This window comes from Pseudomonas sp. C2B4 (genome assembly GCF_013359695.1).
Classification (GTDB): domain Bacteria; phylum Pseudomonadota; class Gammaproteobacteria; order Pseudomonadales; family Pseudomonadaceae; genus Aquipseudomonas.
The window spans coordinates 1-55,075 of sequence record NZ_JABFMU010000032.1 but is presented as its reverse complement, the minus strand read 5'-3'; the positions used below and the strand labels follow the sequence as shown (position 1 = coordinate 55,075).

General features: G+C 58.9%; 56 protein-coding genes, 4 tRNA genes and 1 pseudogene (1 of these 61 cut by a window edge). 22 read left to right on the top strand and 39 right to left on the bottom strand.

Going from position 1 to position 55,075, the window contains the following annotated elements; genetic code table 11:
- Positions 1-37, top strand: partial view of a DUF2845 domain-containing protein gene (locus HNQ83_RS19630; protein WP_175390456.1) — the final stretch only. 263 nt of this gene lie to the left of the window's left edge; only the last 37 of its 300 coding nucleotides appear in the window; its start codon lies beyond the left edge, outside the window; it ends in the stop codon at positions 35-37.
- Between the two features lie 268 nt (positions 38-305).
- Here HNQ83_RS19630 and HNQ83_RS19625 read toward each other — a convergent pair whose 3' ends face one another.
- Positions 306-662, bottom strand: a complete 357-nt coding sequence (locus tag HNQ83_RS19625; protein ID WP_175390455.1) for a BON domain-containing protein — start codon at positions 660-662, stop codon at positions 306-308.
- 309 nt (positions 663-971) lie between these two features.
- A complete protein-coding gene (locus tag HNQ83_RS19620; protein ID WP_175390454.1) occupies positions 972-1,391 on the bottom strand; it encodes a pilin in 420 nt (139 codons plus the stop codon).
- 226 nt (positions 1,392-1,617) lie between these two features.
- Here HNQ83_RS19620 and pilB point away from each other — a divergent pair, with 226 nt between their 5' ends.
- The 6 genes from pilB (at position 1,618) to HNQ83_RS19590 (ending at position 7,016) form a co-directional block, all read left to right on the top strand.
- Positions 1,618-3,318, top strand: coding sequence for a type IV-A pilus assembly ATPase PilB (pilB, locus tag HNQ83_RS19615; RefSeq protein WP_175390453.1), 1,701 nt, complete (start codon positions 1,618-1,620; stop codon positions 3,316-3,318).
- A 2-nt stretch (positions 3,319-3,320) separates the two neighbouring features.
- A complete protein-coding gene (locus tag HNQ83_RS19610; RefSeq protein ID WP_175390452.1) occupies positions 3,321-4,538 on the top strand; it encodes a type II secretion system F family protein in 1,218 nt (405 codons plus the stop codon).
- Position 4,539: 1 nt separating this feature from the next.
- Positions 4,540-5,412 carry an A24 family peptidase gene (locus HNQ83_RS19605; RefSeq protein WP_175390451.1) on the top strand — a complete coding sequence of 291 codons (873 nt, stop codon included), beginning with the start codon at positions 4,540-4,542 and terminating at the stop codon, positions 5,410-5,412.
- Complete coding sequence (coaE, locus tag HNQ83_RS19600) at positions 5,409-6,032, top strand: dephospho-CoA kinase (RefSeq protein ID WP_175390450.1); 624 nt, start codon at positions 5,409-5,411, stop codon at positions 6,030-6,032. The genes HNQ83_RS19605 and coaE overlap by 4 nt, the downstream gene beginning before the upstream one ends.
- A complete protein-coding gene (yacG, locus tag HNQ83_RS19595; RefSeq protein WP_060543361.1) occupies positions 6,029-6,229 on the top strand; it encodes a DNA gyrase inhibitor YacG in 201 nt (66 codons plus the stop codon). The genes coaE and yacG overlap by 4 nt, the downstream gene beginning before the upstream one ends.
- Positions 6,230-6,461: 232 nt before the next feature.
- Complete coding sequence (locus HNQ83_RS19590; RefSeq protein ID WP_175390449.1) at positions 6,462-7,016, top strand: magnesium transporter; 555 nt, start codon at positions 6,462-6,464, stop codon at positions 7,014-7,016.
- Between the two features lie 31 nt (positions 7,017-7,047).
- Here the strand turns inward: HNQ83_RS19590 and HNQ83_RS19585 are convergent, their stop codons facing one another.
- The 5 genes from HNQ83_RS19585 to HNQ83_RS19565 are packed head-to-tail and all read right to left on the bottom strand — an operon-like array spanning position 7,048 to position 12,103.
- Entirely contained in the window at positions 7,048-7,386 is a 339-nt protein-coding gene (locus HNQ83_RS19585; protein ID WP_175390448.1) for a cytochrome C oxidase subunit IV family protein, read from the bottom strand.
- Between the two features lie 13 nt (positions 7,387-7,399).
- Complete coding sequence (locus tag HNQ83_RS19580) at positions 7,400-8,113, bottom strand: heme-copper oxidase subunit III family protein (protein WP_175390447.1); 714 nt, start codon at positions 8,111-8,113, stop codon at positions 7,400-7,402.
- A 6-nt stretch (positions 8,114-8,119) separates the two neighbouring features.
- The gene (locus tag HNQ83_RS19575; RefSeq protein ID WP_175390446.1) at positions 8,120-8,812 is read right to left on the bottom strand and encodes a cytochrome c oxidase subunit 3; all 693 of its coding nucleotides are present in this window, start codon (positions 8,810-8,812) and stop codon (positions 8,120-8,122) included.
- Positions 8,809-10,584: a cytochrome c oxidase subunit I gene (gene ctaD, locus HNQ83_RS19570; protein WP_175390465.1), complete on the bottom strand. Its 1,776-nt coding sequence runs from the start codon at positions 10,582-10,584 to the stop codon at positions 8,809-8,811. The genes HNQ83_RS19575 and ctaD overlap by 4 nt, the downstream gene beginning before the upstream one ends.
- Positions 10,585-10,627: 43 nt before the next feature.
- Positions 10,628-12,103 (bottom strand): cytochrome c oxidase subunit II, encoded by a 1,476-nt coding sequence (locus HNQ83_RS19565; RefSeq protein WP_175390445.1) that lies wholly within the window; start codon positions 12,101-12,103, stop codon positions 10,628-10,630.
- A gap of 283 nt (positions 12,104-12,386) precedes the next feature.
- Here HNQ83_RS19565 and HNQ83_RS19560 point away from each other — a divergent pair, with 283 nt between their 5' ends.
- Positions 12,387-12,725: a hypothetical protein gene (locus HNQ83_RS19560; protein ID WP_175390444.1), complete on the top strand. Its 339-nt coding sequence runs from the start codon at positions 12,387-12,389 to the stop codon at positions 12,723-12,725.
- Between the two features lie 42 nt (positions 12,726-12,767).
- Here HNQ83_RS19560 and HNQ83_RS19555 read toward each other — a convergent pair whose 3' ends face one another.
- Together HNQ83_RS19555 and HNQ83_RS19550 are read right to left on the bottom strand one after the other, a co-directional pair.
- Entirely contained in the window at positions 12,768-13,457 is a 690-nt protein-coding gene (locus tag HNQ83_RS19555; protein ID WP_175390443.1) for an energy-coupling factor ABC transporter permease, read from the bottom strand.
- 76 nt (positions 13,458-13,533) lie between these two features.
- Positions 13,534-14,466 (bottom strand): LysR family transcriptional regulator, encoded by a 933-nt coding sequence (locus HNQ83_RS19550; RefSeq protein WP_175390442.1) that lies wholly within the window; start codon positions 14,464-14,466, stop codon positions 13,534-13,536.
- 121 nt (positions 14,467-14,587) lie between these two features.
- Here HNQ83_RS19550 and HNQ83_RS19545 point away from each other — a divergent pair, with 121 nt between their 5' ends.
- The gene (locus tag HNQ83_RS19545; protein WP_175390441.1) at positions 14,588-14,830 is read left to right on the top strand and encodes a DUF2790 domain-containing protein; all 243 of its coding nucleotides are present in this window, start codon (positions 14,588-14,590) and stop codon (positions 14,828-14,830) included.
- 8 nt (positions 14,831-14,838) lie between these two features.
- Here the strand turns inward: HNQ83_RS19545 and HNQ83_RS19540 are convergent, their stop codons facing one another.
- Genes HNQ83_RS19540 through HNQ83_RS19530 form a run of 3 tightly spaced genes read right to left on the bottom strand, consistent with a single transcriptional unit; the run spans position 14,839 to position 18,708 of the window.
- A complete protein-coding gene (locus HNQ83_RS19540; RefSeq protein WP_175390440.1) occupies positions 14,839-16,107 on the bottom strand; it encodes an OprD family porin in 1,269 nt (422 codons plus the stop codon).
- Positions 16,108-16,123: 16 nt separating this feature from the next.
- On the bottom strand, positions 16,124-17,344 hold the full coding sequence (locus HNQ83_RS19535; protein ID WP_175390439.1) for a benzoate/H(+) symporter BenE family transporter: 1,221 nt from the start codon (positions 17,342-17,344) through the stop codon (positions 16,124-16,126).
- Positions 17,341-18,708 carry an aromatic acid/H+ symport family MFS transporter gene (locus HNQ83_RS19530; RefSeq protein ID WP_175390438.1) on the bottom strand — a complete coding sequence of 456 codons (1,368 nt, stop codon included), beginning with the start codon at positions 18,706-18,708 and terminating at the stop codon, positions 17,341-17,343. The genes HNQ83_RS19535 and HNQ83_RS19530 overlap by 4 nt, the downstream gene beginning before the upstream one ends.
- 245 nt (positions 18,709-18,953) lie before the next feature.
- Between HNQ83_RS19530 and HNQ83_RS19525 the strand changes: the two genes are divergently transcribed.
- The 4 genes from HNQ83_RS19525 to HNQ83_RS19510 are packed head-to-tail and all read left to right on the top strand — an operon-like array spanning position 18,954 to position 21,688.
- On the top strand, positions 18,954-19,580 hold the full coding sequence (locus tag HNQ83_RS19525) for a DUF1780 domain-containing protein (RefSeq protein ID WP_007970534.1): 627 nt from the start codon (positions 18,954-18,956) through the stop codon (positions 19,578-19,580).
- Positions 19,577-20,104: an MOSC domain-containing protein gene (locus HNQ83_RS19520; RefSeq protein WP_175390437.1), complete on the top strand. Its 528-nt coding sequence runs from the start codon at positions 19,577-19,579 to the stop codon at positions 20,102-20,104. Before HNQ83_RS19525 ends, HNQ83_RS19520 begins: the two co-directional genes overlap by 4 nt.
- 51 nt (positions 20,105-20,155) lie before the next feature.
- Complete coding sequence (locus HNQ83_RS19515; RefSeq protein WP_007996394.1) at positions 20,156-20,329, top strand: DUF3094 family protein; 174 nt, start codon at positions 20,156-20,158, stop codon at positions 20,327-20,329.
- Between the two features lie 60 nt (positions 20,330-20,389).
- Positions 20,390-21,688 (top strand): NAD(P)/FAD-dependent oxidoreductase, encoded by a 1,299-nt coding sequence (locus tag HNQ83_RS19510; RefSeq protein WP_175390436.1) that lies wholly within the window; start codon positions 20,390-20,392, stop codon positions 21,686-21,688.
- A gap of 119 nt (positions 21,689-21,807) precedes the next feature.
- Here HNQ83_RS19510 and HNQ83_RS31700 read toward each other — a convergent pair whose 3' ends face one another.
- From HNQ83_RS31700 to rluD, 9 genes and pseudogenes are all read right to left on the bottom strand, one after another.
- Positions 21,808-22,671: a methyl-accepting chemotaxis protein gene (locus tag HNQ83_RS31700; RefSeq protein WP_372241920.1), complete on the bottom strand. Its 864-nt coding sequence runs from the start codon at positions 22,669-22,671 to the stop codon at positions 21,808-21,810.
- Positions 22,663-23,433, bottom strand: a pseudogene (locus HNQ83_RS31695) (MCP four helix bundle domain-containing protein); the annotation flags it as partial. The gene HNQ83_RS31700 and the pseudogene HNQ83_RS31695, both read right to left, overlap by 9 nt.
- A 145-nt stretch (positions 23,434-23,578) precedes the next feature.
- Positions 23,579-23,655: transfer RNA gene (locus HNQ83_RS19500), tRNA-Pro, on the bottom strand.
- 93 nt (positions 23,656-23,748) lie between these two features.
- A tRNA-Lys gene (locus HNQ83_RS19495) sits at positions 23,749-23,824 on the bottom strand.
- Positions 23,825-23,829: 5 nt separating this feature from the next.
- Positions 23,830-23,906, bottom strand: a tRNA-Pro gene (locus HNQ83_RS19490).
- 9 nt (positions 23,907-23,915) lie between these two features.
- A tRNA-Asn gene (locus tag HNQ83_RS19485) sits at positions 23,916-23,991 on the bottom strand.
- A gap of 300 nt (positions 23,992-24,291) precedes the next feature.
- A complete protein-coding gene (gene clpB, locus HNQ83_RS19480) occupies positions 24,292-26,856 on the bottom strand; it encodes an ATP-dependent chaperone ClpB (protein ID WP_175390434.1) in 2,565 nt (854 codons plus the stop codon).
- Between the two features lie 294 nt (positions 26,857-27,150).
- The gene (gene pgeF / locus HNQ83_RS19475) at positions 27,151-27,870 is read right to left on the bottom strand and encodes a peptidoglycan editing factor PgeF (RefSeq protein ID WP_175390433.1); all 720 of its coding nucleotides are present in this window, start codon (positions 27,868-27,870) and stop codon (positions 27,151-27,153) included.
- Entirely contained in the window at positions 27,867-28,829 is a 963-nt protein-coding gene (gene rluD / locus HNQ83_RS19470; protein ID WP_175390432.1) for a 23S rRNA pseudouridine(1911/1915/1917) synthase RluD, read from the bottom strand. Before rluD ends, pgeF begins: the two co-directional genes overlap by 4 nt.
- Before the next feature lie 151 nt (positions 28,830-28,980).
- Between rluD and HNQ83_RS19465 the strand changes: the two genes are divergently transcribed.
- The 4 genes from HNQ83_RS19465 (at position 28,981) to HNQ83_RS19450 (ending at position 33,286) form a co-directional block, all read left to right on the top strand.
- Positions 28,981-30,003: an outer membrane protein assembly factor BamD gene (locus HNQ83_RS19465; protein WP_175390431.1), complete on the top strand. Its 1,023-nt coding sequence runs from the start codon at positions 28,981-28,983 to the stop codon at positions 30,001-30,003.
- A 136-nt stretch (positions 30,004-30,139) separates the two neighbouring features.
- Positions 30,140-30,373 carry a PP0621 family protein gene (locus HNQ83_RS19460; RefSeq protein WP_175390430.1) on the top strand — a complete coding sequence of 78 codons (234 nt, stop codon included), beginning with the start codon at positions 30,140-30,142 and terminating at the stop codon, positions 30,371-30,373.
- Positions 30,363-31,952, top strand: coding sequence for an ATP-binding protein (locus tag HNQ83_RS19455; protein WP_175390429.1), 1,590 nt, complete (start codon positions 30,363-30,365; stop codon positions 31,950-31,952). The genes HNQ83_RS19460 and HNQ83_RS19455 overlap by 11 nt, the downstream gene beginning before the upstream one ends.
- Positions 31,953-31,954: 2 nt before the next feature.
- Positions 31,955-33,286, top strand: a complete 1,332-nt coding sequence (locus tag HNQ83_RS19450; RefSeq protein WP_175390428.1) for a sigma-54 dependent transcriptional regulator — start codon at positions 31,955-31,957, stop codon at positions 33,284-33,286.
- Between the two features lie 115 nt (positions 33,287-33,401).
- On the opposite strand, the gene thiO is transcribed toward HNQ83_RS19450, so the two are convergent.
- From thiO to HNQ83_RS19415, 7 genes are read right to left on the bottom strand one after another with little or no spacing between them, the layout of a single operon-like run.
- Positions 33,402-34,502, bottom strand: a complete 1,101-nt coding sequence (gene thiO / locus HNQ83_RS19445; protein WP_175390427.1) for a glycine oxidase ThiO — start codon at positions 34,500-34,502, stop codon at positions 33,402-33,404.
- 57 nt (positions 34,503-34,559) lie between these two features.
- Positions 34,560-34,961, bottom strand: coding sequence for a type IV pilin protein (locus HNQ83_RS19440; RefSeq protein ID WP_175390426.1), 402 nt, complete (start codon positions 34,959-34,961; stop codon positions 34,560-34,562).
- A gap of 14 nt (positions 34,962-34,975) precedes the next feature.
- The gene (locus tag HNQ83_RS19435; protein WP_175390425.1) at positions 34,976-38,059 is read right to left on the bottom strand and encodes a pilus assembly protein; all 3,084 of its coding nucleotides are present in this window, start codon (positions 38,057-38,059) and stop codon (positions 34,976-34,978) included.
- A complete protein-coding gene (locus HNQ83_RS19430; protein WP_175390424.1) occupies positions 38,046-38,525 on the bottom strand; it encodes a PilX N-terminal domain-containing pilus assembly protein in 480 nt (159 codons plus the stop codon). The genes HNQ83_RS19435 and HNQ83_RS19430 overlap by 14 nt, the downstream gene beginning before the upstream one ends.
- Positions 38,526-38,536: 11 nt before the next feature.
- Positions 38,537-39,250: a PilW family protein gene (locus HNQ83_RS19425; protein WP_175390423.1), complete on the bottom strand. Its 714-nt coding sequence runs from the start codon at positions 39,248-39,250 to the stop codon at positions 38,537-38,539.
- Positions 39,247-39,696 carry a type IV pilus modification protein PilV gene (pilV, locus tag HNQ83_RS19420; RefSeq protein WP_175390422.1) on the bottom strand — a complete coding sequence of 150 codons (450 nt, stop codon included), beginning with the start codon at positions 39,694-39,696 and terminating at the stop codon, positions 39,247-39,249. The genes HNQ83_RS19425 and pilV overlap by 4 nt, the downstream gene beginning before the upstream one ends.
- The gene (locus HNQ83_RS19415; RefSeq protein WP_175390421.1) at positions 39,693-40,166 is read right to left on the bottom strand and encodes a GspH/FimT family pseudopilin; all 474 of its coding nucleotides are present in this window, start codon (positions 40,164-40,166) and stop codon (positions 39,693-39,695) included. Before HNQ83_RS19415 ends, pilV begins: the two co-directional genes overlap by 4 nt.
- Positions 40,167-40,296: 130 nt before the next feature.
- Between HNQ83_RS19415 and HNQ83_RS19410 the strand changes: the two genes are divergently transcribed.
- A complete protein-coding gene (locus tag HNQ83_RS19410; protein ID WP_175390420.1) occupies positions 40,297-40,845 on the top strand; it encodes a GspH/FimT family pseudopilin in 549 nt (182 codons plus the stop codon).
- On the opposite strand, the gene ispH is transcribed toward HNQ83_RS19410, so the two are convergent.
- From ispH to murJ, 6 genes are all read right to left on the bottom strand, one after another.
- On the bottom strand, positions 40,822-41,769 hold the full coding sequence (gene ispH / locus HNQ83_RS19405; RefSeq protein ID WP_175390419.1) for a 4-hydroxy-3-methylbut-2-enyl diphosphate reductase: 948 nt from the start codon (positions 41,767-41,769) through the stop codon (positions 40,822-40,824). The genes HNQ83_RS19410 and ispH overlap by 24 nt on opposite strands.
- 145 nt (positions 41,770-41,914) lie before the next feature.
- On the bottom strand, positions 41,915-42,352 hold the full coding sequence (gene fkpB / locus HNQ83_RS19400; RefSeq protein WP_172668667.1) for an FKBP-type peptidyl-prolyl cis-trans isomerase: 438 nt from the start codon (positions 42,350-42,352) through the stop codon (positions 41,915-41,917).
- 7 nt (positions 42,353-42,359) lie between these two features.
- Positions 42,360-42,872, bottom strand: a complete 513-nt coding sequence (gene lspA / locus HNQ83_RS19395; RefSeq protein ID WP_175390418.1) for a signal peptidase II — start codon at positions 42,870-42,872, stop codon at positions 42,360-42,362.
- Positions 42,865-45,696: an isoleucine--tRNA ligase gene (ileS, locus tag HNQ83_RS19390; RefSeq protein ID WP_175390417.1), complete on the bottom strand. Its 2,832-nt coding sequence runs from the start codon at positions 45,694-45,696 to the stop codon at positions 42,865-42,867. Before ileS ends, lspA begins: the two co-directional genes overlap by 8 nt.
- A 13-nt stretch (positions 45,697-45,709) precedes the next feature.
- Positions 45,710-46,648 (bottom strand): bifunctional riboflavin kinase/FAD synthetase, encoded by a 939-nt coding sequence (ribF, locus tag HNQ83_RS19385; RefSeq protein ID WP_175390416.1) that lies wholly within the window; start codon positions 46,646-46,648, stop codon positions 45,710-45,712.
- Positions 46,649-46,777: 129 nt separating this feature from the next.
- Positions 46,778-48,316 carry a murein biosynthesis integral membrane protein MurJ gene (gene murJ, locus HNQ83_RS19380; RefSeq protein WP_175390415.1) on the bottom strand — a complete coding sequence of 513 codons (1,539 nt, stop codon included), beginning with the start codon at positions 48,314-48,316 and terminating at the stop codon, positions 46,778-46,780.
- Between the two features lie 252 nt (positions 48,317-48,568).
- On the opposite strand from murJ, the gene rpsT reads away from it, so the two are divergent.
- Positions 48,569-48,847, top strand: coding sequence for a 30S ribosomal protein S20 (gene rpsT / locus HNQ83_RS19375; RefSeq protein WP_007970922.1), 279 nt, complete (start codon positions 48,569-48,571; stop codon positions 48,845-48,847).
- A 185-nt stretch (positions 48,848-49,032) separates the two neighbouring features.
- Here the strand turns inward: rpsT and HNQ83_RS19370 are convergent, their stop codons facing one another.
- From HNQ83_RS19370 to rplU, 5 genes are all read right to left on the bottom strand, one after another.
- Positions 49,033-49,497 (bottom strand): CreA family protein, encoded by a 465-nt coding sequence (locus tag HNQ83_RS19370; RefSeq protein WP_175390414.1) that lies wholly within the window; start codon positions 49,495-49,497, stop codon positions 49,033-49,035.
- Between the two features lie 12 nt (positions 49,498-49,509).
- A complete protein-coding gene (proB, locus tag HNQ83_RS19365; protein WP_175390464.1) occupies positions 49,510-50,628 on the bottom strand; it encodes a glutamate 5-kinase in 1,119 nt (372 codons plus the stop codon).
- Between the two features lie 133 nt (positions 50,629-50,761).
- Positions 50,762-51,985 (bottom strand): Obg family GTPase CgtA, encoded by a 1,224-nt coding sequence (gene cgtA / locus HNQ83_RS19360; protein WP_007970919.1) that lies wholly within the window; start codon positions 51,983-51,985, stop codon positions 50,762-50,764.
- Positions 51,986-52,182: 197 nt separating this feature from the next.
- The gene (rpmA, locus tag HNQ83_RS19355; RefSeq protein ID WP_003281574.1) at positions 52,183-52,440 is read right to left on the bottom strand and encodes a 50S ribosomal protein L27; all 258 of its coding nucleotides are present in this window, start codon (positions 52,438-52,440) and stop codon (positions 52,183-52,185) included.
- Positions 52,441-52,475: 35 nt separating this feature from the next.
- Positions 52,476-52,790: a 50S ribosomal protein L21 gene (rplU, locus tag HNQ83_RS19350; protein WP_007950961.1), complete on the bottom strand. Its 315-nt coding sequence runs from the start codon at positions 52,788-52,790 to the stop codon at positions 52,476-52,478.
- Between the two features lie 240 nt (positions 52,791-53,030).
- Here rplU and HNQ83_RS19345 point away from each other — a divergent pair, with 240 nt between their 5' ends.
- The 3 genes from HNQ83_RS19345 (at position 53,031) to HNQ83_RS19335 (ending at position 54,992) form a co-directional block, all read left to right on the top strand.
- Positions 53,031-53,999 carry a polyprenyl synthetase family protein gene (locus tag HNQ83_RS19345; RefSeq protein WP_128605935.1) on the top strand — a complete coding sequence of 323 codons (969 nt, stop codon included), beginning with the start codon at positions 53,031-53,033 and terminating at the stop codon, positions 53,997-53,999.
- A gap of 187 nt (positions 54,000-54,186) precedes the next feature.
- Positions 54,187-54,528 carry a zinc ribbon domain-containing protein YjdM gene (locus HNQ83_RS19340; protein ID WP_020798653.1) on the top strand — a complete coding sequence of 114 codons (342 nt, stop codon included), beginning with the start codon at positions 54,187-54,189 and terminating at the stop codon, positions 54,526-54,528.
- A 206-nt stretch (positions 54,529-54,734) separates the two neighbouring features.
- Positions 54,735-54,992: a hypothetical protein gene (locus HNQ83_RS19335; protein ID WP_175390413.1), complete on the top strand. Its 258-nt coding sequence runs from the start codon at positions 54,735-54,737 to the stop codon at positions 54,990-54,992.
- Positions 54,993-55,075: the final 83 nt, after the last annotated feature.

The window sequence follows — 55,075 nt, the reverse complement described above, 5'->3', positions numbered from 1 at the left end:
TCGCTTGGTACAGATCAACAGCAAGCGCGGTAATTGAAAACAGCACAAAGCACTGTGGGAGCGAGCCTGCTCGCGAACGCGTACTGTCAGCCAACTCAATGTTGAATGCCAGTCCGTCTTCGCGAGCAGGCTCGCTCCCACATTTACATTTAGCGTCGCCCAAAATAGAACAAGCCCCGACACAAATGCCGGGGCCTGTAATGACCACATCCTTATGGCCGTTCGCATGAACTCCCAGGATGCGGCAGACGTATAACTCGGCCCGCCTGCCGCGCCTTCTCCCAGTCCAGGCGAGAAGACTTGCCTTACTCGGCTTTCAGGCCGTCGGCGGAGACCGCTTTGACGCCTTTGATGTGCTTGGCGATGCCCACCGCGGTGGCTTTCTGACTATCGGTGACGGCGGTAGTGGAAGACAGGGACACAACACCTTTATTGGTTTCGACTTTGATGTCGGTACCAGGAATGCCTTTTTCGGTAACCAGGTCTGCTTTGACTTTGGTGGTGATCCAGGTATCGGAAACATCCTCTTTCGCTTCGGTGACTTCACCGGCGGCCAGCATCATGGGTGCCTGAGTCGCCTGGGTGGACTGAGCAAATGCAGCATTCGTCAGGGTCAGGGTCAGCGCGGTAGCAGTAGCGGCAGCGATAGCGAACTTCTTCATACGAGTAACTCCTGTTTTTCTGGAAATTCTGCTGGGTGTCTTTTCAGCAGGGTTACCAGAGATATTGCGAACGCTGTGCCAAGTTTGAAACAGGAAATAAAACTTTAAAAATCAACAGTTTATGATTTTGGCGTTTTTTCGGAATCATGCAATTTGCATGACTTCGACATTCTCTACATGCAAGTTACCGTTTTTAGAGAAGGCCTAAGGCCATGAATTGTGGGAAGTTTTCTCAATCGCTCTGCTTTCCGAATGATGGACAAAAAAATACCCCGCCAGAGGCGGGGTATCGGGCTTCCACAGGATGGATCAGGCTTTCGGCGCAACGCCTGTGCAGCCTTTGGGCGACAAGTCCTGATCGACAGTGGTGGCGCATGTCCAGCCAGTCAACGAACGCGTCAGGGTAATGGTTTTATTCAGCACCGGGCCTGGCGCATTAAGGATTGTGCAGCCGATAGTGCCCGTCCCATCAGCTGCTTTGCCTGATGCTGTCGTGGTGCAGTTGGAAGTGGTGGCCGTACCGCCAACCTTCGTCAGGTCCGGATCAGTTCCCTGGTTGATAAGATCCTCGAACGGCACCTTCAATGCCGAAATCTCTGCCAGCCCCGCCGTCACCTTCGCCCGTGCCTGATACTTGGAATAAGCCGGTATCGCGAACGTCGCGAGAATCCCGATGATCGCCACCACGATCAGCAGCTCGATCAGGGTAAAACCTTTTTGAGTGTTCATAGACAGCCTCCGTGCATGAGTCGAAATCTCATGATCTGAATCTGTCTCAGCACAGCCCATGCCAGGCGCCGCATGCCCTGTTGGCGGGTGACATGACCGCCGCAACGCCCTTTCCTACCCCCAGGATCCGCACTATCTGACGTTTTTTGTCACCTCTGCGCCGCTGGTTTGGTTCCATCGCTTGACTAGGCTATAAGTCATCCAACTGTCTTCGTCCGGTAGTCCAATGAATGACATTGCCCTCAGCGGCCTGGCCAAGCAATTGGTCCTGGCCGAACTGCTCACCGACAAAACCGCGCAACAGGCGTCACTGCAAGCCCAACGCAACCATCTCTCCCTGGTCAGTTACCTGGTACAGAACAAACTGGTGAAAAGCCGTCAGGTCGCCGAGATTGCCTCCGAGCATTTCGGCATCGCCCTGATGGATCTCAACACCCTGGACAGGGACGCCCAGCCCAAGGGACTGGTGAGCGAAAAACTGGTCCGCCAGCACCAAGCCCTGCCGCTCTGGCGTCGCGGCAACAAGCTGTTCGTGGGCATCTCCGACCCGACCAATCACCAGGCCATCAACGACATTCAATTCAGCACCGGGCTTACCACCGAAGCGATTCTGGTCGAGGACGACAAGCTCAGCGATGCCATCGAGAAATTCTTCGACACTCATGGCACCGGCCTGGAGGACATGGCTGACGTCAACCTCGACGGCCTGGACATCGAAGCGAGCGATGATACGCGTCAGGACGCCATCGTCGGCCAGGATGCCGATGACGCACCGGTGGTGCGCTTCGTTCACAAGATGCTGCTCGACGCGATCAGGAGCGGCTCCTCCGACCTGCATTTCGAGCCCTACGAGAAAGTCTACCGTGTACGCATGCGCACTGACGGCATGCTGCGGGAAGTCGCCAAGCCGCCCATCCAGTTGGCCAACCGCATCGCGGCGCGATTGAAGGTCATGGCCAGCCTCGACATCTCCGAGCGCCGAAAACCCCAGGACGGGCGGATCAAGATGCGCCTGTCCAAGAGCAAATCCATCGATTTCCGGGTCAACACCCTGCCGACCCTGTGGGGCGAGAAAGTGGTGATCCGGATTCTTGACCCGTCCAGCGCGCAAATGGGCATCGATGCCCTCGGCTACGAGCCCGACCAGAAAGACCTGTACATGGCCGCGCTCAAGCAACCGCAGGGGATGATTCTGGTGACCGGCCCCACCGGCTCGGGCAAGACGGTGTCGCTCTATACCGGACTGAACATACTCAACACCGTGGACATCAACATCTCCACTGCCGAAGACCCGGTGGAAATCAACATGGAAGGCATCAACCAGGTCAACGTCAATCCGAAACAGGGCATGGATTTCGCCCAGGCCCTGCGGTCGTTCCTGCGCCAGGACCCGGACGTGATCATGGTCGGCGAGATCCGTGACCTCGAAACCGCCGAAATCGCCATCAAGGCCGCCCAGACCGGACACCTGGTCTTGTCGACCCTGCACACCAACAGCGCCGCGCAAACCCTGACCCGGTTGCACAACATGGGTATCCAGGGTTTCAACATCGCCACGTCCGTCAGCCTGATCATTGCCCAGCGCCTGGCCCGCAAACTGTGCAGCCATTGCCGAATCCCCCTCGACATTCCACGGGAGACGCTGCTCAAGGAAGGCTTCCCCGAGGAACGCATCGGCACATTCACGATCTATGAACCGGTCGGCTGTGAACACTGCAACGGCGGTTACAAAGGACGCGTGGGGATTTATGAAGTGGTGAAGAACACACCGGACCTGCAACGGTTGATCATGGCCGAAGGCAACTCACTGCAAATCGATGACCAGATGCGTCGGGACGGCTTCAACGACCTGCGCACCTCGGGCCTGCTCAAAGCCATGCAAGGCATCACCAGCCTTGAAGAAATCAACCGGGTTACCAAGGACTGAACATGGCGGTCAAAGCAGCGAAAATCAGCGTATACGCCTGGGAAGGCACCGACCGCAAAGGCACGAAAGTCACCGGCGAGTTGAGCGGGCAGAACCCGGCGCTGATCAAGGCGCAACTGCGCAAACAAGGCATCAACCCCGGCAGGGTCCGCAAGAAAACTACCTCGCTGTTCAACGCGGGCAAACGCATCAAGGCCCAGGACATAGCCCTGTTCACGCGCCAGATGGCAACCATGATGAAAGCCGGCGTGCCGTTATTGCAGTCCTTCGACATCATCAGCGAAGGCTTCGACAACCCGGCGATGCGCACGTTGGTCGACGAGGTCAAGCAAGAAGTCGCGGCAGGCAACAGCTTCGCCAATGCCTTGCGTAAAAAACCCAGGTACTTCGATGAGCTGTATTGCAATCTGGTGGATGCCGGCGAACAGGCCGGTGCCCTGGATACCCTGCTGGAGCGGGTGGCGACCTACAAGGAAAAGAGCGAAAGCCTCAAGGCCAAGATCAGGAAGGCCATGACCTACCCACTGGTCGTCGTAGTCGTCGCCATGATTGTGACCGCCATTCTGCTGATCAAAGTGGTGCCGCAGTTCCAGTCGGTTTTCGAAGGATTCGGTGCCGAACTGCCGGCCTTTACCCTGATGGTCATTGGCCTGTCGCGGTTCATGCAGGACGGGTGGTGGATGATGCTTGGCGGGCTGATCGTGGCGACCGTTGCCATTCGCCACGCGTTCACGACGTCGCAAGGCTTTCGCGATCGAACGGACGCCTGGCTGCTGAAGCTGCCACTGGTAGGCACGCTGATGTACAAATCCGCCGTCGCCCGTTTCGCCCGCACCCTGTCGACCACCTTCGCCGCTGGCGTGCCCCTGGTGGAAGCCCTGGAGTCGGTGGCCGGCGCCACCGGAAACATCGTGTTCAAACGTGCCGTCCTGCGCATCAAGCAGGACGTTTCGACGGGCATGCAGTTGAATTTTTCCATGCGCGCTTCCGGCATTTTTCCGAACATGGCGGTGCAGATGACCGCCATTGGCGAAGAGTCTGGCGCACTGGACGACATGCTCGACAAGGTTGCCGGTTTCTATGAAGACGAGGTGGACAATATGGTCGATAACCTCACCAGCCTGATGGAGCCGTTCATCATGGTGGTGTTGGGTGTTATCGTCGGCGGCCTGGTGGTTGCGATGTACCTGCCCATCTTCCAACTCGGCGCAGCGATCTGACATGCCCTTGAACGAAATCCTGACCCACTACCCGCTGGCCTTCGTTGTCATCGCCACTCTGGTGGGGCTGCTGGTTGGCAGCTTTCTCAACGTGGTGACCTGGCGCCTGCCAAAAATGCTCGAGCGCGAATGGCGCATGCAAGCCCACGAGATCCTCGGCCTGCCCGGCGAAACGCCGCTGCCGACCTACAATCTGCTGCTGCCCCCCTCCCAATGCCCGTGCTGCGGCCACCGGATCCGTGCCTGGGAAAATATCCCGCTGCTCAGCTATGTGTTCCTGCGTGGACGCTGCTCAGCCTGCGCGGCACCGATCAGCAAACGCTATCCGCTGACCGAGCTGGCCTGCGCTCTGCTGTCGGCGTTCGTGGCCTGGCACTTCGGTTTCGGCTGGCAAGCGTGCATGACGCTGCTCCTGACCTGGGGCCTGTTGGCCATGAGCCTGATCGACGCCGAGCATCAACTGTTGCCCGATGTACTGGTGCTGCCGTTGATGTGGTTGGGACTGATCGTCAACAGCCTTGGCCTGTTCGCATCGCTGCATGATGCGTTGTGGGGCGCCGTTGCCGGCTACCTGGCGCTGTGGTCGGTGTTCTGGCTGTTCAAGCTGATCACCGGCAAGGACGGCATGGGTCATGGCGATTTCAAGCTGCTGGCGATGTTTGGCGCCTGGGGCGGCTGGCAGGTTCTGCCGCTGACCATCCTGCTGTCCTCCCTGGTCGGCGCTGTTATCGGCGTGATTTACCTGCGCCTGCGCAAGGCAAAAACCTCGACGCCGATCCCCTTCGGCCCCTATCTGGCGATTGCCGGCTGGATTGCCTTGCTCTGGGGTGGTCAAATAACCGACTTCTATTGGCAGTTTGTCGGTTTGAAATGAATACCCCTGTGGAAAAACCCTGGATTCTCGGCCTGACTGGCGGCATCGGCAGCGGCAAAAGCGCGGCGGCCCAACACTTCATCGACCTCGGCGTACACGTGGTCGATGCCGATCATGCCGCACGCTGGGTGGTGGAGCCCGGCCGACCGGCACTGGCGAAAATCGCCGAACACTTCGGCCCCGGCGTCCTGCAGGCCGACGGGCAGCTGGATCGCGCCGCCCTGCGCAAACTGATCTTTGAAGTACCGGATGAACGTCGCTGGCTGGAAGCCTTGCTGCATCCGCTGATCGCCGAGGAAATCGCTCATCATCTGGCGCTGGCAAAATCACCTTACGCGATTCTGGTTTCGCCGCTGCTGATCGAGTCCGGCCAGTACGCCATGACCCAACGGGTGCTGGTGATCGATGCTCCCGAACAACTTCAGATCGAACGCACCCTGCGACGTGACCAGACCAGCGAACAGCAGGTCCAGGCGATCCTCAAGGCCCAGTCCAGCCGCCAGGATCGCGTTAGCCATGCCAACGAAGTGGTGGTCAACGACCGCGACCTCGCCTGGCTGCACAGCGAGGTCGAACGCCTGCATCACTTTTACCTAACTTTGCGTGGAGGCCAGTCATGAGCCAGATCCCAACCGTCGAATGCCCAACCTGCGGCGCCCCTGTGGAATGGAGCCCCGAGAGCAAATTCCGGCCCTTCTGCTCCGACCGCTGCAAACTGATCGACCTGGGTGCGTGGGCATCGGAAGAACACAAGATTCCAGTGGCCCCCGATGCCGAGGACGAGTTGTTCAGCGGCGATTTCGACCCGCGCCATTGATCCCGATCTCAGGCATGACCCTTTGCCTGAGATCGATGAAACGTGCCTGGCCCCAATCTTGCTTGCCACTCCTTGACACCGAACTCCCTGCGTGCTAGCGGGTGCTATACTTCCTTCGAGCTGAAAGAAGAGCACAACGCTCCCCGCGAGCACCAATACCGACGGTAAATCTCAGTAAACAGCTGCCGGACAAAGGAGGTCTACAGCCAAAACACGAGATGGGAGGTGTGGCATGAATCGACACTATTACGTCAGTGACAATCTCGACGATCTTGAATCCATTGAAAATGAACTGGAAGCCAACGGGATCAATTCCGAACAAATTCACGTACTCAGTGAAAAAGTTGCTGATGTTGAAGAACATCACCTCCACGAAGTTAACTCGTTGATGAAACAAGATGCCGTTCACTCCGGTGAAATTGGCGCAGTGATCGGTGTGCCACTTGCGGCGTTGATCCTTGGCGGCGCCTATTGGCTGGGCTGGCACGAATCCGCCGCTGGCTGGATGCCTTTTATCTTCCTTGCCGTCGTTGTACTGGGCTTCAGCATCTGGGAAGGCGGATTTTTTGGTTTTCAAGTACCGAACGCCCACTTCCGCAACTTCAAGCAGTTGGTGGAAACGGGCAAACATGTCTTTTTCGTAGATGTTGAGCCGAATCAGGAATCGGTACTGGAACGGGTCATCGAGCGTCATCCCAAGCTGACGGTCGCAGGCACGGGAACCGCATCCCCCCACTGGACAGTTGCCTGGCTGCACAGATGGCATCAGTTCAAGCGAACGATATAACGCCCTTTCGTGTGAAGTAACTTCTGGAGGCTCACGGCCCTCCAGAAGTTACTTGTTGGCCGAAGAAAACGACCCGGCTGAGGAACACATAATCCGCCTCGGTGGCCATCAGTCCGACGAGCACCAATAAACACAACGGCGGAACCAATATGGCGTAGACCAGCGCCAACCGCTCCCAGGCCATATGCATGAAGATGGAGACAATCAAACCTGCCTTCAGCAACATGAACGTGATAATCAGGGCCCACCTGAGATAACCGTGGAAGTGGAAGTAGTCGACAAGATACGACAGCGTGCTGAGGACGAATAACAGTCCCCAGATTTTCAGGTACAAACTGATTGGATGCTGCTGACCTTGAGCATGCGCCATCACCCGCGCTCCTCTACCATAAATAGAAGAAAGCAAAAATAAACACCCACACCAAATCCACGAAGTGCCAGTAAAGCCCGGCTATCTCGACATTCTGATAGTTTCCGGAACGCTCATAATCTCCCCGCAATACTTTCCTCGCCACGATGGTGAGATAGAGGGCGCCGATTGACACATGCAGTCCGTGGAAACCGGTAATCATGAAAAAGCTGGCACCGAATTGCGCCGCTCCCATGGGATTACCCCAGGGACGCACCCCTTCTGCGATCAACTTGCTCCATTCAAAGGCCTGCATGCCGACGAAGGTCACACCCAAGGCTGCGGTCGCCAGCATCAGCGCTGTGGTTTTCACGCGATCGCGGCGATAGGCGAAATTGACGGCCATGGCCATCGTGCCGCTGCTACTGATCAGCACAAAAGTCATGATGGCGATCAGAATGAGCGGGATTGATTGACCGCCGATCGTCAATGCAAACACTTCACTGGGATTGGGCCAGGCATCGGTGATGGTCATGCGGACCGACATGTAGCCGGTTAAAAAACAGGTGAATATAAACGTATCGCTGAGCAGGAATATCCACATCATCGCCTTGCCCCAGGGGACCTGTTTGAAAGCGTCTTTATCCGAGGACCAGTCGCTGGCGATGCCCTGCCATCCCGGTGCAGGCGGTGAGCTTGATGGATGAGATAAGCCGGCGTCGGCCGGGGCTTGTGGATGCGATGCCATGGTTCTTCACCTCAGGCCGCAGAGCCTGGCGAGGGCTTCATAGGTTTCTGGCGTGCTGGCCAATAGCGCGAACAGCACGAACCAGAGTCCCAGCAAGTAATGCCAATAGATGGCACAGAGTTCCACGCTGGCGCTGAGTTGCGGCAATGGCACCCCGCGCAGGAATTTGACGACGGTTCGACCCCAGGCGATCAGTCCGCCCAGCAGGTGGAGCCCATGCAGGCCGGTTAACAGATAGAAGAAACTGTTGGCCGGGTTGCTGGCGACAAAGTAGCCCCAGGCGACAAACTGCTGCCAGACCCAGAGTTGCCCCGCCAGAAAAACCATTGCCAATACGCCCCCCAACGCAAAGCCCATGACCGTTGCGCCCAGCCGAGCCCGCCGGGCGGAGATGCGCGACCACTGCAGAGCGATGCAACTGAGCACCAGAAAAGCCGAATTCAGCCAGAGTTGCCAGGGATGGGCCAACGGCGCCAAGGGCTCGGTCAGGGGCAGCCAGTCGGCCATTTGCGAGCGGGCGATAAAGGCAATCAGGAAGAGAAAGAACAACGAACTGACGGCAGCCAGTAACAAGCGCAGACCTGTTTTTGCAATCTGACTTCTTTTAGCACCATCGGCGGCCGGAGCGCCCTCAGGACCGCGACTCCAACTGCCACCGGGGCCAGAGCCGTCGGCGTTTCTCAAGAACAGACTGTTCATGGTTTAACGCCCGCTTTACTGGTACCGGTACCGAGTTGGCGCAGTTGCTCCAACTCCTCGGCGGAGACCGTTTGCGGCACGAAATCCTGCTCTATCCCCGGCACACTGTAATCATAGGCCCAGCGATGCACGACCGGCAGCTTCTCTCCCCAATTGCCATGTATGGGCGGGGTATTCGGTGTTTGCCATTCCAGACTGGCCGCGCCCCAGGGGTTACTGCCTGCGGGTTTGCCCTTGAACACACTCCAGGCCATGTTGAACACGAACAGCAGCTGGGAAACGCCGACGGTTAATGCGACCACCGTAATGAACGCATTCAACTCTTGCGCCGACTGCGGAATGAACGCGTAGTTTTCATAGGCGTAGTAGCGGCGTGGCATGCCCTGGAAGCCGAGATAGTGCATGGGGAAGAAGATGGCGTAGGTGCCCAGAAAGGTGATCCAGAAATGCAGCTTGCCCAGGGTGTCGTTAAACATGCGTCCGGTGACTTTCGGGAACCAATGGTAAATGCCACCGAACACCACCAGGACCGGCGCGACCCCCATGACCATATGAAAATGGGCGACGACGAAATAGGTGTCCGAGAGAGGAATATCCACAATCACATTGCCGAGAAACAACCCGGTCAGGCCACCCACCAGGAAAGTGACGATAAAGGCCAGGGCAAACAGCATCGGCACGGTCAGGTGGATGTCGCCCTGCCACAGAGTCAGTACCCAGTTGTAGACTTTCAGGGCGGTCGGCACCGCGATGATCAACGTCGTGACGGCGAAGAAAAAACCAAAGTACGGGTTCATCCCGCTGACATACATATGGTGCGCCCAGACCACAAAACTGAGCACGCCAATCGCAATAATGGCCCACACCATCATTCGGTAGCCGAAGATATTTTTACGCGCGTGCGTGCTGATCAGGTCGGAGACCAGGCCAAACGCAGGGAGTGCAACGATGTAGACCTCCGGGTGGCCGAAGAACCAGAACAGATGCTGGAACAGTATCGGGCTGCCCCCCTGATGATCGAGCTGCTGCCCCAGCGAGATCATCGCCGGCATAAAGAAACTGGTGCCCAACAGTTTGTCGAACAGCATCATGACCGCACTGACGAACAACGCCGGGAAAGCCAGCAAGGCCATGATCGAGGCCATGAAGATGCCCCATACCGACAGCGGCATGCGAAACAAGGTCATGCCATGCGTCCGCGCCTGCAATACCGTGGTGACGTAGTTCAACCCGCCCATGGTGGCGGCGACAATAAAGATCGCCAGTGAGATGAGCATCAGCACGATGCCCCACTCGACGCCCGGGGTCCCCTGGGTAATGGACTGTGGCGGATAGAGCGTCCAGCCCGAACCGGTGGGGCCGCCTGGAACGAAGAAACTGGCGAGCAACACCACGACCGCCAGCAAGTAGAACCAGTAACTGAGCATGTTGACGTAGGGGAAGACCATGTCACGGGCGCCCACCATCAACGGGATCAGATAATTGCCGAAGCCCCCCAGGAACAGGGCCGTCAGCAAGTAAATGACCATGATCATGCCGTGCATGGTCATCGCCTGATAGTAAGTACTGGCGTCCATGAACGCCAAACTCCCAGGGAAGCCTATCTGCATGCGCATCAAGCCGGACAACACCACGGCGATAAGACCCACGAACAGCGCCGTCAAGGAATACTGAATGGCGATGACCTTGTGGTCCTGACTCCAGATGTATTTGGTCAGGAAACTTTTGGGTTCGTGCAGTGCTTCTGTTTCGGCTTGCTCCGCATAGGCCATCACGTCATCCTCCTGTCGAAGTTTCGGTGTTTTCCTGGCTGCTTTACGGCTGCTTCCCTGGCTCCGCCTTGCTCGCGTCAGCGTCGGTGTCTGCTTTCGATTTGATAAAGGCGATCAGCGCGTCCAAGTCCTTGTCGCTCGGTTTCAAGACCGGCATGACGGCCGCGTAGCCCTTGACGATTTTGGCGCCGGGATCAAGCACCGAATCCTTCAGATAGCCTTCATCGGCCTTTACGCTCGTACCGTCGGCAAGGGTGACCGTCGAGCCATACAGGCCTTGCCAGGTGGGGCCGACGCCCTTGTTGCCATCGACGCTGTGGCAGACCAGGCAGCCGAGCGACTGGGCCAGCTGCTGTCCCTGCGCCACCAGATCCTCACCCTGACCCGAGCCTGCGCCGGCAGAACCTTCGTCTTGCTGCACAGTACCCAGTGATTTGATCAGGGCGACGAGTGCACCCAGTTCTTCGTCATTCAGAGTATAGGCCACCATGACTGGCGGGTAGCCTTGTACCAGGCGGGCCTGCGGCGTGAGTATCGACTCCTTCAGGTAGGCCTCATCGACCGGCACACTCGAACCATCGGCGAGCTGTTCGGTACGGCCGTACAGTCCCTTCCAACCCGGACCAAGGCTTTTACTGCCATCCTGGCTATGGCAGGCACCGCACCCGTATTTCTCGGCCAACTGGCGGCCTTTTTCCACCAGGTTGTCCCGACCGGGCCTGGCAGCGGTCGCTAACGTCTGGGCAAAGGTCGGTTGACTGCTCAGCCATTGATCGAAGGCGCCCTGCTCCTCCACGATCATCTGCCCACGCATGTTGTAATGACCGACACCACAAAACTCGGCGCAAAGGACTTCATACTGGCCGGTTTTAGTCGGCGTAAACCAAAAGTACGACACCATCCCCGGCACCATATCCATCTTGCTGCGGATTTGCGGTATGTAAAAGTTGTGCAACACATCTTTGGAACGCAGTAAAACCTTTACCGGCCTGTTCAGCGGAAGTCTGATTTCATTATTTTTTATCAGCACATCGTCCTGCCCGGCAGGATCCTTGGGATCAACACCGAGGGGATTAGTAGCATTAACAAACTTGATATCCGACTTGCCCAGCTTCCCGTCCTGGCCGGGGAAACGAAAGGCCCACTGCCACTGCTGTGCGACGACTTCAAGTTCATAAGCCTCTTTCGGCACCCGAATGAAATCGTTGTAAACAACCAGCCCTGGCGCCAACATCGCGGCGATACCGATCGAAGTCACGACAATCAACCAGAACTCCAGTTTTTTACTTTCTGGCTGGTAGTGCGCCCTGACACCCTCGCGGTGGCGATAACGCATGACGGCAACCGCCATGAACACTGTGATAGCGATGAAAAACAGGCCGCTAATGATCAGGGTAATGAACAGCGTGGTGTCGATTGATCCCCAGTTGGAAGCAGGTGGTGCTGCATGCCAAGGCGCAAGTACATGAAAGAGCACTGAGGCAATAACGATTAGAATCAAGATAATTGCTATTGCCATTTCTCTTCATCCTATTCCTGTTGCTCATTGGTTATGCACAAGCATCGCCACTGACACCCAGGCAGGGCAGGCAAGTACCACCCGAGATGGCAAAACCAGTGAAAAGTATAGGTCGGCAAGCGAGATCCGGCTGGCAGCTATACTCAATTGCAGATTACGGACGGCAGAGAACCGCCAGTAGCGGCCAGGAACGAACCCTGCCCAGACGCAATAGTCAGATAAGTGATGGCATTGAGAAGAGACAAAAGCCACCGAGTCCAACAGCCCCGATGGAGGTTTCGTCATGAGTAACCTGACACTCGAAGGCAGGTGCAAAACCAGCGCCGACCAAAAGTCCGTTCCAATAGGTGAGATCCATTTTTACGTCGACGGCCCCCTCCATCTACGGCTGGAGGAAGCGGAAGAACGCCTGCAGAAGACCCAGGAGCCTGAAGTCATGGTCGATGTCGACATGGACACATTGAACCTGGTCTTGCCAGAGGGGTACGGCCCCTTATCCGACTGCCAGATGCGCGTCTATTTGCACTACGAGCGTGGTCAGTTCCACCTGGTCGGACACCGGGCCAGCGATGGCAGCCTGATCTATTCCAACGTGGTTCTGATTGACCAGCTGATTGAGTGAACCGCTGGAAACAGACTCAGTCGTGAGCGGACCTGAACGCGCTCAAGACTCGGGATCGTCGTCCTTCCAGGGCGCCGACAGATAGCGCGTGCGATTAAAAGTCTCAAGCCACTCGGGGCAGAACACCACCAGGGCACTGACCACCATGCCGTTGATGAACGCTTCGGGGAAAATGATCAGCCACAGATAACCGATAAAATCTTCCAGCCAGTACGGCATGGCGAAACGCTCGTCGTACCACAGCAACGTCAGCGATAGCACCAGGCACAACAACGCCGACAGGGCTGCGGCAAAGAATCCCGAGCAGAAGATGTACACGAAGAGATTGCGTGGCTGCGCGCGCTCCACTGCGATTGCGCAACACTCGGTAATCAGCACCGGCAGCAAAATCAGCAGCGAGCCATTCACGCCCATCGCCACCAGGTCCTGACGGCCCAGCAGCACCAGCCCCGTTTGCGCCACCAGCCCGCCAACGATTGCCAGCGGCCAGTCGAGCAACAGCGTCACCGCGGTCATGCCGATGAAGTGATAGGACACGCCGGTATCGAAATCCCGTCGCACCAGCCAGAGCGCGAACAACGCGAACACCGTGCCGAACAGCAAATGCTGGCGACGGCTGTCGCTGAACAACTCGACCCAGGACACTCGCGCAACGGCCCAGATCAGCACCGGCACATAGATCAGCCACCCCATCGTGAGGGTTTCAGGTGACAGCAACTCGGCGCCGATCATGGCGGGGCACACTCCCTTGGCTTGCCGAAACAGAACAGGCCCTCAGTCTACACCGCCGATCGCCCGCCCTTCGAATTCACGCCCAGTGTCGTGGATCGTTCGTCACCGCTTCATGCTCAGCGAACAATTTGGGTAGCTCGGTCTTGAGAAAGTCCACCCACGTGCGGACTTTGGCATCCAGAAAGCGTCGCGACGGATACAGCGCATACACATTGCGCTGGCGCGGGCGATAGTCCGGCAGCAGACGCAACAGGGTGCCGTCGCTCAAGGGGCGTGTAGCGGTGTAAAACGGAATCAGGCTGATGCCCATCCCGGCTTCCGAAGCCTTGACCATTGACTCGGCGACGTTGCACTGGAAGGTTCGGGCCGGGCTCACGGCATGCTCGCCCTCTTCGTCCTGAAACACCCATTGATCGCTGTATAACGGATCGAGCATGCGCAGGCACTGATGCTCGTTCAATGCCAGCGGATGAGCCGGCACACCACGGCGCTGCAAGTAGTGGGGGGACGCGCAGGGCACGCTGTAAAACTGCCCGATGGCCTGGGCGACCAATTGTGAATCCGCCAGTTCATGGGCCGTCGAAATCACTACGTCATGCCCTTCCTCCAATGGATCGGGATTGCGCTGCGACAGGGTCAGCTCGAACACCACATCGGGATACAGCTCGCTGTAACGGGCAATCAGCGGTGTGATCAGCACCCCGAGGCCGTTCATGCTGTGCACCCGCAACCGTCCACTGGGTTTGAGATGGGCGCCGCGAGCCTCCGCTGTCGCCTCCTCCATTTCTTCCAGGATCAGCCGACTGCGCAGCAGGAATCGCTCGCCGGCCTCGGTGAGGCTCAAGCGCCGCGTGGTGCGTTGCAGCAAGCGAGCCTGCACATGTTGCTCCAGGTCCGCGACCAGTCGCGACACTTGCGCGGTGGACAATTCCAGCGCGTCGGCGGCGGCGGTGAAACTTGCGCAGTCGACCACACGGACGAACACCCGCAAGTTGTTAAGCAAATCCATAAACCTCCCTCAGGCCGTGACTGTTACGTTTTACGTAAGGTTGCATCAGGCGTTCGCCCCTTTATCCGCCAGAGGCAAAGACTAAACTTGAACCATCGAAACCCATACGGGGCACGCCAAAATGAAAGCATTGTTAAGCCTGTTTCTGACCCTCATCGCCACCTCGGCCATGGCCGCTGACAATGAGCCGCTCACTGTCTTGTACAACCCGGCGCAGCCGCTGGACATCGCCAAGGTGGTGTCTGTATCGAACACCGCGACTGCGTGCGGGGTTGTGCCGGCGACCATGGTCTACGTCGATCATCAGGGTCAGACCCGTCGAGTGACCTACGACGTCATGGGCGATTGCACGAGCGACCTCTGATCAGTGGCTCATAGCAGTGTCCATGTGTAACTGAGGATCAGCCGGTTTTCATCGATGTCACTGCGGTAGTTGGAGCGCGCCATCGCATTGCGCACACGGATGCCGAGGCCTTTGAGGCTGCCGCTCTGCAGGACATATCCGATATCCAGATCACGCTCACGGTCCTTGCCCTCGTACCCCTGCCCGGTATCGACATTGTTGCCGGTGATGTAGCGCACAGTGCTGGTCAACCCCGGCACGCCTAGCGCCGCAAAGTCGTAGTCGTATCGCACCTGCCAGGAGCGCTCATCGGTGAAGGCAAACTCGTAAGTCGGCACTTCGTTGCCCAGCGGGGAGATGTTGGCAAAGACTCGCGGGAAAGCGCTGTTGCCGAACATGCCCTGATAGCCGAGATAAAACGTGTGACCACCGCGCTTGGCCGACAGCAGGGAAAAGAACGCCTGGTTGTCGATATTGCCCAGCAGTTTTTTGCCGTCCTCGCGCGAATCGAAGTAGCCGAGGTTTGCCCCCAATACCCAGTCACCCATCGGCTGGCTGTGCTTGAGCCCCAGGAAGCGTTGGTTGTAGATGTCTTCCAGTTGCCCGTACCAGGCGCTGACCGAGCTACGTTTATCGTTGAAGACGTAATCGGCCCCGGCAAAATTGAAGCCGTCACTGCTGACCTGTCGTTGCGGTACGTGACCGAGCATGGCCTGCATTTTTTCGTCACCGGCCTCGTTACGCAGGCTGGTGGAATTCAAATGCCCGCCCTGCAGCGTCAGGCCATTGATCTCGCTGGAGCTAATGCTCGCACCCTGATAACTGGGCGGTAGCAGTCGGATATCGCTGAACACCAGCACCGGCAGGTTAGGTTGCAACTCCCCCACTTTCAGTTCGGTTTTGGAGTAGCGCATCTTCAAGGCGCCCTCCAGACGGCTGTAATCATTGGCCGCGCGCCCATCATCCTGCACCGGCAATAAACCGGTATTGACCCGATCCGGGCTGCTGTCGAGTTTGAGCCCGAGCAGGCCGATGACATCCACGCCAAAACCGACGGGCCCTTGGGTGTAGCCGGATTTGACGTTGAGGATAAAACCCTGCGCCCACTCTTCGGCCTTCGATTGTTGATTGGCGCCGACGATGTCGGAAAAGTCCCGACTGAAATAGTAATTGCGCGCTTGCAAGGTGGCCGTGGTGTCTTCGATGAAGCCACCCTCGGCAGCCGTCGCGCCGAGGGAGAAACTCGAGACGACAGCCATGGACAACGCTGAACCGGTTGCTGGAAGAATCTGTTTCATCGTTTTTCTCTTATTTTTATTGATCGACAGGTAGAAGTGCTTTGGCCGCCGTGTTCTCACGGCGAGCGATGGGGCGATGGACGCTCAACAACAGGTGGGTGACCATGCCGAAAATCAGTCCCCAAAAAGCCGCGGACAAACCCAGCAGTGACATGCCCGAAGCCGTCGTCAGGAAGGTCACCAGGGCGGCTTCGCGATCGCTCGGCACCGCCATTGCGCCAGCCATCGCCCCGGCAATTGCCGCGAACAGCGCCAGCCCGGCCAGGGCCGCGATCAGCTCTTTGGGGAACGCCGCAAACAGTGAAACCAGCGTGGCGCCGAAGATCCCCAACACCAGGTAACACAGGCCGCCCACAACCCCAGCCACGTAGCGCTTGCCGGGATCTTCGTGAGCCTCGCGCCCGGTACAAATGGCTGCGGTAATCGCCGCCAGATTCAGCCCGTGGCAACCGAACGGTGCCAACAGCGCCGTGCCCAGCGCACTGCCAGCGATGATCGGGCCGGACGGCGTGGCGTAACCGCTGGCGCGCAGTACCGCCATGCCGGGAACGAATTGCCCGGTCAGCGCCACCATCACCAACGGCAAGGCAATGTTCAGCGTCGCGCTCAGGCTGAACGCCGGGGTAATCCACACCGGCGTGGCCAAACCGATCACCAGTGCTTCGCGGTGCAGGTCACCGGCGAAAAATGCGATCGTGCAACCCACCAGCAGCACCATCAGCACCGCATAACGCGGCATCAGCCGCTTGCAGATCAGGTACGTGGCAGACATCGCCAGCACCAGCCACGGTTTGCCCTGCAACGAGACGAACAGCCCGGTGCCGAAGCTGAACAGAATCCCCGCCAGCATCGCCGCCGCAACCGCGGCCGGCAGCTTGCCGATGATCCGGTCAAACGCCCCCGACACCCCGACCAGGAAAATGATCAGGCTGCTGACCAGATAGGCGCCCACCGCTTCCGGCATGGAGATCCCCGGCAACAACGCCACCAGCAACGCCGAGCCCGGCGCCGACCACGCGATGATCACCGGCACGCGGTAACGCAGGCTCAAACCGATACCGAGCAGGGCGCTGCCAATGGAGATCGCCCAGACCCACGAGGACACCATTTCCCGCGACAGCTGTGCGGCCTCGGCAGCCTGAAAAACAATCACCAACGGGCCTGCGTAGGAAATCACCGTGGCGATAAAACCGGCGACGGTCGCAGACAGGGAAAAGTCCCGAATCAACGTTTTCATGAGGCCTCGCCAACAGCCCCGTCAGGCGATCCCTGTTGCGACATGGATCGCTGTTGCCGGGCGCTGCGCCGACTGCTGATGGCGAACACGGTCATGGCGATGGCGGCTACCGCACCCGGCAAGGCAAACGCCATGAAGTTCAGTTGCAGCGGCAGGCTGATACCCAGCAAGGCACCGCCCAGCAAAGGCCCAACGATGGCCCCGTTGCGCCCGATGCCCGAAGCCCAGCCCAGACCGGTGGATCGAATGGTCATGGAGTAGAACTGCGCGGCGCAGGCATACAACAGAATCTGCGAACCGATGGTGGTCGCACCGGCGATGGCGATCAGCAGGTACAACACCGGCATCGGGCTATTGAAGCCCAGCAGGGTGATCGAAACGGCTGCCATGGCGAAGAACACCGACAACACGCGCGGCAAGTTGAGCTTGTCACCCAGCACACCACCGCCGACCGCGCCGAAGATTGCCCCGAAGTTCAGCACCAGCAGGAACGAAAGGCTCGAACCCAGGCTGTAACCGGCGTTGGCCATCAGTTTCGGCAGCCAGGAACTCAAGGCGTAGACCATCAGCAGGCAGCAGAAAAATGCCAGCCACAGCATCAGCGTGCGCAGCGCCCGCCCCTCGCGAAACAGTTGCAGTACCGGGGTGCCGGTGCCTTTCACTTCGCTCATGTGCAATTGATCGTCGGCTTGCGCGATGTACGCCGGATCGACCCTTTGAAGAATGTTGCGTGCCTCTTCATTGCGCCCTTGGCGCAGCATGAAGCCCACCGATTCGGGCAGGAAATACATGATCAACGGCAACAACAGCAACGGCAGCACCGCGACGTAAAACACCGATTGCCAGCCGAAACTCGGGATCAACACGATGCCCAGCCCGGCGGAGAGCATGCCACCCACCGAGTAACCGCTGAACATGATCGCCACCAGGGTGCTGCGGATTTTCTTCGGCGCGTATTCGTTCATCAGCGCCACGACGTTAGGCATCACGCCGCCGATACCCAGGCCGGCAATGAAGCGGCAGATGCCAAACTCAGTGGGGTTTCTGGCGAAACCATTGAGCACGGTGAAACCGCTGAAGAGCATCACGCAGATCGTGATGGCTTTTTTTCGACCGATCTTGTCTGACAGCGGCCCGAAGAACAGTGCACCGAACATCATGCCGAACAATGCATAACTGCCCAGCGCCCCGGCTTGCAGAGGACTGAGCCCCCACTCCTTCATCAACATCGGCAAAACCACGCCGTAGATCACCAGATCGTAACCGTCGAAGATGATGATCAGGGCACACCAGAACAGCACCATCCAGTGAAAGCGGTTGAAACGTGCGTTGTCGATAACCTCATGTACGTCGATCTTGCGCATGGCATCTATCTCTTGTTGTTGTTATTTAAGAAGCTCGCAAATGCGGCGAACGTCCCGTACTGCCGAGGGTAATGACGACAGGCACGGGCCAATATCCGCGTGGCGCAGATCGCTATCCGTTTTGTGCAATGCCCTGAACCGGGCGCGGGACGAGGATCGGTGAGGCGGTGTTGCCCTGGTGGCTTTTGCCGCTCTCCGACAAACTGTTTTCTTTGCGATCACATTTGAGCGCTAAGCTTGGGCCTATGGATGACTCAGATTATTTACGCCTGCTGACCATCGCGGCCGAGCAAGCCAACGCCTTCCTTTCCAATGCCCGCAAATGGGAGCGGGAGCGGTGGGTGTGCCAACGCCTGCTGCAAGGTTTGAACATTCCTTATCGCGCCGATGAGTTCGCCCCCGCCGGGGAGCCGCCGGACGTACTGTTTCGCGATGCCAGTTTCGAGGTGTTCTTCGTCCTCGACGAGGGTCGGCGCCTCAATGATGAATGGCGCGACGAGCTGCAACGCCGACGCAGCGCGTTCTCCCTCAGCCAACTGGTACGGCGCGAGGCCAAGCCCCGGCGCATCCCGGCCAATGAGTTCCTGCTGCGACTGGCGCCGACCTTGCGTAAAAAAGCGCATAACTACAAAGAACGCGGCATGGACCTGGGCGAACTGGACATCATCGCCTTCGCCAGCCTCAAGCGCGAAGTGCTGGACCTCAACAGCCACTTCCCGCCGCCCACCGAATACTTGCGCCAGGGCTGGCGCTCGCTGTCGCTGGTAGGCCCGACCTTCGCCCGGGTGCTGTTCGCCCATCCCGATGCACCGGATTTTCTACGCAGCAACCTGGGCCGCAGCATCGTTTTCGATGTCGGTATCAGCCTGTGAGCCCATTGCAGGAATTGATTGCAGAAGTACCGCAACAGGGTCGCGTTCGCTGGATCGGCGTGCGACCGCAATCCCGCTCGTCAATGATCGAACTGGAGGCCGTGGAAGCACGACTGGAGGTCGGTTTGACCGGCGATCACGCCCGCCCCGGTGCGCGCAATGCGCGGCAAGTCACGCTGATCCAGTGGGAACACCTGGCGGTCATCAATTCGTTGATGGGGCGCCCGGACGATAGACCGGTCAAGCCTGAAGATTTGCGGCGCAATCTCGTTATCAGTGGGATCAATTTATTCAGCCTCAAGGGCCGGCGCTTCCGGATTGGCCAGGCGATTTTTGAAACCACCGGTTGGTGCCAGCCTTGCGCGCGCCTGGAGAACAACCTCGGCCACGGGACCTTTCAGGCCGTGCGCGGGCATGGCGGAATCACCGCCCGGGTGATACAAAGTGGCATCATTCGCCTGGACGACACGGTGAGCGTCGAGCCTGTTCCGGACAGCGGCTATGCTCCGTTCAACGTGCGTTAAATCAGTCTGTAGCTTCTAAACATTCAGCAACGTCTACCTGACGAGGCCTTTATGACCAGCCGCCTGAACCCCGACGACCAAAAGCATGTCGAAGAGTACCTGCAGTTGTCCCAGCACCGAGTCGAGCGCCGGCCCTTCAGGCCGTGGATGCTCCTGGTACTGGTATTGGCAGTGACCATTGGTTTGGGCCTGTTGAGCCGACTTATCAGTTACCTGACGCTATGAGCCGCATTGCGCTCGCGAGGGTAATTGCACCGATTTCTTTTAGCCTTGCGAGATATCCCCATGACTCATCGTATTGTCATCGTTGGCGGCGGCGCCGGCGGTCTGGAGTTGGCTACCCGTCTGGGTAAGACTCTGGGCAAGCGCGGCACGGCCAGTGTGATGCTGGTCGACGCGAACCTGACCCACATCTGGAAACCCCTGTTACACGAAGTGGCGGCCGGTTCCCTGAACTCTTCCGAAGACGAACTCAACTATGTTGCCCAGGCGAAATGGAACCACTTCGAGTTCCAGCTGGGGCGCATGAGCGGGCTCGATCGCGCGCAGAAGAAAATCCAGCTGGCCGCCACCTATGACGAAGCCGGCCTGGAGCTGGTGCCAGCACGGGAAGTGCCTTATGACTCGCTGGTGATCTCCGTCGGCAGCACCACCAACGATTTCGGTACCCAGGGCGCTGCACAGCACTGCCTGTTCCTCGACACCCGCAAACAGGCTGAGCGCTTCCATCAGCAATTGCTCAACCACTACCTGCGCGCCCACGCCGGGCAAAACGATCAGGTCGAACAAATCAGCGTGGCCATCGTCGGCGCCGGTGCCACCGGGGTCGAACTGGCCGCCGAGTTGCACAATGCGGCCCATGAACTGGCGGCCTATGGCCTGGACCGGATCAAACCGGAAAACATGCACATCACCCTGATCGAGGCCGGACCACGAGTACTGCCCGCCCTGCCGGAACGTATCGGCGGACCTGTGCATAAAACCCTGGAGAAACTCGGGGTCAACGTCATGACCAATGCAGCGGTCAGCGAAGTGACGGCCGATGCCTTGATCACCGCCGACGGCAAAGTCATCAACGCCAGCCTGAAAGTCTGGGCGGCAGGCATCCGCGCACCGGGGTTCCTCAAGGACATCGATGGCCTGGAAACCAACCGCATCAACCAGCTGCAAGTGCTGCCGACCCTGCAAACCACCCGCGACGAGAACATCTTCGCTTTCGGTGACTGTGCGGCCTGCCCGCAGCCGGGCTCTGATCGCAACGTACCGCCACGGGCCCAGGCGGCGCATCAACAGGCATCGCTCCTGGCCAAATCGCTGAAGCTGCGCATCGAAGGCAAGGCATTGCCTGCGTATAAGTACACCGACTACGGCTCGCTGATCTCGCTGTCGCGTTTTTCGGCTGTGGGTAACTTGATGGGTAACCTCACCGGCAGTGTGATGCTCGAGGGGTGGCTGGCGCGGATGTTTTACGTGTCGCTGTACCGCATGCACCAGATGGCGCTGTACGGGCCGTTCCGCACGGCGATGCTGATGCTGGGCAGCAAGATCGGGCGTGGCACCGAGCCACGACTCAAGTTGCACTGATGTAAAAAGCCTTGTGGGAGCGAGCCTGCTCGCGAAAGCGGTCCTTCAGGCGACATTGATGTCGACTGGACGGCCGCCTTCGCGAGCAGGCTCGCTCCCACATTTTTTATCTGTCGAATTTAAACCCGAAACCGCCGCACCATCCCCTGCAACGCATTGGCCAGTTGCGACAGTTCATGGCTCGAGGCACTGGTCTGATCGGCGCCGGCAGCCGAACGCACCGACAAATCACGAATGTTCACCAGGTTGCGATCAACCTCGCGGGCCACTTGCGCCTGCTCCTCCGCCGCACTGGCGATCACCAGGTTTCGCTCGTGAATTTCATGCACGGACGCCGTGATGGTTTGCAGGGCCTCGCCTGCGCGCTCGGCCAGGACCAGGGTGCTGGCCGCACGGGAAGCGCTGGCGTTCATGGCATCGAGGGCCAGGCTCGAACCGTTGCGCATGCCTTGCACCATTTGCTCGATCTCCTGGGTCGATTGCTGCGTGCGATACGCCAAGGCCCGCACTTCATCGGCCACCACGGCGAATCCACGACCACTCTCCCCCGCCCGCGCCGCTTCGATGGCCGCGTTGAGGGCCAGCAGGTTGGTTTGCTCGGCAATGGCCCGAATCACATCCAGCACCTTGCCAATATCCTGGGACTGATTGGCCAGGGACCGCACCAATTCCCCAGTGCTTTGCACGTCATGGGCCAGTGAGCTGATGGCACTGGCCGTTTCGCTGACCCGCTCCTGCCCCAGGTGGGCCGATTCACTGGACTGGCGGGTAGCGTCGGAGGTGGAGACTGCGTTGCGTGCGACCTCTTCCACGGCCGTGGTCATTTCATTGACTGCCGTGGCCGCCTGCTCAATCTCGTTGTTCTGTTGTTGCAGCCCCTGAGTGCTATCGAGGGTGACGGCGTTCAGCTCATCCGCTGCGGTCGCCAATTGCGTGGCGGAACCGCTGATTCCCTGCAGGGTTTCCCGCAGGTTCTGCTGCATGGCGGCCAACGCCTTGAGCAAACGGCTGACTTCGTCATTACCGTGGGTTTCGATCGGACGCGTCAGGTCACCCTGAGCCACGTGCTCCGCAGCGGTCACCGCCTCACTCAGCGGACGCACGATGCTACGGGTCAGCAGCATGGCCAGAGCCACAGTTGCCAAGGCCGCGAGGATGATAAACAGGCTGACGATTGTGCGTGACGTTTCGTAGTGATCTTTGGATTTCGCGCTTTCAGCCGTGACTTGCTGGGTGAACAGCTCCGCGAGGTCATTGAGTTGCTTGCCGGAGCCGTCGACCACGGTTTTCATGTCTACCAGCAACAGCTTGGTCAGTTCGTCGCGGCGCCCTTGTTCGGCCAGGGTGAACGATTGGGCAATGCCGGCGCGATACGCCGTAAAGGTATTTTTGAATTGGTCGTACAACGCCTTGCCTTCAGCCGTGGTCACCAACTTGTCGTAAGCGGCAATTTTTTCGCTCAGTTCCTTGTCCCGGGTATCCATCTGGCTGCGGTATTGCGCGATGTTCTTCGGATCCTGGTCCAGCGCCATGCGCAGGGAAATGGTGCGAATGCGCAGCATGATTTCGCGGATCTCGTCACCACCGCGAATGCTCGGCAGCCATTGCTTTTCCACCGCCACCTCGCTTTCGCGAATACTCGACATTTGCCCCAGGGCGAAGATTCCGAGCAGCGCCACGAGCACCGCGATCAAGGCAAATCCCAATGCGGCACGGGGGGCAATATTCAACTGACGAAGAAACATAACGAGCGCCTTTGTTTTTATGGGCTTGAGTGGAGGGCTTTGCCCCGACAGCTCGTTATCGGCAAGTTGTACGATGACTGAAGTGATCTGCTTTTTTTGAAGGCAAAAAAAATCCCCGTATCTTTCGATACGAGGATTTTTAGTATGGTCGGGGTAAGGGGATTCGAACTCCTGACATCCTGCTCCCAAAGCAGGCGCGCTACCGGACTGCGCTATACCCCGGTAAAAAAAAGGCACCTTCGAAAGGCGCCTTCTGCGAACAGAGCTTTTGGCGTCTGATCTTAAGATTCGATTCCAGCGAGCTGGTTTCAAAAATGGTGGGTCGTGTGGGATTCGAACCTACGACCAATTGGTTAAAAGCCAACTGCTCTACCAACTGAGCTAACGACCCAAATATGGTCGGGGTAAGGGGATTCGAACTCCTGACATCCTGCTCCCAAAGCAGGCGCGCTACCGGACTGCGCTATACCCCGGCTTGAAATTGGCTCCGTGACCAGGACTCGAACCTGGGACCCAATGATTAACAGTCATTTGCTCTACCGACTGAGCTATCACGGAACTACATATTTCAATTTACAACGGTGAAGCTTTACTGCGTTCTCTTCGACTCGTTCGCATCGCTGCGTTCGTGTGTCTGAGGCGCGCTATTCTACAATCTTAAGCACCTCTGTCAACCCCCTAAATTGCTTTCAAGTTAATGATTTGCAACTTATTTCAGATTCCTGCTTGGGGAGCAGAAACCCTACCGGGTGACTTACTGCGGGGCGCACTTTACAAGCATTTTCCTTTGAGTTCAACAACCTGACGAAAAAAAGGCCTCGCAATGCGAGGCCTTCATTTTTGAGCTGCCGTTTGGGCTCAGTTGAAAACGATCTCGTCGTTTTCCACAGTTCCCTTGGCGGTATCTCCCGGCATGAATCGGCCCGAGAGAATCAGCTGTGCCAGCGGGTTTTCGATCCAGCGCTGGATCGCTCGCTTGAGCGGTCTTGCGCCATACACCGGGTCATACCCAACCGCGATCAGCTTATCCATGGCCTCAGGGCTCAACTCCAGCTTCAGTTCCCGCTCGGTGAGACGACTGCGCAGGCGACCCAACTGGATTTCGGTAATGCCGGCGATCTGATCCCGCGCCAATGGCTCGAAGATCACCACTTCGTCGACCCGGTTGATGAACTCCGGCCGGAAGTGCGAAGAAATCGCGTCCATGACCGCCGCACGCTGGGCTTCACGATCCCCGACCAGTTCCTGGATCTGCACCGACCCCAGGTTGGACGTCATGACAATCACGGTGTTCTTGAAATCCACCGTACGGCCATGGCTGTCGGTCAGTCGGCCGTCCTCCAGCACTTGCAGCAACACGTTGAACACATCCGGGTGCGCCTTCTCGACTTCGTCCAGCAGGATCACCGAATAAGGCTTGCGACGCACCGCCTCGGTCAGGTAACCGCCCTCTTCGTAGCCGACATAGCCCGGTGGCGCGCCAATCAAGCGAGCCACGGAATGTTTCTCCATGAACTCGGACATGTCGATGCGCACCATCGCCTCTTCGGTATCGAAGAGGAACTCGGCCAGTGCCTTGCACAGCTCGGTTTTACCGACACCGGTCGGGCCGAGGAACATGAACGAACCGCTCGGCCGATTCGGGTCGGCCAATCCGGCACGGGAACGCCGCACCGCGTTGGACACCGCCACGACCGCTTCTTCCTGGCCGATCACACGCTGGTGCAACAGGCTTTCCATCTTCATCAGTTTTTCGCGCTCGCCTTCGAGCATCTTCGAAACCGGAATACCGGTCCACTTCGAAACCACTTCGGCGATCTCTTCTTCAGTCACCTTGCTGCGCAGCAACTGGTTTTCGCTTTTACCGTGCTGGTCGACCATTTGCAGGCTGCGCTCCAGATCCGGGATAACCCCATACTGCAGCTCGGCCATGCGGTTCAGATCGCCTTTTCGACGGGCCGCTTCCAGTTCCTGACGGGACTGTTCGATTTTCTGCTGGATCTGCGCCGAACCCTGAACCTCGGCTTTTTCCGAGTTCCAGATCTCTTCGAGATCCGAATACTCACGCTCATGACGAGCAATTTCTTCCTGCAATTTTTCCAGACGCTTCTTCGCCGCGTCGTCGCTTTCTTTCTTCAGTGCCTGGGATTCCACCTTCAGCTGAATCAGGCGACGCTCCAGACGGTCCAGCACTTCCGGCTTGGAGTCGATTTCCATGCGGATGCGGCTGGCGGCTTCATCGATCAGGTCGATGGCCTTGTCCGGCAACTGACGATCCGTGATGTAGCGATGGCTGAGCTTGGCTGCCGCGATGATCGCACCGTCGGTGATCGCCACCCTGTGGTGAACCTCGTAGCGCTCCTTCAGGCCACGCAGGATGGCGATAGTGTCTTCTTCGCTAGGCTCATCCACCAATACTTTCTGGAAGCGCCGTTCGAGGGCCGCATCCTTCTCTATGTATTGGCGGTACTCGTTGAGCGTGGTCGCACCGACGCAATGCAATTCACCACGCGCCAGGGCTGGCTTGAGCATGTTGCCCGCATCCATCGAGCCTTCGCCTTTGCCGGCGCCGACCATGGTGTGCAGCTCGTCGATGAACAGAATGATCTGCCCTTCCTGCTTCGACAGCTCATTGAGCAGCGCTTTCAGCCGTTCTTCGAACTCGCCGCGATACTTGGCACCGGCGATCAGTGCCCCCATGTCCAGGGACAACAGGCGCTTGCCTTTCAGGCCATCGGGCACTTCACCGTTGATGATGCGCTGGGCCAGCCCTTCGGCGATGGCGGTTTTACCGACACCGGGCTCACCGATCAGCACCGGGTTGTTCTTGGTGCGGCGTTGCAGCACCTGAATGGTCCGGCGAATCTCATCGTCACGACCGATCACCGGATCGAGCTTGCCGTCTTCGGCGCGCTTGGTCAGGTCAACGGTGTACTTATCCAGGGCCTGGCGAGCCTCTTCGTGGTTAGGGTCGTTGACGGCCTCACCACCACGCAGGTTGTTGATCGCGTTTTCCAGGGCTTTCTTACTGACGCCCTGACCGAGCAACAGCTTGCCGAGCTTGCTGTTCTCGTCCATGGCGGCGAGCAATACCAGCTCGCTGGAAATGAATTGGTCGCCCTTCTGCTGGGCCAGGCGATCGGCCTGATTGAGCAGGCGCGCCAGATCCTGTGACATGTTGACGTCACCGGTCGGGTTCTGGATTTTCGGCAGCTGGTCGAGCTCTTTGGTCAGCTCTTTACGCAGGCTGTTGACGTCGAAGCCCACCTGCATCAACAGAGGCTTGATTGAGCCGCCTTGCTGTTCGAGCAGGGCCTGCATCAAGTGTGCTGGCTCTATGGCGGGATGATCGAGACCGACGGCCAGGGATTGGGCATCGGACAACGCTAACTGCAATTTGCTGGTTAAACGGTCTATACGCATGGGTCACCTTCCTTTTGAGCAGGCCGGACCTATAAAACATCCTGAATGAAGAAACCTGCCAGATACCACAATAGATGCGGTCGATTCTGGGAGTTTCAAGCGTCGTGACGTTGATGCAGGTCAGAGAAGTCTAGCGTGTGCCCTATCTCACGAAGGCGTTCCTCATTTGACGAGTGGCTGTTGTCGTCAGGCAAGGCGCCGCGACGAGTCATAGCCCGCTATGGCGAGGAGCGGCAACGCAGCATGACGGCAACAGACACCGTCAAAAAGGAACAGGCTTCGTGAGATAGGGCACTAAAGCCAGATCAAGGAAGCAAATCGTCCGGTGCGGGGACTACGACGATAAGAAAAGAAGCGCGGGTCGGTCACGGTGCAGAAACCGCCACCATAAACAGCGGTGACACCACGAGCTGCCAGACGCAAGCGCGCCAACCTATAGATGTCGGCCATGAACTTGCCTTCGTTTTGACTCGGCACGAAGGCTTCGGCAGCCTCAGGCAATTGCTCAACGAAGGTTTCGCGCACTTCGGGGCCGACTTCAAAGGCTTGCGGGCCAATGGCCGGGCCAAGCCAGACCAGCACCTCGGCAGGTGGCACGGCCAGACTGTCGAGGGTCGCTTCCAGCACGCCCGCCGCCAATCCACGCCAACCTGCGTGTGCCGCCGCCACGCGAGTGCCGGCGCGGTCGCAAAACAGCGCAGGCAGGCAATCGGCGGTCATTGCCGTGCAGGCGATTCCGGGGGTCGACGTCCAGCTGGCGTCGGCAGTGACCACCTGATCCGGGTCGGCATGGGCCACGACAATGCCGTGGACCTGCTGCAGCCACGCGGGTCGCATGGAAAAGTGATCGGTGAGGCGACGGCGGTTTTCGGCGACAGCTTCGGGGTTGTCGTCGACATGATCGCCCAGGTTGAGGCTGTCGAACGGCGCCAGGCTGACGCCGCCCGCTCGGGTGGTGACGCAGGCTTTAACCCCGGCCGGCGCGGGCCAGTCAGGAATCAGCCAGTCACTCATCCGACGAAGGCCTCGCGGTCTTGCTTGAGCAGGGTCAGCAACCAGACGAAGTCTTCCGGCAACGGCGACTCCCAGCTCATGCGTTTACCGGTGGTCGGGTGATCCAGCTCCAGGAACCGCGCATGCAGCGCCTGGCGCGGGAAGTTTTTCAACGACTCGACCATGGTCGGGTTGGCTGCCGGAGGGATGCGGAAACGACCGCCGTAGGCAGGGTCTCCGACCAACGGGAAGTTGATGTGCGCCATGTGCACGCGAATCTGGTGCGTACGACCGGTTTCCAGCTTCACCCGCACATGGGTGTGGGAGCGGAAGCGTTCGAGCACGCGGTAATGGCTGACGGCCTGCTTGCCACCCTCCATCACGGCCATGCGCTGGCGTTGCTGGCCGTGACGGCCGATCGGCGCGTTGATCTTGCCGCCAGCTGTCACCACGCCGATCACGATGCACTCATAGATGCGGCTGACGCTGCGGCTCTGCAATTGCGCAACCAGCTGCGTCTGCGCCTGAATGGTCTTGGCCACCACCATCAGACCGGTGGTGTCCTTGTCCAGACGATGCACGATACCGGCGCGGGGCACATTGACGATGTCCGGCACGTGGTGCAGCAAAGCGTTGAGCAAGGTGCCATCAGCATGGCCGGCGGCCGGATGCACCACCAGGCCCGCAGGCTTGTTGATCACCAGGATGTCGTCGTCTTCGTAGACGATGTCCAGGGCAATGTCTTGAGCGACCCATTCGCCCTGAGCTTCCTGCTCGGCAGTGAGTTCAAGAATGGCGCCACCGTGAACGATGTCTCGCGGGCGGATAACCGCCCCATCCACAGTCAGGCGGCCGTCTTTGATCCAGGCGGAAAGGCGCGAGCGCGAGTGCTCAGCGAATAATTGTGCGGCGACTTGATCGAGGCGTTGGCCGCCCAATTCGGACGGCACCTCTGCGCGGAGTTCAATTTTATCGGACATGCTCAGACTAGGCGTCGGCACAGCCTTTGGTTTCGGCTGCGCGCTTGTGGTTAAATACGGCGTCTTTTGCCCCGAGGCTATTCAACGGGGCGCTCATCATAACAGGACGGCCACGCCCAAGACAGCGGCCGTCATAGGGACGCAAGCCGCCATGCAAGTGAAACACCTGCTGCTGATCGCCATCCTCGCATTGACCGCTGCTTGCTCATCGAAGGAAGTCGTAGACGAAAACCTGAGTGAAGTCGAGTTGTACCAACAAGCTCAGGCCGATCTGGACAACAACAGCTACAACGCCGCCACCGCCAAGCTGAAGGCTCTGGAATCGCGTTATCCGTTCGGTCGCTATGCCGATCAGGCGCAGCTGGAACTCATCTACGCCAACTACAAGAATGCCGAGCCCGAGGCTGCAAAAGCCGCTGCCGAGCGTTTCATTCGTCTGCACCCTCAGCATCCGAACGTCGATTACGCCTACTACCTCAAGGGCCTGACTTCTTTCGACCAGGACGTCGGCCTGCTGTCGCGCTTCCTGCCGCTGGACATGACCAAGCGTGACCCGGGTGCCGCTCGCGACTCCTACAATGAATTCGCCCAGCTGACCAGCCGCTTCCCCAACAGCCGGTACGCGCCGGACGCCAAGCAGCGCATGATCTACCTGCGCAACCTGCTGGCGGCCTACGAAATTCATGTTGCCAACTACTACCTGACCCGTCAGGCCTATGTCGCCGCCGCGAACCGTGGCCGTTACGTGGTGGAAAACTTCCAGGAAACCCCTGCGGTCGGCGACGGCCTGGCGGTGATGACCGAGGCCTATCAGCGCCTGCACCTGGACGACCTGGCTGCCACCAGCCTCGAGACCCTGAAGCTCAACTACCCGAACCACCCAAGCCTGGTGGACGGTCAGTTCGTACCGTCGGTCGCCGAAGCCGACAACCGTTCGTGGCTGAGCAAGGCCACCCTGGGCCTGATCGAATCCCGTCCACCTCTGCCACCGGGAGAGACCCGCGCCAACCAGGACGTGCAGAAGCAGTTCCAGGACGCCAAGGACGCCATTCCGAGCGAGCTCAAGCCTAAAGATGCCGATGGCGATGTGATCGAAGAAGAGAATCATGAAGCGGAAGGTAACAACGAAGACCGTTCGTGGTTCAGCTACATGACCTTCGGCGTGTTCGACTGACACGACCGGCGGTGCAGAAAGGGAGACTCTCGAGTCTCCCTTTTTTATTACGCTTTTTTTGTAGCGCGCATTTGCGCTGTGCGCCTGTCATGTCCTTGGCTAAACTGCCGGTTCATCAGCCAAAAAGCCGCTCATCATGCTTCGTTTACTATTCTGGATTGCCGTGATTGCCGCCGCCGTATGGTTCTGGCGCAAGTACAAGGGCCAGGCCGCCGTACCCAAGTCCTCTGCCGAGCTGGAAGCGGCACCGATGGTCCGCTGCGCCCATTGCGGCGTGCATCTGCCTCGTGACAGGGCGGTGAGTTTTCAACAACAGTGGTATTGCAGCCAGGCTCATCTGGAGCAAGGCCCCGGTTCCAGTGATCGCTGAGACGTCCAGTCACGGCGGCAAACAGGCTCAGCGACTGCTGCGTCTTTATCATCTCTACCGCTTGAGTGTCGGCATCACCCTGGTGCTGCTGATCTCCAGCAACATGGACAACCAGTTGTTGACGTCAGCCAATGACGACCTGCTGCGCAGTGGCAGCTGGTTGTACCTCGTGCTGAATATCCTGCTGGTGGTTTTCTTCGAAAACACCCGTCATCCGCTGCAGCTGCTCGGTCTCGTGCTGCTCGACGTCTTGCTGCTGTGCGCCCTGTTCTACGCCGGCGGTGGTGTGGCCAGCGCCATTGGCAACTTGCTGATCGTGTCGGTGGCCATCAGTAATACGCTGCTGCGAAGGCGCATCGGCCTGCTGATTGCCGCCCTCGGTGCGCTTGGCATCGTCGGTTCGAGTTTCCTGCTGAGCTTCAGCCATCCCCCCAACCCCAATGACTACCTGCAAGTCGGAACCCTCGGCGTTCTGTGCTTCGCCGCGGCATGGCTGGTGCAAGGCTTGATGCGACGCCTGGAAGTGAGTGAAACCCTTGCGGAGCAGAAGGCCAGTGAAGTCGTCGGCCTGGAAGCACTCAATGCGCTGATCCTGCAACGCATGCGCACCGGTATCCTGGTACTCGATGAACAGCGACGCGTGCAGTTGGCCAATCACAGCGCCCTGTCACTGCTCGGTTGCCGTACCCTCGAAGGTGACCTGATCGACGACCACTTCCCCGACCTGGTCGAACGCCTGCACCTGTGGCTCAGCAATCCGACGCTGCGCCCGCAAAGCCTGAAAATCGCCAACAGCGGCGTGGAGTTGCAGCCGAGCTTCATTGCGCTGGACGCCAGTGCGCAGCACCAGACCCTGGTTTTCCTTGAAGATCTCGCTCAGGTCGCCCAACAGGCTCAACAGCTGAAACTTGCTGCGCTTGGGCGCCTGACCGCCGGTATCTCCCATGAAATCCGCAACCCCTTGGGTGCCATCAGTCATGCCGCGCAGTTATTACGAGAATCTGAGGAACTGAGCAGCGCGGACCGACGTCTGACGCAGATTATTCAAGACCACTCTCAGCGAATGAATCGGGTTATCGAAAACGTCCTGCAACTATCCCGCCGCCAGCAAACTGCTCCACAACGGCTGGACCTGAAACCGTGGCTGCAACAGTTCGTCACCGAAATTCGCGAGGGCGCGACCGAGCGCCAGCAGATTCATCTGCACATCGCCCACGGCGATTTCAAGACCCTGATGGACCCGGACCAGTTGAACCAGATTCTCGACAATCTGATCCGCAATGGCTGGCGTCACAGCGCCCAAATCCACGATCAGGCGCAGGTCTGGCTTGAGTTGTTTATCGATCCCGACAGCCAGTTGCCCATTCTCGAAATCCTCGATGACGGCCCCGGCGTGGCCCCGGACCATCAAGCACAACTGTTCGAGCCTTTCTTCACAACCAGCCACCAAGGCACCGGCCTGGGGCTTTACCTGTCCCGTGAGCTGTGCGAAAGCAACCAGGCCCGCCTAGACTTCAAACCACGCCAAGGCGGCGGCTGCTTTCGTATCACCTTTGCTCACGGACGGAAACAAAGTTGAACATGAGCCCACGGCAAAAAGTCCTGATCGTGGACGACGAACCGGACATCCGCGAACTCCTGGAAATCACCCTGGGTCGGATGAAGCTCGATACCTGGAGCGCTCGCAATACAAGCGAGGCTCTGGCCCTGTTGAAGCGCGAGACGTTCGATCTGTGCCTGACCGACATGCGCTTGCCGGACGGCACAGGTCTGGAACTGGTACAGCACATCCAGCAACGCTACCCGCAAGTGCCGGTCGCCATGATTACGGCCTACGGCAGTGTCGATACAGCGATCAACGCCCTCAAGGCCGGCGCCTTCGATTTCCTGACCAAACCGGTGGACCTCATCCGCCTGCGGGAACTGGTCACCAGCGCCTTGCTGCTGCCCGCCCCCGGCATTGCCATCGATCGCCGCTTGCTGGGCGATTCACTGCCGATGCGCAACTTGCGTAAACAGATCGATAAACTGGCGCGCAGCCAGGCGCCGGTTTATATCAGCGGCGAATCCGGCAGCGGCAAGGAGTTGGTCGCACGCCTGATCCATGATCGCGGGCCACGTGCCAGCCAACCCTTTGTTCCGGTCAATTGCGGAGCCATTCCATCAGAACTGATGGAAAGCGAGTTCTTCGGCCATCGCAAGGGCAGCTTCAGCGGCGCCATCGAAGACAAACCCGGCCTGTTCCAGGCCGCCCATGGCGGCACCCTGTTTCTCGACGAAGTGGCTGACCTGCCGCTGCCGATGCAGGTCAAACTGCTGCGGGCCATTCAGGAAAAAGCCGTACGCCGTGTCGGTGGTCAACAGGAAAGGGTGGTCGATGTGCGCATCCTGTGCGCCACCCATAAAGACCTCGCCGCCGAGGTCGGCGCCGAACGTTTTCGCCAGGATTTGTACTACCGCTTGAACGTGATCGAACTGCGGGTACCTCCTTTGCGCGAACGCCGCGACGATATCGAACCGCTGGCCCGCCATGTGCTCAAGCGCCTGGCCGTCGATACTGGCCAACCCGCAGCAACCCTCCACCCGCAAGCCCTCGATGCGCTGAAAAGCTATCGCTTTCCAGGCAATGTGCGGGAACTGGAGAACATGCTCGAACGGGCGCACACCTTATGCGAAAACAAACAGATCGAAGCCGGCGACTTGCGACTGGTCGAAGGTAATGGTGTCGCAGAAGGGGGCGTGCCAGACCTCACGCAGATCGACAACCTGGAGGCATATCTGGAAAACGTCGAACGCCAGCTCTTACTCCAGGCACTGGAAGAAACCCGCTGGAACCGCACGGCGGCGGCTCAGCGGTTGAATCTTTCGTTCAGGTCGATGCGGTACAGGCTGAAAAAATTAGGGTTGGATTGAGGGCCCCTTCGCGAGCAGGCTCGCTCCCACAGGGGATATGGCGAATACCCCTGGCCCATTTGTGGGAGCGAGCCTGCTCGCGAAGGCAATCTGACAGACACCAGGTCTTTCGAGGCTAGATCCGCCCAGCCGGCGCATACGGCGCCGGATCAATGATCGGCGCCCTGCCCAGCATCACATCGGCAAACAACTGACACGATGCCGGCGCCAGCACCAACCCGTTGCGGAAATGCCCACAGTTGAGCCACAACCCATCAAATCCCGGCACCCGGCCAATGTACGGAATGCCCTCCGGCGAACCCGGCCGCAAACCGGCCCAATGCCCTACGACTTCGGCCTCGGCCAATGCCGGAATCAACTCCACCGCTGAAGCCTTCAGGCTCTCCAGCGCCGACTCAGTGGGCGTCTTGTCATAACCTTCATGCTCCAGCGTACTGCCAATCAGGATATGTCCGTCGCGGCGCGGGATCGCATAACGTCCCTTGGCCAACACCATGCTCGGCAGAAAATCCGCTGCACACTTGTAGAGAATCATCTGCCCTTTCACGGGTTCGACCGGCAGATCAAGGCCCAGACTCTTGAGCAAATCGCCGCTCCAGGCGCCAGCGGTGAGGACCACTTGATCGCCACGGATCACGCCAGTGGAGGTCTGCACACCGACAACCTTGTCGGCTTCGCGAACAAATCCGCTGACTTCGCACTGCTCATGAATCGTCACGTTCGGCAACGCCTGCAACGCAGCCTTGAGGGACTTCACCAACCGCGGATTGCGCACGTTAGCGACATCGGCCATGTAGATCGCCCGGGAAAACCCGCTCCCCAGCACCGGCACCGCATCGTGAGCCGCCGAGATATCCACAGCCCGCAACGGACGATTCTCCCGTGCAGCCCAGGCCAGTGCTTCGGCTTCATCGTCCAAATCCAGCCAATACAGACCGGTGGTGTGCACTTCGGGATCGACTCCGGTGGCGGCAAACAAGCGCTCGCCCAGTTGCGGATAAAAATCCTGAGACCAATGGGCCAACGCGGTGACGGCCGGGTTGTAACGCCACGGATAGAGCGGCGATACGATGCCCCCACCCGCCCAGGACGACTCCTGACCGACACTGGAACGGTCCAGCAGCACAACGCTCTGCACTTCGGACGCGAGATTGAACGCCGTCAGCAGGCCGATTACCCCACCGCCGACAATCACCACTTGCTGTTGCCTGGTCATGTTCTGATCCAACCGATAAATAGACAGAAGGCGCAAAGACGCCCGAAAAAAGGAAACTCAGCGCCCCCAGCAATCCTTGGTGGTCAGGCCAGCCGTGGCGTTGACCATGCCACGGACGCCGGTATTGGTAATCGTGAAATCACCGCACTTGTCAGTGCCCATGCTCGTGCCAGCCTTGCGCACTGCTGTCAGCACAAAGGTCTGGTCGGTCAGGGTCGGCGTGAGGGTGTAGTAGTCGTTGCCGGCACTGAGGCCGGTGGCACCCGTGTAGATGTTTTTCTGTGAATAAAAACGCTCGAGGACCTGCGCCTGCTCTGAAAGCAGACCGGCCACTTCAGTACGACGCCCTTTGTTCAGATATTCCGTAAAGCTCGGCATGGCGATGGTCAGGACAATCCCGATGATCGCAATCACGATCATGATTTCGATCAGGGTAAAACCGCGGTTGGATCTGTGCATGCCTCAACTCTCGCTTACTGTATTTGTCGCCACATGATGCGACGGCTGCCGCCGCCGGATTTTTCCACCAGCGTGGTGATGCCGCCACTGGAATCGTTCACGATTTTGCGGGCCGCGTTATTGACGATGGCGTTAATGGTCGGAATGCCGCCGGTAAAGACCACGCCGCTGGACACCGTGTCGGTACTGTCGATCAACCCGTCGCCCGTGGTATCGAGCACTGCGTAGTTGAGCATCTTACCGCTGAACGCATCGAGTTCGACCAGTTTGCCGGTACCGAAGCTGGCACAGGGGTCCGTGGTATCCACGCTGGCGGTGGTAAACACGATTCGCCCGAGCACCAGAATGGCCTGATTGATCACCCGTTCCCCGGTCAGCGCGCTGTTGTACACCAACGGCAAGTACCAGCCTTTTTTCGCCGGATAGGTCACCTCATTCTGGCTGGTGGTGATGAATTGCCCGGAGCTTCCCGAGAACACGCCCGTCACTGCCTGGGCCTGCAAACTGGACGTGGTGATCTGCCCGGAACCGCCATCCGCGTCCCATACCGCGTAGAACGCCTGCAAATCCTTGTTGGTTTTATCCGCCGTCTCGTTGAATTTCCCTGTACCGAAAAAAACCACTTTGCCGCCCAGTGAATTGTCTGCCAGCAAGGGCTGCGCCGTAATCGGCTGGGTCGCTCCGCCCGCAGCGGTAAACAACGGCTTGCCAGCAAACGCCACGCCCCAACTGTCGGTGCTGGCACTGCTCAGGTCGAACTTCCACAGCCGCCCTTTCAAGTCACCGCCATAAGCCGCCTGTACCACATTCTGCGAGTTGACTTTGAGTTTGACCGAGGACAATCCGTTGGTGGTTTCAGTGCTATCGACGACGATTTTCCTGATCAGCGAACCATCGCGGATATCCACCACATACAACGCAGCCACGCCGGAATTGCTGCCGTAGCCATTGGAAATGAACGCTGCCCATCTCCCATCCGCCAAGCGTGCCACTTCCGGGCGGGCATAGGCATAACCCAGATCATTGAAAGCGTTTGCCGTGCTGGCGGTGGTCGGTGCGCTGATTTCCCATAACGCCTTGGGCACGTTGCCGGTCGAAGCATCGAACAGTTGCAGCGCATAGAAGGTCCTCCCACCAGCGCCTGTTCCGCCGAGTGCGAGGGTTTTCCAGGCGCTGTTGAGCTGGGCATCGAACACCCCTACCTGCCCATCCACCAAAAACTTATGACTAACGCCGTTGATGTACGCGATATCCGCGATATAGCGCAGCGATGGCAGCACACTGGACGGCATGTAGGCGTAACGCCGCGTGCCATTCCCGGTATTGATGATGTCGACGAAACCGTCATTGGAATTGACCACCAGACTGGCGTTCATGTTGGCCGCTTTGGTGGCCAGGTAGATGCTGTAACTGGTGTCGCCCGACAGGTCGGAGGCCGTCTTGTCCGTCGGTGACGCCAGTGCCAGCGGTGAGTTGATGATGTCACCCAATAACGCACTGCGCACCTTCAGGCCGGGTTTGTTGGTGCCCTTGCTCCACTCCACCAGATCGCTGCCGGTGATACCCGCGGGCAGGCCCTGGTTGAGGCTGGCCTGCTGGGCCGTGGAAAAGTTGGCGTAAGCCAGCGTTACTGCCGTATTGGTCTGACTGTTCCAGGATTGATAGTTCGGCGTCGTGGCACCCGGCACGATGGCGGTGTCGGTGGTCCACAGCACGTTGCCGGTGTTGACCGAGCCGTTGGTGGTGAAGCCAAAGGCCTTGATCGTGCCGCGCCAATCCTTGGGGTCATAACTGGTCTGGAAGTAGCTGGTGCCGCTGGCGAGGATCGTCCCGCTGGTGACACCACTGCCGCCGGAACCAGCCTTGGACGTGATGTCGCTCAGGGCGGAGGACAACGCGGAGTTAAGCCCGGCGCTATCGGTGGCCTGGTAATACTTGCCCAGGCCGTAACTGGCGGCGTCCGACAACATCTGATTCGCGGCGGCAAAACCGACGGTGTAGGTGTTCATGTTCTGTTTGGGGAAATCCGTGGCATTCCAGTTTTTGCCTGCCAGATCCGTCCCGGAGGAACGCATGTCGATGTCGAACGCGAACTTGGCGATGTCATCCAGATACAGCGTGTCACCTTCCCCGTCACCGTTGAGGTTGTCGCCATCGTTTGCACTGTTGCCGTCCCAATTCGGCAGACGGGTGCCACCGAGTGGGTCATTGGAGGGGAAAGTCCGGTCGTAGGTGGGCAAGCCATCGGTAATCACCACGCCGTAGTTTTTCTGGCAGCGGTACTGGATCGGACTGGTGTAGGTGGAAGGCGTCGAGTTGTAGTAAGGCGCCATGCCGCGCAGGTAGCGCGTTACTTCGTAGTAGCTTTCCGCCAACGGCGTGTTCGCCACGGCACTCAAGCCGTTGATCGAGGCAATCAGCGCGTTGTAGTTGGCATCCACCGACAGATCACTGACCGCCCGGGCAATGAAGCCACCGTTGCCCGGATTGTTGTTGGTCGGCGGATTGAAGGTGGCCAGGCCGATACGCAACGTGCGATTGCTGGTGACCAGGTTGGTCGAAACGTCCTGCGCCACGCTGATGCGGTAATCGTTGGGGATCGCATTGGCCCCGGTGGTGAAGTCCCGATTGGAGCCATTGGCCAGGCCCAGCAGATAGGCAAGGTAATTTGCGGTGTAACGGGTGTTTTCATTGCCCACGGGGTCTGGCAGCTTCAGGCAAACGGGCGTCAGCCCCAGGAAACCGCGATAGAACCCGTACCAGTTTCCACTGGCCGGGCAACCGCCACGGTTCAGGCTCGACAGGGAAATGTTGGTATCACTCATGTCCAGATTCTGGCCACTGATACACAAGGTGTTGGAGCTGCAAATCGCGATCTGCGCGCGGTTGACCGTGGGATCGAAACCCGGCGCCCAGATGATGTTATTCATGCTCCCCGAATCGTCGATCATCAGCATCACGTTCGGCGCCACCGCCGCAGCGCTCAACAAGGGCGAGTCCGACGGTGTAAAGGCATAGGCCGGGGCCGAAAGATACAGCCCGGACAGAACGCCGCACACTAGCCGCGAAAGCCCTGCCAGCCGCTCAGTACTTCGCATAAATGCTCTCCACCACGCTGCGCGAGCTGCCCGCGATGCCTACGGCGGTCACTCGGTACAACGTTGCCGAGGTGTTGCTCGGTACGTTGACGGCTGCCTGGGCGGTGCCAATGTTTTGCACGCCATAAAAGCCATTGCCGGAAGCGATCCAGGCCACCCCCGAGGTGGAATTGAACCCGGCGGCCTTGACCGTCGCTGACTCGGCCGGTGGCGCACATTGCGTCGCGCCGCTGCACACCGGCAAGGAATAACTATCGAGTTGCACCGCGCTTTCACCTACGCGTAAAACGGCTTCCGCGGCCTGGAACGACTGATTGCGCAAGCTCACGCTACCGGCCATTTTTTCCTGCAGGGTGGCGTTCTGCATCGAAGAAAGACCGATCAGCGTCAGCAGCAACAGAAACACCAGGCTGACCAACAGCGCCATACCGTGCTGGGAACGAGGGGTTATAGAAAAAACACTCATCGCCCCTCCCCTCACGGCAAGCGGTTGCGCAATGCAGCAACCACATTGAAGGTTTGATTGCTCACCCGGTTGTTCGGGTCGGTGAGTGTGAGGCTCAGCCGCACGCTGCGGATGCGCGCCGGGTCCGACGGGTTGCTGCTGTAACTGGAAGCGGCCGTATCGGAGGCGGAGATGGCGAGCCCGAAACTGACGTTGAAGGCACTCACGTTATCCACCAGCACTTGCTGGGTCGGCGTGCCTCCACCCACGCCCATGGTCAACTGACCGTTCTTCAGGCTGTAGATCAAACGCCGGATTGGAAATGCCATTTGCCCTGAGGCCGGTGCGTGCGCATCGGAATAAGCCGTCGCACTGCTTCGACAATCGGAAACCACGGTCCAGGTCGGCGTCCCGCCATTGTTGCCGACATCCGCTGTCACCAGAGTCAGCTTGAGACTGGCGTTATCCCAACTGATTGGCGTGATCTGACTGGCATTGAAATCGCCCAGCTTGCTGGCATCGGTGATCGTCCCCAGGCAACCGAACATCCCGACCATGCGGATTTCCTGGATCATTTTGCTCAGTACAAAACGCGCATCTTCCTGCATGGCTGCAGCAGAGTTCTGGCTGACGTAGGTGTTTTTCGCGGCAATGAACACCTGCACCACGCCCAGCACCACGATCAGGCTCAAGGCCAGGGCGATCAGTAATTCGATCAGGCCGAAGCCTTTTTCGCTGCGGCTCATGGGGTCGCCACCGGATCAACGGTGGCGCGACTGGTGAGCACAAAGCTGCGACGGGAGTTGGCGCTATTGGCGGCCCGGGAATCGTCCCAGGTGATGGTGATGGTGTACACGCGCTGATTGAGGCTGATGCTGCCGGTGGCCGTGGCGCCGCCGAAACTGACGATGTTGCTGGTGAAATCGTAAAGGTCCTGGTCCCGGGCGATGCTCAGGTTTCCCGAGGTTGGCGGCGTGACGGTGTAATCGGCGGCGGCGTTGGCGCGGATGCGGTCCATCATGTCGTAGGCGATAAAACTGGCCTGACTGGTCATGCGGGAACTGTCGGTGTACTTGAGCGCATTGAGTTGAATCGCCGCCGCCCCCAACAACCCCACGCTCAGAATCAACAATGCCACAAGGACTTCGATCAGCGTCATGCCTTCCTGTGCAGGCTTGCTCCATTGCCTCATCCGCAACTTCCACCCAATAGAATTCGTCCGTTCAAACACACATTCAGCGTCCTGCTCTGCGTTCCCAGCACATAACTGATCACCACCGCCGTGGACGGTGACGACAAACCGCCCAGATTGTCGAAATCGATGGCGGTCACTCCTGAGGTTAGCGTCAGCGTCGCCCCACTGCTCATCGCTGGAACAACACGCAATACATTGGCCGGCGTGCCAGTGCCGTCATACACCGACAGCTCCCCGGTCCAGACGCTGCCACCCGCTGTGGGGCGCACGCGCGTAGTCACACCCCGGTTGATCGCTTCCAGACGGGCGAAGTTCAGGCCACGCTGCAGATCGCCGATCTCGGTGTCGGCCCTGGATATTTGCGTGGATCGGGTGAACGCCGGTACAGCCAGGGTGATAAGGACCAGAAAGATCGCGATGGCGATCAGCAACTCGATCAGCGTGAAACCTTTTGAACGATGATCCATCGGTGCCCTCCGTTGCCGTCGGCTATACCTGCTTTAACACGCTAGAACATTCGACCGCCGCGCCGCGGTAGTTTTGCCATTGCTCGTGCACGGATCGCACGGGCTATCTGCTTCCAGGGAGGGGCATGTCATGCGCCAGCACGGTTTCAGCCTGATCGAACTGCTTATGGGACTGACGATTGCCGGGATTGTTCTGCATTTGGTCAGTCCGGCGTTTGCAGCAGTTACGGAATCGAACTATCGCGAGGAAGCGGCGAGGTCACTGGCCAGCGGGATGCGTAGCGCGAGAAGCGAAGCCATTGCCCGAAACCAGACCGTTGTCATTCACGGCATAAACGGCGACTGGGGTCAGGGCTGGCGGATGATTCTGGATTTAAGCGGCAAGGGGTATGAGGACGACAGCAATCCACTACTTATTGAACGCCAGAGCAGTGCCCGGGTGCCTGTAGTGGGGAATAGACCAGTCAGAAATTTTGTAAGGTTCAGCGGTCTAGGTGAGCCATTGCTGCCCAGTGGCGCTTTTCAAGCGGGGACATTGCACATTTGCTCGGCCCGGGAGTCCTTGAGCCAATACCAAGTGGTACTGGCCCGGACCGGCATTGTCAGCCTGCGCAGCAAAAGGACTGAACAGGCGTTATGCGTGGGGGGAGAAGACTCAGAGGAGGGAACGAACGCGTAGTTCTTTAGGCATGGAGAACGTGATGTTCTCTTCCCGACCGGCCAATTCGTCGGCGCCTGTAGCGCCCCAGGCCTGCAATTGCTGGATCACGCCACGCACCAGGACTTCCGGTGCGGAGGCACCAGCAGTGATGCCGATGCGCTCGACACCGTCGAACCAGCTCTTTTGCAGGTCTTCGGCACCGTCGATCAGATAGGCCGGGGTGGCCATACGCTCGGCCAGTTCACGCAGGCGATTGGAGTTGGAGCTGTTCGGACTGCCAACCACCAACACCACATCGCACTCGTCGGCCAGTTGCTTGACCGCATCCTGACGGTTCTGGGTGGCGTAGCAGATGTCATCCTTGCGCGGGCCGCCGATGGCCGGGAAGCGAGTACGCAGGGCATCGATGACGCGACTGGTATCGTCCATGGACAGGGTGGTCTGGGTCACGAACGCCAGTTTTTCGGGATTGCGTACTTGCAGTTCGGCGACGTCTTTCTCGTCCTCGACCAGATAGATCGCCCCGCCGCTGCTGGCATCGTACTGGCCCATGGTGCCTTCGACTTCCGGGTGACCGGCGTGACCGATAAGGATGCACTCACGACCGTCGCGGCTGTAGCGCGCGACTTCGATGTGCACCTTGGTCACCAGCGGACAGGTGGCGTCGAACACTTTCAAGCCACGGCCAGCGGCTTCGTTACGTACGGCCTGGGAAACACCGTGGGCACTGAAGATCACGATCACGTCGTCTGGCACTTGATCAAGCTCCTCGACAAAGATCGCGCCACGGTTGCGCAGGTCTTCGACGACGAATTTGTTGTGGACCACTTCATGGCGCACATAGATTGGCGGCCCGAAGACTTCCAGGGCGCGGTTGACGATTTCTATCGCACGGTCCACACCGGCGCAGAAGCCACGGGGGTTGGCGAGTTTGATTTGCATGCTGTGCCTCGTGTCTTGCGCGCAAGAAAAAGCGAAAACAATGAAAAACCTGCTGTGGGAGCGAGCCGGCTCGCGAAAGCGGTGCGCCAGACAACTTCAATGTTGAATGTCAGTCAGCATTCGCGAGCAGGCTCGCTCCCACAAGTTACAGCGCTTTGACGGAGATGATTTCCACGTCAAAGGTCAGCGTCTTGCCAGCCAGCGGGTGGTTGAAGTCGATGGTCACTTGCGCGTCATCGAATTCTTTCACCACACCCGGCAATTCAGTATTGGCCGCATCGTTGAAGATCACCAGCAATCCCGGCGACAGGTCCATGTCCTGGAACTGCGAACGCGGAATGATCTGCACGTTTTGCGGGTTGGGTTGGCCGAAAGCGTTTTCCGGCTCAATGCTCAGCGTCCGCTTGTCGCCAGCCTTGAAACCGAACAGAGCCGCTTCGAAACCTGGCAACAGGTTGCCATCACCGACCTTGAAAGTCGCCGGGGCCTTGTCGAAGGTGCTGTCCACCGTGTCGCCGTTCTCCAGGCGCAATGCGAAATGCAAGGTGACTTCCGTGTTCTGGCCAATGCGTTGTTCAGCCAATACCTGTTCAGTCATGAACGGTTTCTCCGGTCTTTTTACTTTTGAACATATCCAGTGCCAGCATGACTGCGCCGACAGTGATAGCACTGTCGGCAAAGTTGAACGCAGGGAAGTACCAGCGGTTCTGCCAGTGCACCAGAATGAAATCGATCACATGGCCCAGGGCAATGCGGTCATAGAGATTGCCCAGCGCGCCGCCCAGCACCAGTGCCAGGGCGACTGCCAGCCAGGTTTCATTGCGTCCCAGACGCTTGAGCCAGACCACCAGCACCGCGCTGACCACGACTGCGATCAGGGCAAACAGCCAGCGCTGCCAGCCGGAGCTGTCAGCCAGGAAGCTGAAGGCCGCGCCGGTGTTGTAGGCCAGGGTCCAGCTGAAGTAATCGGGGATCACCACGATTTGCTGGTACATCGCAAGCTTGCCTTCGAAGTAGAACTTGCTGGCCTGGTCAATGACCAGGACCAGCAAACTCAACCAGAGCCAGCTCAGCCGTCCAAAACGGCCAACGGCATTAGGCATAGTGGCGAACCTCACCAGCACCGCTGATGTTGTCGACGCAACGACCGCAAATCTCCGGATGCTCCGGGTTCACGCCGACGTCTTCGCGGCAGTGCCAGCAGCGGGCGCACTTGGCGAAGGCCGACTTGACGATCTTCAGCTTCAGGCCGCCGACCTCGGTGACCACCGCATCGGCCGGCGCTTGCACGAAAGGCGCGACGCTGGCAGTGGACGTGATCAGAACGAAGCGCAGTTCGTTGCTCAACTTGGCCAGGTCGGCGCTCAGGGCGTCTTCGGCGAACAGGGTCACTTCGGCCTGCAGGTTGCCACCGACGGCCTTGGCCGCGCGCTGGATTTCCATCTCTTTGTTGACCGCGACTTTCACTTCCATGATGCGATCCCAGTAGGCGCGACCCAGCTCGAAGCCTTCCGGCAGCTCGGTCAGGCCTTCGTACCAGGTGTTCAGCATGACCGACTCGTTGCGCTCGCCCGGCAGGTATTGCCACAGCTCGTCGGCGGTGAACGCCAGGATCGGAGCGATCCAGCGCACCAGCGCTTCGGAAATGTGGAACAGCGCGGTCTGGCACGAACGACGGGCCTTGCTGTCGGCGCCGGTGGTGTACTGGCGGTCCTTGATAATGTCCAGGTAGAACCCGCCCAGCTCCTGCACGCAGAAGTTGTGGATCTTGGAGTAGACGTTCCAGAAGCGGTATTCGCCGTAGTGCTCTTGCAACTCGCGCTGCAGCAACAGGGTGCGGTCCACGGCCCAACGGTCCAGGGCCAGCATTTCATCAGCCGGCAGCAAATCGGTGGCCGGATTGAATCCGGTCAGGTTCGAGAGCAGGAAACGCGCGGTGTTACGGATACGCCGATAGGCGTCCGCACTGCGTTGCAGGATCTGCTCGGAAACCGCCATTTCGCCCGAGTAGTCGGTCGATGCGACCCACAGGCGCATGATATCGGCGCCCAGGGTGTCGTTGACCTTTTGCGGCGCAATGACGTTGCCCAACGATTTGGACATCTTGCGGCCGGACTCGTCGACGGTGAAACCGTGGGTCAGCAGCTCGCGGTACGGTGCGTGATTATCGATGGCGCAGCCGGTCAGCAGGGACGAATGGAACCAGCCGCGGTGCTGGTCCGAACCTTCCAGGTACAGGTCGGCGCGTGGACCGGTTTCGTGACCCACAGGGTGCGAACCACGCAGGACGTGCCAGTGCGTGGTGCCCGAGTCGAACCATACGTCCAGCGTGTCGCTGATCTTGTCGTACTGCGGCGCTTCATCGCCCAGCAGTTCGGCAGCGTCCAGCTTGAACCAGGCCTCGATGCCTTCGACTTCGACGCGCTTGGCGACTTCTTCCATCAGTTCTACGGTGCGCGGATGCAGTTCACCGCTTTCCTTGTTCAGGAAGAACGGGATTGGTACGCCCCAGTTGCGCTGACGGGAAATGCACCAGTCCGGACGGTTGGCGATCATGGAGTGCAGGCGCGCCTGGCCCCAGGCCGGGACGAACGTGGTGTCTTCAATGGCTTTGAGCGAACGCTGGCGCAGGGTATCGCCCGTGGTCGGCTGCTTGTCCATGCCGATGAACCACTGCGCGGTGGCGCGGTAGATCAGCGGGGTCTTGTGACGCCAGCAGTGCATGTAGCTGTGTTCGATGACCGTCGTATGCAGCAGCGCACCGACTTCGGTCAGTTTGTCGACGATGGCCGGGTTGGCCTTCCAGATGAACTGGCCGCCGAAGAACTCCAGCGACGGCACGTACACGCCGTTGCTTTGAACCGGGTTGAGGATGTCGTCGTTGACCATGCCGTACTTCTTGCAGGTCACGAAGTCGTCGACGCCGTAGGCCGGAGCGGAGTGAACCACGCCGGTGCCGGCGCCCAGCTCAACGTAGTCGGCCAGGTAAACCGGCGACAGGCGGTCGTAGAACGGGTGACGGAAATTGATCAGTTCCAGTGCCGAACCGGACGCGGTAGCGATCACCGAGCCTTCGACGCCGTAACGGGACAGGCAGGATTCGACCAGCTCTTCAGCCAGTACCAGCAACTTGTCGCCAACGTCGACCAGCGCGTAGTTGAATTCCGGGTGAACGTTCAGCGCCTGGTTGGCCGGGATGGTCCACGGCGTGGTGGTCCAGATCACGATCGAAGCCGGTTTGGCCAGCGATGCCAGACCGAAAGCGGCAGCCAGTTTGGCTTCATCGGCAATCGGGAAGGCCACGTCGATGGTCGAGGACTTCTTGTTCTCGTACTCGACTTCCGCTTCAGCCAGGGCCGAACCGCAGTCAAAGCACCAGTTCACCGGCTTCAAGCCCTTGAACACGAAACCGCCCTTGACGATTTCGGCCAAGGCACGGATTTCACCGGCCTCGTTCTTGAAGTCCATGGTCTTGTACGGATTGGAGAAATCGCCCAACACGCCCAGACGGATGAATTCGGATTTCTGGCCCTCGATCTGCTCGGTGGCGTAGGCCCGGCACAGTTCGCGGGTCTTGTCCGCGCCCAGGTTCTTGCCGTGGGTCACTTCGACCTTGTGCTCGATCGGCAGACCGTGGCAGTCCCAGCCCGGAACATAAGGCGCGTCGAAGCCCGACAGGGTCTTCGAGCGGATGATCATGTCCTTGAGAATCTTGTTCAGTGCATGACCGATGTGAATCGTGCCGTTGGCGTACGGAGGACCGTCGTGCAGGACGAACTTCGGACGATCCTTGCCAATCTCGCGCAACTTTCCGTACAGGCCAATGCTGTCCCAGCGCTGCAGAATCTGCGGTTCGCGCTGAGGCAGGCCGGCCTTCATTGGGAAGGCGGTGTCCGGAAGGTTTAGCGTGGCTTTATAGTCGGTCATTTAAGGCTCTTCATTAGCGATGGGCGCTAGGTGCGGCTAGTGCACGGGCGGCGGCGACATCCGCGTTGATCGCCGTTTTCAGCGCCTCCAGAGAGGCGAATCGCTGCTCTTCACGCAGCTTGTGGTGGAAAACCACCGTTAAACGCCGGTCATACAGATCGCCGGCAAAATCTAAAAGATGTACTTCCAGGTGGGCCTTGCCATCACCTTGAACCGTTGGCCGTACGCCGATATTGGCGACACCGGGCCAGGTCTTGCCATCGATCTCGACATCGACCAGGTAGACCCCGGTGAACGGCACGCGACGACGCTTGAGTTGTATGTTGGCGGTGGGTGTCCCCAACTGCCGGGCAAGTTTCTGGCCATGCAACACCCGACCGGCTATCCGGTACGGGCGACCGAGCAGGCGTTCGGCGAGGGCGAAATCAGCGGCAGCCAGCGCATTACGCACCTGGGTGCTGCTGACCCGGATGCCGTCCAGCTCGACGGTCCGCGCGGCTTCGACGGTAAAGCCCTGGATGACGCCGGCCTGTTGCAGGAAATCAAAATCCCCGACCCGGTCACAACCGAAACGGAAGTCGTCGCCGACTTCAAGGTGCTGCACGCCCAGGCCATCAACCAGAATGGTATCGACGAATTCGCTGGCGCTGAGCTTGCTCAGACGTTGATTGAACGCCAGGCACAACACCCGGTCGACGCCTTCGGCGGCCAGCAGCTGCAGTTTGTCCCGCAGGCGGGCCAGGCGGGCCGGGGCCGTGTCCGGAGCGAAGAACTCCCGTGGCTGTGGCTCGAAAATCACCACGCAGCTGGGCACGCCCAACTCGAGCGCACGCTCACGCAGTCGCGCCAGGATAGCCTGGTGACCACGGTGTACACCGTCAAAGTTGCCAATAGTGGCGACGCAGCCCCGATGCTGGGGGCGCAGATTGTGGAGGCCTCGAACCAGCTGCATAACGCGCTTCTTGCTCATAAAGTGGTCGATTATAACCACACCCGGCGGCCGACGACAGGCAACACCGTAACCCAAAGTGATCAAGCCGACAAAAATGCCGGCCCGCCCGTGCTTATCGAGGTTTTATCCTCAGCCCAGCGCCTTGCGATTGAAATCGCGCAAACGGAAGCCCATCAACACTAACATGCCGAAATACGCCACCACACCGGCGACCACCAAGGCACCCAGACGCAGGAAACGCTCAAGCATCTGCCCCTCGCCCCAAGCCGGCATAAAGTGCATCCCCGCCAACAATACGCCCGACATCACCGTCACCGCGATCACCAGCTTAAAGCCGAACTTCGCCCACCCCGGCTGGGGCTGATACATCTGCTGCTTGCGCAGCTGATAGAAGAGCAACCCCGCATTGAGGCAGGCGCCGGCGCTGATGGCGAGCGCCAGGCCGGCATGGGCCAGCGGACCGATCAGCAACAGGTTGAACAACTGGGTGACGACCAGGGTGAAGATTGCGATTTTTACCGGAGTCCGGATGTTTTGTTGCGCATAAAAGCCCGGGGCCAGCACTTTGATGACAATAATTCCGAGCAAACCGACCGAATAGGCGATCAGTGCCCGCTGAGTCATGGCCGCATCAAAGGCATTGAACTGGCCATACTGAAACAGTGAAACCGTCAGCGGCTCGGCCAGAATCCCCAACGCCAGGGCGCAAGGCAGCACCAGCACGAAACACAGGCGCAGACCCCAATCGAGGATCCGCGAGTATTCGTGACGATCCTTGCTGGCGTAAGTCTTGGCCAGGGTCGGTAGCAGAATCGTCCCCAACGCCACACCCAATACGCCAGACGGCAGCTCCATCAACCGGTCGGCGTAGTACATCCAGGACACGGAACCGGCAACCAGGAAGGAAGCGAAAATGGTGTTGATAATCAGCGAAATCTGACTCACCGACACGCCGAGAATGGCCGGCAGCATCTGCTTCATCACCCGCCAGACGCCGCTGTCCCGAAGATTCAGGCGCGGTAGCACCAGCATGCCGATTTTTTTCAGGTGCGGCAGCTGATAGAGCAACTGCGCCAAACCGCCCACCAGAACCGCCCACCCCAGCGCCATCACAGGCGGATCGAAGTACGGCGTCAGGAACAGAGAGAAGAAGATCATGCTGACGTTAAGCAGCGTCGGCACAAAGGCCGGCACTGAAAAGCGGTTCCACGTATTTAGGATCGCGCCAGCCAGTGAAGACAGGGAAATCAGCAAAATATAGGGGAAAGTCACCCGCAGCAGACTTGAGGTCAGCTCGAATTTTTCCGGGGTATCGGTAAAACCCGGCGCCGTGACCCAAATGACCCACGGCGCGGCAAGCATGCCCAAGGCCGTGACCAACGCCAGGACGAGCGTCAAAAGACCCGAGACGTAGGCAATAAACGTGCGCGTCGCCTCCTCCCCTTTCTGGCTTTTATATTCGGCAAGGATCGGCACGAATGCCTGGGAAAACGCCCCCTCTGCAAAGATGCGTCGCAACAGGTTGGGCAATTTGAAGGCAATAAAGAAGGCGTCCGTCGCCATTCCCGCGCCGAAGGTGCGCGCAATGAGGGTGTCACGAACGAACCCCAGAACCCGGGAAAGCATCGTGATAGAGCTGACGGCGGCCAACGATTTGAGCAGATTCATTGAAAGAGTGTGTGCCTGTCGATAAACAGCAGGCGAACTACGCGCCTACTTGTGCGATACTCCGCGCCGCAACAGCACAGAGCCAAAGCTCGCGAGTTTACAGGTCACACGCCGGAAAGAAATATCCCGTCGCACCACGCCTACCACTTAGCGGAACGTTTCAAGCGCCCTTGACAAGACTTCAACTCATCGGCATGATTCGCGGCCTATTTTGTTTGCTATTTCCTAAAAAGTCTTTCGAGGAGCTCGACGGTGGCCAACTCACCTTCCGCCAAAAAACGTGCAAAACAGGCTGAGAAGCGTCGCAGCCACAACGCCAGCCTGCGTTCCATGGTTCGTACCTACATCAAAAACGTAGTTAAGGCCATCGACGCAAAAGACGCTGCTAAAGCACAAGCTGCTTACGTTCTGGCTGTGCCAGTTATCGACCGTATGGCCGATAAAGGCATCATCCACAAGAACAAGGCTGCTCGCCATAAGAGCCGCCTGAATGGCCACGTAAAGGCCCTGAACGTTGCCGCTGCTGCCTAAGCGACCCGTTCATTAAAAAACCGACCTCAGGGTCGGTTTTTTATTGCCTGTGATTTGGTGAACTCGACAAAAAATGTGGGAGCGAGCCTGCCCGCGAAAGCAGTGCACCAGACACATGAATATTGAATGTGCTGCCGCCTTCGCGAGCAGGCTCGCCCCCACAGTGGATCTTCGCGAACCTCGGATTACTGGGCGTTCGCCCACGGCAAAATCGGTATCGCCGTTACCGCATTCTGCGGACTGCCCTCGATCAATCGATCGCTATAGACCAGATACACCAGTGTATTGCGCTTCTTGTCGAGGAAACGCACCACCTGCATGGTCTTGAACACCAGGGAAGTGCGCTCCTTGAACACTTCCTCCCCATCCTTCAGCTCACCCTTGAACTTGATCGGCCCGACCTGACGGCAGGCAATGGAAGCTTCGGCGCGATCTTCAGCCAAACCCAAGCCACCCTTCACACCGCCGGTCTTGGCGCGCGAAAGGTAGCAGGTCACACCCTCGACTTTCGGATCATCGAATGCCTCGACAACGATTCGATCGTTCGGACCAACAAACTTGAACACCGTCGATACCTGGCCGATTTCCTCGGCCGAAGCCAGCAATGGCATCGCCAACAGCAACCCCAATAGTCCTTTTGCCACACGCATTCAGGTATTCCTTCAGACCAGAATCAGGTTATCGCGGTGAACCAGTTCCGGTTCCGCCATGTAACCCAACAGACCGACAATCGCATCAGACGACTGACCGATGATTTTTTGCGCTTCCAGCGCACTGTAGTTAGCCAGGCCACGAGCGATCTCTCGACCATCCGGTGCTACGCACACCACCATCTCTCCGCGACGGAAGCTGCCCTGGACCAATTTCACGCCCACGGGCAGCAAACTCTTGTTGCCTTGGGACAACGCCGCCACCGCACCTGCATCCAGCACCAGCGTGCCACGGGTTTGCAGATGCCCGGCCAGCCACTGCTTACGCGCCGCCAGCATGCCGCGCTCGGGTGAAAGCAACGTACCGATGCGCTCGCCCGCCTTGAGGCGATCCAGCACACGCTCGAGGCGACCGCCAACAATGATCGTATGCGCCCCGGAACGCGCCGCCAGACGCGCCGCGCGCAATTTGGTCTGCATGCCACCGCGCCCCAGCGCTCCGCCGGTACCGCCCGCCACGGCGTCAAGCGCCGGATCATCGGCACGAGCCTCGTAAATCAGCTGGGCATCCGGGTTGTTGCGCGGATCGGCGTCGAACATGCCATCGCGATCCGTCAGGATCACCAGCAAGTCCGCCTCCACCAGGTTGGCCACCAGCGCCGCCAGGGTGTCGTTGTCGCCGAAACGGATTTCATCGGTGACCACGGTGTCGTTTTCGTTGATCACCGGGATGACTTTGAGCTCAACCAGCGCGCGCAGGGTGCTGCGGGCGTTCAGGTAACGCTTGCGGTCGGACAGGTCATCGTGAGTGAGGAGAATCTGCGCAGTGTGACGACCATGCTCGGCAAAGCTCGACTCCCAGGCTTGCACCAACCCCATTTGGCCGATTGCAGCTGCAGCCTGGAGCTCGTGCATCGCACTGGGTCGCGCGGTCCAGCCCAGACGGCTCATGCCGGCCGCCACCGCCCCGGAGGACACCAGCACCAGCTCGACACCCGCCTCATGCAAGGCCACCATCTGCTCTACCCAGACACCCATTGCCGCGCGGTCCAGCCCCTTGCCGTCCGCCGTCAGCAAAGCGCTGCCGATTTTCACGACCCAACGCTGCGCACCTGTCACCTTGCTCCGCATCATCTTCAACCTTAGCTTGAGGACAGCGCGACCTGGCACTGCCCGTGATGTTATTCGTGGCTATTCGTGACCAACGATTTCCAGATACTAAAACGCCGCTCGATTGAGCGGCGCTTAAGTTTATCGCAACGAATCAGTCACGCACGTAAATGATTTCCGGACCGTCTTCATCATCCACATCTTCTTCGTCCCAATCGTCATCACCGATGTCATGGACCGACTTCACGCCGCTACGGCGCAGAGCTCGCTGATCATCCAGCGCCTGCAACTGGGCACGGGCTTCATCTTCGATGCGCTGATCGAGCTCAGCCAACTCTTCCTTGTAGGCCGGGTCGTTGGCCAGGCGATCGGCACGATCTTCCAGGTAACGCATGATGTCGTGGCACAGACGCTCGGTGTTCTGCTTGGCGATGGCCGAGATCACGTAGACCGGACCAGTCCACTCCAGGCGATCGACGATCTCTTTGACGCGAGCATCGTGCTCCTCATCAAGAATCTGGTCGCACTTGTTCAGGATCAACCAACGATCACGCTCAGCCAGGGACGGACTGAACTTGGTCAACTCACTGACGATGACTTCTGCGGCGTCCGGGGCACTGGTTTCATCCAGCGGCGCCATGTCGACAAGGTGCAGCAGCAGACGCGTACGCGACAAGTGCTTGAGGAAACGAATCCCCAGGCCCGCGCCGTCGGAAGCACCTTCGATCAGACCCGGAATGTCCGCAACCACGAAGCTCTTCCAGCGATCGACACTGACCACCCCCAGGTTCGGCACCAGCGTGGTGAACGGGTAGTCGGCAACTTTCGGCTTGGCGGCCGATACTGAACGGATAAAGGTACTTTTACCGGCGTTCGGCAAGCCCAGCAGACCGACGTCCGCAAGCACCTTCATTTCCAGCTTCAGGTCACGCTGCTCGCCCGGCTTACCCGGCGTAGTCTGACGCGGAGCACGGTTGGTACTGGATTTGAAACGGGTGTTACCCAGACCGTGCCAGCCGCCGTGCGCAACCAGCAGCTTCTGACCAGCCTTGGTCAGGTCGCCGATCACTTCCTGAGTGGCAGAGTCGATTACCGTGGTACCAACAGGTACACGCAGGATCAGATCCTCCCCCTTCTTGCCGGTGCAGTCGGTACTGCCACCGTTGGAACCACGCTCGGCATCGAAGTGCCGGGTGTAACGGTAGTCCACCAGGGTATTGAGGTTTTCGTCAGCCATCATGTAGATGGAACCGCCATCACCACCATCACCGCCGTTAGGACCGCCATTTTCGATGAATTTTTCGCGACGGAAACTCATGCAGCCATTGCCGCCGTCACCAGCTTTCACTCGAATCGATACTTCATCAACAAACTTCATAACAAAACGCCTCTCGCCATACGGACGAGCCGAAAAACACTAAGACATAAGACTCTTGCAAAAATGAGCGCAGCGACCTCAATCAACGACCGCACAGTCCAGCGCGCCGACAGCCCATACAAACAGTTTTGCAAGAGACTCACCCCACAAACGAAAAAGCCCCGTCGCAAGACAGGGCTTTTCCAGCGATCGCGCAATTAAGCTGCGACTACGCTCACGTAACGACGACCGAAGGCGCCTTTTACTTCGAACTTGATCACGCCTTCGACTTTAGCGAAGAGGGTGTGATCTTTACCCATGCCTACGCCGTAGCCAGCGTGGAATTGGGTGCCGCGCTGACGCACGATGATGTTGCCTGCTTTGATAGCCTGGCCGCCATACATCTTCACGCCAAGGCGTTTGGCTTCTGAGTCGCGACCGTTACGGGTACTACCACCAGCTTTTTTGTGTGCCATGAGTTCAATTCTCCTAGTGAGGAATTAGGCTGTAATTAAGCCTGAATACCGGTGATTTTGATCTCGGTGTACCACTGGCGGTGGCCCATACGCTTCATGTGGTGCTTACGGCGACGGAACTTGATGATGCGGACTTTATCGTGACGACCTTGGGAGATCACTTCAGCCACAACGGTAGCGCCAGCAACAACTGGAGCGCCGATATTCACGTCGTCACCGTTGGCAACCAACAGAACGCGATCAAAGGTAACGGATTCGCCGGTAGCGACTTCCAGTTTTTCGATCTTCAGGTATTCACCTGGGGCGACTTTGTATTGCTTGCCGCCAGTAACGATTACTGCATAAGACATGGTATTTCTCCGATAATCCTGCTCACCCAGCTCTTTATAAGAAGAGGTATTGGCTGGCATGGCTGCATGGGGCTGGAAGGCCCGCTTGCAATTGCGTAAGGCAGGTGCTGCCCAGGAAGTTCAGGGTGCGCGATTGTACGCAAGCCACGAGCGCCTTGCAATAGGCCGTCCATCGCGCCTTGACAGGCCCGGACGTGGGTCCTAGCATGCCGCGCAACCCTTCTGGAGCGACTGTCGCTGATGCAACCCCAAGCTTTCTACCGCGCGGTGGCGGACGATTTTAGCGCCGTCGACGGCATCATCAAGAAGCAGCTGACTTCCCGAGTGCCGCTGGTGTCAAAAATCGGCGACTACATTACCTCGGCCGGCGGCAAACGTCTTCGACCCCTATTAGTGCTGCTGTGTGGCAAGGCCCTGGGTCGCGAAGGCGATGACATGCGCTTGCTGGCCGCCACCATCGAATTCCTGCACACCGCCACCCTGCTGCATGACGACGTGGTCGACATGTCCGGCATGCGCCGCGGCCGCTCCACCGCCAATGCCATGTGGGGCAATGCGCCCAGCGTGCTGGTGGGCGACTTCCTGTATTCGCGCTCCTTCGAAATGATGGTCGAACTGGGCTCCATGCCAGTCATGAAGATCCTTTCGCAAGCCACACGCATCATTGCCGAAGGCGAAGTGCTGCAGCTGTCGAAGGTCCGTGACGCCAGCACCACCGAAGAAACCTACATGGAAGTCATCCGCGGCAAGACGGCGATGCTTTTCGAAGCCTCGACCCACAGCGCTGCGGCCCTGGCCGGTGCAACGCCTGAACAGAGCGAAGCGCTGCGCACTTTCGGCGACCACTTGGGCGTGGCTTTCCAGCTGGTCGACGACCTGCTGGACTACAAAGGCGATGCAGAAACCCTGGGCAAGAACGTCGGTGACGACCTGGCCGAAGGCAAGCCGACCCTCCCGCTGATCTACACCATGCGTGAAGGTACGCCAGAGCAGGCAGCCCTGGTGCGCAAGGCCATTCAGAAAGGCGGCATTGAAGACCTGGAAAGCATCCGTGCAGCCGTGGAAGCCTCTGGCTCGCTGGATTACACCGCAAAGCTGGCCCGCGATTACGTGGCCCGCGCGATCAAATGCCTCGAAGCGTTGCCAGCCAGCGAGTATCGCGATGCGCTGGTCGAACTGAGCGAGTTTGCGGTCGCCCGCACTCACTGACAGCAATATCCCTTGTGGGAGCGAGCCTGCTCGCGAATGCATTTAGCCATTCAGCATTGAAGCTGACTGGCCCACCGCATTCGCGAGCAGGCTCGCTCCCACAGGTCATTCAAGGCTCCTCCCCCCTCCCTGCCTAAAACCCTATATAATGTGCGCTTTTTAGCGATCCTGACTTCAAGGAGCCTTAGTGAGCACGTTGCCACCCTGCCCGAAATGCAATTCCGAATACACCTATGAAGACGGCGCCCAGCTGATCTGCCCCGAGTGCGCCCACGAATGGTCCGCCAGCGGCGAAGCCGAAGCCGTGTCCGATGACGCCGTGAAAAAGGATTCGGTCGGCAACGTCTTGCAGGACGGCGACACCATCACCGTGATCAAGGACCTCAAGGTCAAGGGCACTTCCCTGGTGGTCAAGGTCGGCACCAAGGTCAAGAACATCCGCCTGTGCGATGGCGATCATGACATCGACTGCAAGATCGACGGCATCGGCCCAATGAAACTCAAATCCGAGTTCGTCAGAAAAGTATGATCCCGCTGTACGCCATTCCGCGCCCGACGCGGGATGGTGCCTCGCCCCTCCCCCGCATCACTTCACCGATCCTCGTAATAGCCAAACGCCACTAGATTTGACCTTACGCAATCTTTACCCGGAAAAAGCCACGATCCGCCAATAGACTCTTGCTATTTAATGAATAAGAATTATTCTCATTGAACCCCAATCAATGGAGATGAGACATGACTTATTTGATCGATGCCTGGCTGGATCGCCCACACCCTTACCTGAGAATCCTGCATCGGGAAACCGGTGAAGTCTGTGCGGTGCTTGAAGAAGAAGCCTTGAGTGAGCTGCAGGATCAAGGTGATCTGGATCTCAATGGCTTGAGTTCCAGCGAGCCGGTGGTGCTCAAGGAAGTGGTGAGAAACCTGTTTCTGTTCTGCTATGCACGGGCGTTGCGCCCGACCAGTGAACTGCACACAAAGATCGAAATATGAAAAACGCAAACCCCTGTAGGAGCGAGCTTGAACTGGTCAAGTAATCTTGGACACCCGTCAAGGTTCACGCCGCCAGTCTCTCT

What these genes read in the sequence shown, in the direction of transcription:
- HNQ83_RS19585 (WP_175390448.1), bottom strand. Translation starts at nt 7,386, where the DNA reads ATGGCGCATGCTCAAGGTCAGCAGCATCCAATCAGTTTGTACCTGAAA.
- HNQ83_RS19590 (WP_175390449.1), top strand. Translation starts at nt 6,462, where the DNA reads ATGAATCGACACTATTACGTCAGTGACAATCTCGACGATCTTGAATCC.
- pilB (WP_175390453.1), top strand. Translation starts at nt 1,618, where the DNA reads ATGAATGACATTGCCCTCAGCGGCCTGGCCAAGCAATTGGTCCTGGCC.
- HNQ83_RS19555 (WP_175390443.1), bottom strand. Translation starts at nt 13,457, where the DNA reads ATGATCGGCGCCGAGTTGCTGTCACCTGAAACCCTCACGATGGGGTGG.
- HNQ83_RS19465 (WP_175390431.1), top strand. Translation starts at nt 28,981, where the DNA reads ATGCAAGTGAAACACCTGCTGCTGATCGCCATCCTCGCATTGACCGCT.
- murJ (WP_175390415.1), bottom strand. Translation starts at nt 48,316, where the DNA reads ATGAATCTGCTCAAATCGTTGGCCGCCGTCAGCTCTATCACGATGCTT.
- pilV (WP_175390422.1), bottom strand. Translation starts at nt 39,696, where the DNA reads ATGAGGCAATGGAGCAAGCCTGCACAGGAAGGCATGACGCTGATCGAA.
- ileS (WP_175390417.1), bottom strand. Translation starts at nt 45,696, where the DNA reads ATGACCGACTATAAAGCCACGCTAAACCTTCCGGACACCGCCTTCCCA.
- HNQ83_RS19550 (WP_175390442.1), bottom strand. Translation starts at nt 14,466, where the DNA reads ATGGATTTGCTTAACAACTTGCGGGTGTTCGTCCGTGTGGTCGACTGC.
- proB (WP_175390464.1), bottom strand. Translation starts at nt 50,628, where the DNA reads ATGCGGAGCAAGGTGACAGGTGCGCAGCGTTGGGTCGTGAAAATCGGC.
- pgeF (WP_175390433.1), bottom strand. Translation starts at nt 27,870, where the DNA reads ATGAGTGACTGGCTGATTCCTGACTGGCCCGCGCCGGCCGGGGTTAAA.
- HNQ83_RS19370 (WP_175390414.1), bottom strand. Translation starts at nt 49,497, where the DNA reads ATGCGTGTGGCAAAAGGACTATTGGGGTTGCTGTTGGCGATGCCATTG.
- HNQ83_RS19620 (WP_175390454.1), bottom strand. Translation starts at nt 1,391, where the DNA reads ATGAACACTCAAAAAGGTTTTACCCTGATCGAGCTGCTGATCGTGGTG.
- HNQ83_RS19435 (WP_175390425.1), bottom strand. Translation starts at nt 38,059, where the DNA reads ATGCGAAGTACTGAGCGGCTGGCAGGGCTTTCGCGGCTAGTGTGCGGC.
- ribF (WP_175390416.1), bottom strand. Translation starts at nt 46,648, where the DNA reads ATGCAGCTGGTTCGAGGCCTCCACAATCTGCGCCCCCAGCATCGGGGC.
- HNQ83_RS19580 (WP_175390447.1), bottom strand. Translation starts at nt 8,113, where the DNA reads ATGGCATCGCATCCACAAGCCCCGGCCGACGCCGGCTTATCTCATCCA.
- HNQ83_RS19545 (WP_175390441.1), top strand. Translation starts at nt 14,588, where the DNA reads ATGAAAGCATTGTTAAGCCTGTTTCTGACCCTCATCGCCACCTCGGCC.
- HNQ83_RS19515 (WP_007996394.1), top strand. Translation starts at nt 20,156, where the DNA reads ATGACCAGCCGCCTGAACCCCGACGACCAAAAGCATGTCGAAGAGTAC.
- HNQ83_RS19335 (WP_175390413.1), top strand. Translation starts at nt 54,735, where the DNA reads ATGACTTATTTGATCGATGCCTGGCTGGATCGCCCACACCCTTACCTG.
- HNQ83_RS19410 (WP_175390420.1), top strand. Translation starts at nt 40,297, where the DNA reads ATGCGCCAGCACGGTTTCAGCCTGATCGAACTGCTTATGGGACTGACG.
- rluD (WP_175390432.1), bottom strand. Translation starts at nt 28,829, where the DNA reads ATGTCCGATAAAATTGAACTCCGCGCAGAGGTGCCGTCCGAATTGGGC.
- HNQ83_RS19605 (WP_175390451.1), top strand. Translation starts at nt 4,540, where the DNA reads ATGCCCTTGAACGAAATCCTGACCCACTACCCGCTGGCCTTCGTTGTC.
- ispH (WP_175390419.1), bottom strand. Translation starts at nt 41,769, where the DNA reads ATGCAAATCAAACTCGCCAACCCCCGTGGCTTCTGCGCCGGTGTGGAC.
- HNQ83_RS19610 (WP_175390452.1), top strand. Translation starts at nt 3,321, where the DNA reads ATGGCGGTCAAAGCAGCGAAAATCAGCGTATACGCCTGGGAAGGCACC.
- HNQ83_RS19430 (WP_175390424.1), bottom strand. Translation starts at nt 38,525, where the DNA reads ATGAGTGTTTTTTCTATAACCCCTCGTTCCCAGCACGGTATGGCGCTG.
- HNQ83_RS19460 (WP_175390430.1), top strand. Translation starts at nt 30,140, where the DNA reads ATGCTTCGTTTACTATTCTGGATTGCCGTGATTGCCGCCGCCGTATGG.
- coaE (WP_175390450.1), top strand. Translation starts at nt 5,409, where the DNA reads ATGAATACCCCTGTGGAAAAACCCTGGATTCTCGGCCTGACTGGCGGC.
- clpB (WP_175390434.1), bottom strand. Translation starts at nt 26,856, where the DNA reads ATGCGTATAGACCGTTTAACCAGCAAATTGCAGTTAGCGTTGTCCGAT.
- lspA (WP_175390418.1), bottom strand. Translation starts at nt 42,872, where the DNA reads ATGCCTAATGCCGTTGGCCGTTTTGGACGGCTGAGCTGGCTCTGGTTG.
- HNQ83_RS19530 (WP_175390438.1), bottom strand. Translation starts at nt 18,708, where the DNA reads ATGCGCAAGATCGACGTACATGAGGTTATCGACAACGCACGTTTCAAC.
- HNQ83_RS31700 (WP_372241920.1), bottom strand. Translation starts at nt 22,671, where the DNA reads ATGCAGCAGAACCTGCGGGAAACCCTGCAGGGAATCAGCGGTTCCGCC.
- rpmA (WP_003281574.1), bottom strand. Translation starts at nt 52,440, where the DNA reads ATGGCACACAAAAAAGCTGGTGGTAGTACCCGTAACGGTCGCGACTCA.
- HNQ83_RS19575 (WP_175390446.1), bottom strand. Translation starts at nt 8,812, where the DNA reads ATGAACAGTCTGTTCTTGAGAAACGCCGACGGCTCTGGCCCCGGTGGC.
- HNQ83_RS19560 (WP_175390444.1), top strand. Translation starts at nt 12,387, where the DNA reads ATGAGTAACCTGACACTCGAAGGCAGGTGCAAAACCAGCGCCGACCAA.
- HNQ83_RS19425 (WP_175390423.1), bottom strand. Translation starts at nt 39,250, where the DNA reads ATGAGCCGCAGCGAAAAAGGCTTCGGCCTGATCGAATTACTGATCGCC.
- thiO (WP_175390427.1), bottom strand. Translation starts at nt 34,502, where the DNA reads ATGACCAGGCAACAGCAAGTGGTGATTGTCGGCGGTGGGGTAATCGGC.
- HNQ83_RS19415 (WP_175390421.1), bottom strand. Translation starts at nt 40,166, where the DNA reads ATGGATCATCGTTCAAAAGGTTTCACGCTGATCGAGTTGCTGATCGCC.
- HNQ83_RS19565 (WP_175390445.1), bottom strand. Translation starts at nt 12,103, where the DNA reads ATGGCAATAGCAATTATCTTGATTCTAATCGTTATTGCCTCAGTGCTC.
- HNQ83_RS19440 (WP_175390426.1), bottom strand. Translation starts at nt 34,961, where the DNA reads ATGCACAGATCCAACCGCGGTTTTACCCTGATCGAAATCATGATCGTG.
- ctaD (WP_175390465.1), bottom strand. Translation starts at nt 10,584, where the DNA reads ATGGCCTATGCGGAGCAAGCCGAAACAGAAGCACTGCACGAACCCAAA.
- HNQ83_RS19540 (WP_175390440.1), bottom strand. Translation starts at nt 16,107, where the DNA reads ATGAAACAGATTCTTCCAGCAACCGGTTCAGCGTTGTCCATGGCTGTC.
- cgtA (WP_007970919.1), bottom strand. Translation starts at nt 51,985, where the DNA reads ATGAAGTTTGTTGATGAAGTATCGATTCGAGTGAAAGCTGGTGACGGC.
- HNQ83_RS19510 (WP_175390436.1), top strand. Translation starts at nt 20,390, where the DNA reads ATGACTCATCGTATTGTCATCGTTGGCGGCGGCGCCGGCGGTCTGGAG.
- HNQ83_RS19450 (WP_175390428.1), top strand. Translation starts at nt 31,955, where the DNA reads ATGAGCCCACGGCAAAAAGTCCTGATCGTGGACGACGAACCGGACATC.
- HNQ83_RS19525 (WP_007970534.1), top strand. Translation starts at nt 18,954, where the DNA reads ATGGATGACTCAGATTATTTACGCCTGCTGACCATCGCGGCCGAGCAA.
- HNQ83_RS19345 (WP_128605935.1), top strand. Translation starts at nt 53,031, where the DNA reads ATGCAACCCCAAGCTTTCTACCGCGCGGTGGCGGACGATTTTAGCGCC.
- HNQ83_RS19535 (WP_175390439.1), bottom strand. Translation starts at nt 17,344, where the DNA reads ATGAAAACGTTGATTCGGGACTTTTCCCTGTCTGCGACCGTCGCCGGT.
- HNQ83_RS19625 (WP_175390455.1), bottom strand. Translation starts at nt 662, where the DNA reads ATGAAGAAGTTCGCTATCGCTGCCGCTACTGCTACCGCGCTGACCCTG.
- yacG (WP_060543361.1), top strand. Translation starts at nt 6,029, where the DNA reads ATGAGCCAGATCCCAACCGTCGAATGCCCAACCTGCGGCGCCCCTGTG.
- rplU (WP_007950961.1), bottom strand. Translation starts at nt 52,790, where the DNA reads ATGTCTTATGCAGTAATCGTTACTGGCGGCAAGCAATACAAAGTCGCC.